This window comes from Citrobacter sp. Cu231 (assembly GCF_030332265.1).
In the GTDB taxonomy this organism is placed as follows: domain Bacteria; phylum Pseudomonadota; class Gammaproteobacteria; order Enterobacterales; family Enterobacteriaceae; genus Citrobacter; species Citrobacter meridianamericanus.
The window spans coordinates 173,015-230,685 of record NZ_JAOWIE010000029.1; the positions used below are offsets into that span (position 1 = coordinate 173,015).

General features: G+C 52.6%; 55 protein-coding genes, 1 tRNA gene and 1 other RNA gene (1 of these 57 cut by a window edge). 15 read left to right on the forward strand and 42 right to left on the reverse strand.

Features of this window, described 5'->3' with window-relative positions:
- Positions 1 to 5 precede the first annotated feature (5 nt).
- Positions 6 to 611, reverse strand: coding sequence for an ankyrin repeat domain-containing protein (locus OGY15_RS03845; protein ID WP_151218304.1), 606 nt, complete (start codon positions 609 to 611; stop codon positions 6 to 8).
- A gap of 391 nt (positions 612 to 1,002) precedes the next feature.
- Here OGY15_RS03845 and OGY15_RS03850 point away from each other — a divergent pair, with 391 nt between their 5' ends.
- Positions 1,003 to 1,932, forward strand: a complete 930-nt coding sequence (locus OGY15_RS03850; protein WP_151218305.1) for a LysR substrate-binding domain-containing protein — start codon at positions 1,003 to 1,005, stop codon at positions 1,930 to 1,932.
- 40 nt (positions 1,933 to 1,972) lie between these two features.
- Here OGY15_RS03850 and OGY15_RS03855 read toward each other — a convergent pair whose 3' ends face one another.
- From OGY15_RS03855 to pgaA, 6 genes are all read right to left on the reverse strand, one after another.
- Positions 1,973 to 2,245, reverse strand: coding sequence for a GNAT family N-acetyltransferase (locus tag OGY15_RS03855; RefSeq protein WP_016157396.1), 273 nt, complete (start codon positions 2,243 to 2,245; stop codon positions 1,973 to 1,975).
- A gap of 11 nt (positions 2,246 to 2,256) precedes the next feature.
- Positions 2,257 to 2,487 (reverse strand): 4Fe-4S mono-cluster protein YjdI, encoded by a 231-nt coding sequence (gene yjdI / locus OGY15_RS03860; RefSeq protein ID WP_151218306.1) that lies wholly within the window; start codon positions 2,485 to 2,487, stop codon positions 2,257 to 2,259.
- Between the two features lie 82 nt (positions 2,488 to 2,569).
- Positions 2,570 to 3,076 carry a poly-beta-1,6-N-acetyl-D-glucosamine biosynthesis protein PgaD gene (gene pgaD / locus OGY15_RS03865; protein ID WP_151224294.1) on the reverse strand — a complete coding sequence of 169 codons (507 nt, stop codon included), beginning with the start codon at positions 3,074 to 3,076 and terminating at the stop codon, positions 2,570 to 2,572.
- Positions 3,073 to 4,407 carry a poly-beta-1,6-N-acetyl-D-glucosamine synthase gene (pgaC, locus tag OGY15_RS03870; RefSeq protein ID WP_286538390.1) on the reverse strand — a complete coding sequence of 445 codons (1,335 nt, stop codon included), beginning with the start codon at positions 4,405 to 4,407 and terminating at the stop codon, positions 3,073 to 3,075. The genes pgaD and pgaC overlap by 4 nt, the downstream gene beginning before the upstream one ends.
- Entirely contained in the window at positions 4,404 to 6,425 is a 2,022-nt protein-coding gene (gene pgaB / locus OGY15_RS03875) for a poly-beta-1,6-N-acetyl-D-glucosamine N-deacetylase PgaB (RefSeq protein ID WP_286538392.1), read from the reverse strand. The genes pgaC and pgaB overlap by 4 nt, the downstream gene beginning before the upstream one ends.
- A gap of 9 nt (positions 6,426 to 6,434) precedes the next feature.
- On the reverse strand, positions 6,435 to 8,897 hold the full coding sequence (gene pgaA, locus OGY15_RS03880; protein ID WP_286538394.1) for a poly-beta-1,6 N-acetyl-D-glucosamine export porin PgaA: 2,463 nt from the start codon (positions 8,895 to 8,897) through the stop codon (positions 6,435 to 6,437).
- Positions 8,898 to 9,725: 828 nt separating this feature from the next.
- Here pgaA and OGY15_RS03885 point away from each other — a divergent pair.
- Complete coding sequence (locus tag OGY15_RS03885) at positions 9,726 to 10,244, forward strand: GNAT family N-acetyltransferase (RefSeq protein ID WP_286538396.1); 519 nt, start codon at positions 9,726 to 9,728, stop codon at positions 10,242 to 10,244.
- A gap of 164 nt (positions 10,245 to 10,408) precedes the next feature.
- On the opposite strand, the gene OGY15_RS03890 is transcribed toward OGY15_RS03885, so the two are convergent.
- The 8 genes from OGY15_RS03890 to actS all read right to left on the reverse strand — a co-directional run bounded on the left by OGY15_RS03890 (position 10,409) and on the right by actS (position 16,885).
- The gene (locus tag OGY15_RS03890; RefSeq protein WP_151218310.1) at positions 10,409 to 11,125 is read right to left on the reverse strand and encodes a YebC/PmpR family DNA-binding transcriptional regulator; all 717 of its coding nucleotides are present in this window, start codon (positions 11,123 to 11,125) and stop codon (positions 10,409 to 10,411) included.
- 392 nt (positions 11,126 to 11,517) lie between these two features.
- Entirely contained in the window at positions 11,518 to 11,943 is a 426-nt protein-coding gene (arsC, locus tag OGY15_RS03895; RefSeq protein WP_151224297.1) for a glutaredoxin-dependent arsenate reductase, read from the reverse strand.
- 12 nt (positions 11,944 to 11,955) lie between these two features.
- Entirely contained in the window at positions 11,956 to 13,245 is a 1,290-nt protein-coding gene (gene arsB / locus OGY15_RS03900; RefSeq protein WP_286538398.1) for an arsenite efflux transporter membrane subunit ArsB, read from the reverse strand.
- A gap of 48 nt (positions 13,246 to 13,293) precedes the next feature.
- Positions 13,294 to 15,045 carry an arsenite efflux transporter ATPase subunit ArsA gene (arsA, locus tag OGY15_RS03905; RefSeq protein WP_286538400.1) on the reverse strand — a complete coding sequence of 584 codons (1,752 nt, stop codon included), beginning with the start codon at positions 15,043 to 15,045 and terminating at the stop codon, positions 13,294 to 13,296.
- Between the two features lie 17 nt (positions 15,046 to 15,062).
- Positions 15,063 to 15,425: an arsenite efflux transporter metallochaperone ArsD gene (gene arsD / locus OGY15_RS03910; RefSeq protein WP_000855179.1), complete on the reverse strand. Its 363-nt coding sequence runs from the start codon at positions 15,423 to 15,425 to the stop codon at positions 15,063 to 15,065.
- A 47-nt stretch (positions 15,426 to 15,472) separates the two neighbouring features.
- Positions 15,473 to 15,823 carry an As(III)-sensing metalloregulatory transcriptional repressor ArsR gene (gene arsR, locus OGY15_RS03915; protein WP_151218314.1) on the reverse strand — a complete coding sequence of 117 codons (351 nt, stop codon included), beginning with the start codon at positions 15,821 to 15,823 and terminating at the stop codon, positions 15,473 to 15,475.
- 150 nt (positions 15,824 to 15,973) lie between these two features.
- A tRNA-Gly gene (locus OGY15_RS03920) sits at positions 15,974 to 16,047 on the reverse strand.
- Between the two features lie 79 nt (positions 16,048 to 16,126).
- Positions 16,127 to 16,885 (reverse strand): amidase activator ActS, encoded by a 759-nt coding sequence (gene actS, locus OGY15_RS03925; protein ID WP_187253165.1) that lies wholly within the window; start codon positions 16,883 to 16,885, stop codon positions 16,127 to 16,129.
- A 166-nt stretch (positions 16,886 to 17,051) separates the two neighbouring features.
- Between actS and idi the strand changes: the two genes are divergently transcribed.
- Entirely contained in the window at positions 17,052 to 17,600 is a 549-nt protein-coding gene (gene idi / locus OGY15_RS03930; RefSeq protein WP_286538407.1) for an isopentenyl-diphosphate Delta-isomerase, read from the forward strand.
- 85 nt (positions 17,601 to 17,685) lie between these two features.
- Here idi and lysS read toward each other — a convergent pair whose 3' ends face one another.
- From lysS to xerD, 5 genes are all read right to left on the reverse strand, one after another.
- Positions 17,686 to 19,203: a lysine--tRNA ligase gene (lysS, locus tag OGY15_RS03935; RefSeq protein WP_005123357.1), complete on the reverse strand. Its 1,518-nt coding sequence runs from the start codon at positions 19,201 to 19,203 to the stop codon at positions 17,686 to 17,688.
- Between the two features lie 9 nt (positions 19,204 to 19,212).
- Positions 19,213 to 20,311, reverse strand: a protein-coding gene (gene prfB, locus OGY15_RS03940; protein WP_096878465.1) for a peptide chain release factor 2 whose coding sequence is annotated in 2 segments (ribosomal slippage) — positions 19,213 to 20,235 and positions 20,237 to 20,311 — 1,098 coding nt in all. Because the reading frame shifts where the segments join, the coding sequence is not laid out codon by codon here.
- A gap of 91 nt (positions 20,312 to 20,402) precedes the next feature.
- The gene (gene recJ / locus OGY15_RS03945; protein ID WP_286538409.1) at positions 20,403 to 22,136 is read right to left on the reverse strand and encodes a single-stranded-DNA-specific exonuclease RecJ; all 1,734 of its coding nucleotides are present in this window, start codon (positions 22,134 to 22,136) and stop codon (positions 20,403 to 20,405) included.
- Between the two features lie 5 nt (positions 22,137 to 22,141).
- On the reverse strand, positions 22,142 to 22,855 hold the full coding sequence (dsbC, locus tag OGY15_RS03950) for a bifunctional protein-disulfide isomerase/oxidoreductase DsbC (RefSeq protein WP_187258964.1): 714 nt from the start codon (positions 22,853 to 22,855) through the stop codon (positions 22,142 to 22,144).
- Positions 22,856 to 22,878: 23 nt separating this feature from the next.
- Positions 22,879 to 23,775, reverse strand: coding sequence for a site-specific tyrosine recombinase XerD (xerD, locus tag OGY15_RS03955; RefSeq protein ID WP_187253168.1), 897 nt, complete (start codon positions 23,773 to 23,775; stop codon positions 22,879 to 22,881).
- A gap of 113 nt (positions 23,776 to 23,888) precedes the next feature.
- Here xerD and fldB point away from each other — a divergent pair, with 113 nt between their 5' ends.
- Complete coding sequence (gene fldB, locus OGY15_RS03960) at positions 23,889 to 24,410, forward strand: flavodoxin FldB (RefSeq protein WP_151218318.1); 522 nt, start codon at positions 23,889 to 23,891, stop codon at positions 24,408 to 24,410.
- Positions 24,411 to 24,454: 44 nt separating this feature from the next.
- Here fldB and OGY15_RS03965 read toward each other — a convergent pair whose 3' ends face one another.
- Entirely contained in the window at positions 24,455 to 24,862 is a 408-nt protein-coding gene (locus OGY15_RS03965; protein ID WP_151218319.1) for a protein YgfX, read from the reverse strand.
- A complete protein-coding gene (sdhE, locus tag OGY15_RS03970; protein WP_016154349.1) occupies positions 24,843 to 25,109 on the reverse strand; it encodes an FAD assembly factor SdhE in 267 nt (88 codons plus the stop codon). Before sdhE ends, OGY15_RS03965 begins: the two co-directional genes overlap by 20 nt.
- Positions 25,110 to 25,365: 256 nt before the next feature.
- On the opposite strand from sdhE, the gene ygfZ reads away from it, so the two are divergent.
- Positions 25,366 to 26,346, forward strand: coding sequence for a tRNA-modifying protein YgfZ (gene ygfZ / locus OGY15_RS03975; RefSeq protein ID WP_252838622.1), 981 nt, complete (start codon positions 25,366 to 25,368; stop codon positions 26,344 to 26,346).
- A gap of 93 nt (positions 26,347 to 26,439) precedes the next feature.
- Here ygfZ and trhA read toward each other — a convergent pair whose 3' ends face one another.
- Both trhA and yqfB read right to left on the reverse strand, forming a co-directional pair.
- Entirely contained in the window at positions 26,440 to 27,099 is a 660-nt protein-coding gene (gene trhA / locus OGY15_RS03980; RefSeq protein ID WP_187253170.1) for a PAQR family membrane homeostasis protein TrhA, read from the reverse strand.
- Between the two features lie 162 nt (positions 27,100 to 27,261).
- Positions 27,262 to 27,573, reverse strand: coding sequence for a N(4)-acetylcytidine aminohydrolase (gene yqfB, locus OGY15_RS03985; RefSeq protein WP_003026949.1), 312 nt, complete (start codon positions 27,571 to 27,573; stop codon positions 27,262 to 27,264).
- 52 nt (positions 27,574 to 27,625) lie between these two features.
- Between yqfB and OGY15_RS03990 the strand changes: the two genes are divergently transcribed.
- The gene (locus OGY15_RS03990; RefSeq protein ID WP_252838697.1) at positions 27,626 to 28,354 is read left to right on the forward strand and encodes a MurR/RpiR family transcriptional regulator; all 729 of its coding nucleotides are present in this window, start codon (positions 27,626 to 27,628) and stop codon (positions 28,352 to 28,354) included.
- A 119-nt stretch (positions 28,355 to 28,473) separates the two neighbouring features.
- Positions 28,474 to 29,907, forward strand: coding sequence for a 6-phospho-beta-glucosidase BglA (bglA, locus tag OGY15_RS03995; protein ID WP_286538417.1), 1,434 nt, complete (start codon positions 28,474 to 28,476; stop codon positions 29,905 to 29,907).
- A 41-nt stretch (positions 29,908 to 29,948) separates the two neighbouring features.
- On the opposite strand, the gene OGY15_RS04000 is transcribed toward bglA, so the two are convergent.
- The 8 genes from OGY15_RS04000 to OGY15_RS04035 form a co-directional block, all read right to left on the reverse strand.
- Positions 29,949 to 30,692: an SDR family oxidoreductase gene (locus tag OGY15_RS04000; protein ID WP_151218320.1), complete on the reverse strand. Its 744-nt coding sequence runs from the start codon at positions 30,690 to 30,692 to the stop codon at positions 29,949 to 29,951.
- 61 nt (positions 30,693 to 30,753) lie between these two features.
- Positions 30,754 to 33,627, reverse strand: a complete 2,874-nt coding sequence (gcvP, locus tag OGY15_RS04005; RefSeq protein ID WP_187253172.1) for an aminomethyl-transferring glycine dehydrogenase — start codon at positions 33,625 to 33,627, stop codon at positions 30,754 to 30,756.
- 124 nt (positions 33,628 to 33,751) lie between these two features.
- The gene (gene gcvH / locus OGY15_RS04010) at positions 33,752 to 34,141 is read right to left on the reverse strand and encodes a glycine cleavage system protein GcvH (RefSeq protein ID WP_005123344.1); all 390 of its coding nucleotides are present in this window, start codon (positions 34,139 to 34,141) and stop codon (positions 33,752 to 33,754) included.
- Positions 34,142 to 34,166: 25 nt separating this feature from the next.
- Positions 34,167 to 35,261 (reverse strand): glycine cleavage system aminomethyltransferase GcvT, encoded by a 1,095-nt coding sequence (gene gcvT, locus OGY15_RS04015; protein WP_151224304.1) that lies wholly within the window; start codon positions 35,259 to 35,261, stop codon positions 34,167 to 34,169.
- Positions 35,262 to 35,713: 452 nt separating this feature from the next.
- Positions 35,714 to 36,916, reverse strand: a complete 1,203-nt coding sequence (ubiI, locus tag OGY15_RS04020) for an FAD-dependent 2-octaprenylphenol hydroxylase (protein ID WP_187253174.1) — start codon at positions 36,914 to 36,916, stop codon at positions 35,714 to 35,716.
- Between the two features lie 215 nt (positions 36,917 to 37,131).
- Positions 37,132 to 38,310, reverse strand: coding sequence for a 2-octaprenyl-6-methoxyphenyl hydroxylase (gene ubiH / locus OGY15_RS04025; RefSeq protein WP_151218323.1), 1,179 nt, complete (start codon positions 38,308 to 38,310; stop codon positions 37,132 to 37,134).
- Complete coding sequence (gene pepP / locus OGY15_RS04030) at positions 38,307 to 39,632, reverse strand: Xaa-Pro aminopeptidase (RefSeq protein WP_151218324.1); 1,326 nt, start codon at positions 39,630 to 39,632, stop codon at positions 38,307 to 38,309. Before pepP ends, ubiH begins: the two co-directional genes overlap by 4 nt.
- Positions 39,633 to 39,656: 24 nt before the next feature.
- Positions 39,657 to 40,235, reverse strand: coding sequence for a YecA/YgfB family protein (locus OGY15_RS04035; protein ID WP_286538423.1), 579 nt, complete (start codon positions 40,233 to 40,235; stop codon positions 39,657 to 39,659).
- 167 nt (positions 40,236 to 40,402) lie between these two features.
- On the opposite strand from OGY15_RS04035, the gene zapA reads away from it, so the two are divergent.
- From zapA to OGY15_RS04050, 3 genes are all read left to right on the forward strand, one after another.
- A complete protein-coding gene (gene zapA / locus OGY15_RS04040) occupies positions 40,403 to 40,732 on the forward strand; it encodes a cell division protein ZapA (RefSeq protein WP_003026980.1) in 330 nt (109 codons plus the stop codon).
- A gap of 41 nt (positions 40,733 to 40,773) precedes the next feature.
- Positions 40,774 to 40,957: non-coding RNA, 6S RNA (ssrS, locus tag OGY15_RS04045), on the forward strand.
- Between the two features lie 19 nt (positions 40,958 to 40,976).
- A complete protein-coding gene (locus OGY15_RS04050) occupies positions 40,977 to 41,573 on the forward strand; it encodes a 5-formyltetrahydrofolate cyclo-ligase (RefSeq protein WP_151224306.1) in 597 nt (198 codons plus the stop codon).
- A gap of 51 nt (positions 41,574 to 41,624) precedes the next feature.
- Here OGY15_RS04050 and serA read toward each other — a convergent pair whose 3' ends face one another.
- Together serA and rpiA are read right to left on the reverse strand one after the other, a co-directional pair.
- On the reverse strand, positions 41,625 to 42,857 hold the full coding sequence (serA, locus tag OGY15_RS04055; RefSeq protein WP_151224307.1) for a phosphoglycerate dehydrogenase: 1,233 nt from the start codon (positions 42,855 to 42,857) through the stop codon (positions 41,625 to 41,627).
- Positions 42,858 to 43,127: 270 nt separating this feature from the next.
- Entirely contained in the window at positions 43,128 to 43,787 is a 660-nt protein-coding gene (rpiA, locus tag OGY15_RS04060) for a ribose-5-phosphate isomerase RpiA (RefSeq protein WP_016154364.1), read from the reverse strand.
- Positions 43,788 to 43,957: 170 nt separating this feature from the next.
- On the opposite strand from rpiA, the gene argP reads away from it, so the two are divergent.
- From argP to scpC, 5 genes are all read left to right on the forward strand, one after another.
- The gene (gene argP, locus OGY15_RS04065) at positions 43,958 to 44,851 is read left to right on the forward strand and encodes a DNA-binding transcriptional regulator ArgP (protein WP_003026988.1); all 894 of its coding nucleotides are present in this window, start codon (positions 43,958 to 43,960) and stop codon (positions 44,849 to 44,851) included.
- A 232-nt stretch (positions 44,852 to 45,083) separates the two neighbouring features.
- Complete coding sequence (gene scpA / locus OGY15_RS04070) at positions 45,084 to 47,228, forward strand: methylmalonyl-CoA mutase (protein ID WP_286538426.1); 2,145 nt, start codon at positions 45,084 to 45,086, stop codon at positions 47,226 to 47,228.
- Positions 47,221 to 48,216 carry a methylmalonyl Co-A mutase-associated GTPase MeaB gene (meaB, locus tag OGY15_RS04075; protein WP_151218328.1) on the forward strand — a complete coding sequence of 332 codons (996 nt, stop codon included), beginning with the start codon at positions 47,221 to 47,223 and terminating at the stop codon, positions 48,214 to 48,216. The genes scpA and meaB overlap by 8 nt, the downstream gene beginning before the upstream one ends.
- A 10-nt stretch (positions 48,217 to 48,226) precedes the next feature.
- Entirely contained in the window at positions 48,227 to 49,012 is a 786-nt protein-coding gene (gene scpB / locus OGY15_RS04080; RefSeq protein WP_005123332.1) for a methylmalonyl-CoA decarboxylase, read from the forward strand.
- A gap of 24 nt (positions 49,013 to 49,036) precedes the next feature.
- Positions 49,037 to 50,503 carry a succinyl-CoA:acetate CoA-transferase ScpC gene (gene scpC / locus OGY15_RS04085; RefSeq protein WP_187253176.1) on the forward strand — a complete coding sequence of 489 codons (1,467 nt, stop codon included), beginning with the start codon at positions 49,037 to 49,039 and terminating at the stop codon, positions 50,501 to 50,503.
- Here scpC and srsR read toward each other — a convergent pair.
- The 8 genes from srsR to OGY15_RS04125 form a co-directional block, all read right to left on the reverse strand.
- Positions 50,500 to 51,396: a LysR family transcriptional regulator SrsR gene (gene srsR / locus OGY15_RS04090; RefSeq protein WP_151218329.1), complete on the reverse strand. Its 897-nt coding sequence runs from the start codon at positions 51,394 to 51,396 to the stop codon at positions 50,500 to 50,502. The genes scpC and srsR overlap by 4 nt on opposite strands.
- A gap of 123 nt (positions 51,397 to 51,519) precedes the next feature.
- Positions 51,520 to 52,266, reverse strand: coding sequence for an oxidative stress defense protein (locus OGY15_RS04095; RefSeq protein WP_151218330.1), 747 nt, complete (start codon positions 52,264 to 52,266; stop codon positions 51,520 to 51,522).
- A 93-nt stretch (positions 52,267 to 52,359) separates the two neighbouring features.
- On the reverse strand, positions 52,360 to 52,995 hold the full coding sequence (gene argO, locus OGY15_RS04100) for an arginine exporter ArgO (RefSeq protein ID WP_003027005.1): 636 nt from the start codon (positions 52,993 to 52,995) through the stop codon (positions 52,360 to 52,362).
- 149 nt (positions 52,996 to 53,144) lie between these two features.
- Positions 53,145 to 54,005 carry a small-conductance mechanosensitive channel MscS gene (locus tag OGY15_RS04105; RefSeq protein ID WP_151218331.1) on the reverse strand — a complete coding sequence of 287 codons (861 nt, stop codon included), beginning with the start codon at positions 54,003 to 54,005 and terminating at the stop codon, positions 53,145 to 53,147.
- A gap of 125 nt (positions 54,006 to 54,130) precedes the next feature.
- Positions 54,131 to 55,063, reverse strand: a complete 933-nt coding sequence (allS, locus tag OGY15_RS04110) for an HTH-type transcriptional activator AllS (protein WP_151218332.1) — start codon at positions 55,061 to 55,063, stop codon at positions 54,131 to 54,133.
- The gene (locus OGY15_RS04115; RefSeq protein WP_187258976.1) at positions 54,981 to 55,853 is read right to left on the reverse strand and encodes an oxamate carbamoyltransferase subunit AllH family protein; all 873 of its coding nucleotides are present in this window, start codon (positions 55,851 to 55,853) and stop codon (positions 54,981 to 54,983) included. Before OGY15_RS04115 ends, allS begins: the two co-directional genes overlap by 83 nt.
- A 38-nt stretch (positions 55,854 to 55,891) precedes the next feature.
- Positions 55,892 to 57,154 (reverse strand): YlbE family protein, encoded by a 1,263-nt coding sequence (locus tag OGY15_RS04120; protein ID WP_151218333.1) that lies wholly within the window; start codon positions 57,152 to 57,154, stop codon positions 55,892 to 55,894.
- A 16-nt stretch (positions 57,155 to 57,170) separates the two neighbouring features.
- Positions 57,171 to 57,671, reverse strand: partial view of an acyl-CoA synthetase FdrA gene (locus tag OGY15_RS04125; RefSeq protein WP_187258977.1) — the final stretch only. It continues 1,161 nt past the right edge of the window; only the last 501 of its 1,662 coding nucleotides appear in the window; its start codon lies beyond the right edge, outside the window — the gene reads right to left on this strand; its stop codon occupies positions 57,171 to 57,173.

Consider the following 57,671-nt stretch of genomic DNA (forward strand, 5'->3'; position numbering starts at 1 on the left):
CTCGGTCAGGCTCCGGCCGCAATCAGCAGCTCGGCAATTTCGTGGTAACCTTTCTCCCGCGCCAGTTCCAGCGGGGATTTACCGTATTTATCCGTCATGTGCGGATTCGCACCATGGTCGAGCAGCAGCTTGACGATCTCCTGCTGCTTCGCACCGCCATCATTCAGCACGATGGCTTCCAGCAGCGGCGTCCAGCCGACAAAGTTGGTGTGATTAACATTGATGTCGGTCCGCAGCAGCAGTTCACGCACGATGTCCACATGGCCTTTTTCACTGGCAGGCGTAATACCCACACCGCCAAAACGGCTCAGGCAATTAAGATCGGGGTTAGCCGGTAATACCAAACGCAGTAGCGTTAAGTCATTCGTCAGGCAGCTAATCAAGAATGGATTAAAGCAGGTTTGATCTTGTTTATTAATATCAGCACCTGCGGCAATCAATAAAGAAACACAGTCGTAATGTTTATTCAGACTGGCGATAATTATGGCGGTACGCCCCTGGCGGTTAGTGGCATTAATATCCACATTTTTTGCCAGACAGGATTTTAATCCCTGTGCATTGCCCTGCTCTGCCGCCAGCAAAAATTCAGTAATGAGTTCTTTCTCTGACATAGTCCCTCTCCTGCAGTTTTTAAGGCTTTTAAAATTTCGATAAGCTGAGAATAGCAACAGAGTGATAAGAATAATATCCGCTTAAATTTCATTCATCGTTAGCGAGGCGATTGTTGAACACAATTTAATAATGAGAGTAAAACGTGCTGTAGTGCAATCTTTCCCTTATGGCTGACGTTCTTTTACGCGCTAATCAGTCATCCAGGTTAAAAAGCGGCATGCTACGCAGATAGCGGCCTACAACTAAAGGACAGAAGTGTGATTGCCTTCAAATCAAATGTAAAACTGGTGTTAAATTCTGTTCAAAACTGATTGCTCTGTATAAGGATTACAAATACATTCAACAATCATTGTATGGGGGCGGTAGCCTTGAGGCCTGGGAGGAGAGAGGATGAATTCAATTTTTACCGAGGAGAACCTGCTGGCGTTCACCATGGCGGCGCGCTACAGCAGTTTCAGCAAGGCCGCTGAGGAGCTGGGTTTAACCACCTCCGCCATTAGCTACACCATCAAGCGAATGGAGACAGGGCTGGACGTGGTACTGTTTACCCGCAGTACTCGCAGCATTGAGCTGACCGAGTCCGGGCGCTACTTGTTCCGTAAGGCGACAGATCTGCTGAACGATTTCCACGCCATCAAGCGCAGCATTGATACCATCGCCCAAGGCATCGAGGCTCGGGTGCGCATCTGCATTAACCAGTTGCTCTACACCCCGCAGCATACCGCACGGCTGCTGCAGGTACTTAAGAAACAGTTTCCAACCTGCCAGATAACCGTCACCACCGAGGTGTATAACGGCGTCTGGGATTCGATCATCAACAACCTCGCCAACATCGCCATCGGTGCGCCCGATACGTTACTGGACGGCGGAGGGATTGATTACACCGAGATCGGCGCAATCCGTTGGTCGTTTGCGATCGCACCGGATCATCCGCTGGCCTTTATGCCTGAACCCATCTCTGAGAGCCAGCTGCGCCTGTACCCGAACATCATGGTGGAAGACACCGCGCACACCATTAACAAAAAGGTCGGCTGGCTGTTACACGGACAGGAGTCGATCCTGGTTCCCGATTTTAATACCAAATGCCAGTGCCAGATTCTGGGTGAGGGTATCGGTTTTCTGCCGGACTATATGGTGCGCGAGGCGATGGAAAAGTCGTTGCTGGTCACGCGGCAGATCCACAACCCGCGTCAGGACTCACGGATGCTGCTGGCGACCCAGCATTCGGCAACCGGTCGAGTGACTCAGTGGATTAAAAAGGAATTTGGCCCAAGCGGAGTGCTGACGGGAATTTATCAGGATTTGCTACATCGGGAGTGATGCGCCGGATGGGGGATGCGTTCCGGCGCTCGTGTGATAATCAAGCGCGAATATCGTCGTACTCGCGGGTCTTATCAAACTCATGTTTGGCAAACGGACACAGCGGAATCACTTTGCGGTTTTCAGCGCGCATTTTCTCCACCACTTTCGCCACCAGCAGTTTGCCGACACCCTGACCTTTAAGGCTGGGATCGACATCGGTATGCTCAATGATGCTCAAATGCTCACCTGTCGGCACAAAGACAATCTCGGCGACCTGATTGCCCTCAGCATCATTCACATAAAACTTATTGTGGCCTGCAAGAATCTCCATGGTTCCCTCACTTATTTCTGGCGATATTTCAGCGCACCGCTCGGGCAGGTATCAATGACCTTAATCACCGTCGCGACATCCACTTCATCCGGGATGATCCACGGTTTACGCTTCAGGTTAAAAAGCTTTGCGCTTCCCCGCACGCAGTTTCCCGAATGCTGACATATCGTCGTATTGAAGTAGACGTCAATCTTCTCGCCGGTATAGGCCCGATAACCTGCACTCAGTAGTTCTTTATCCACGACATTGCCTCACATTTTTTTATTGTCTGGGTCTAATCATAGACCGATGCGAGGCTGAAGGAGGTCGCTGAAAGCAGAAATATCACTCAGATCTTTTCTGCAACGACGGCTCCCGCTCTGGCGGCAAATACTCCAGCATCGCAGGCGTCGGCGGCGGCAGACGGTTATCGGCGATATCCCTGTCCACATCGATATGACTGATCTCACCACTTTCATAATGGTGAACCGTCAGCACTCTCGCCTTGTTCAGTTCTGTCACCAGCTCACGGGTAATGCGTAAACTTTCCGCCAGTTCATGGTCTTCCAGTCCTGGTCTACGGCTGCGGCGTTCCACCCGGAAGCGAAACTGGTTGTACTTCGCCCAGCCAATCAGCACCAGGCCATTCACCAGAGCAACAAGGATATAAAACGTCACCGTATCCAGCGTGGTGAAAAAGGGTCGTACGCCCATATAGGGCGAGTGCGTCAGCGCCGTGATCAGCCCTTTATAAATCAGGTAAATAAACCCAATCCAGGCAACCAGCGTCAACAGCACGTCGATCGCCCTTGGCAGAAAACGCTGTTCGGTAAAGATCAGTGGCTGATTCATGAATCGATCCTCCCAATGCCACGGTCAGGACTCACCCAGCGCGCCCTGCCGCGTTTGCGTTTGAGCATCACTTTCGGAAACGCCACCAGCGTGGTGAAAAGACTTAGCATCCAGTACACCACCGGGAACCAGATAATCCAGAACAACGAGGCGCCAATGCCTTTTTCATAGCGTCGTTCGATGATCAGACTTACCGCAAACTGTATTAAGCAGACCACGCCAAGGATAAGTCCGGTAAAGGCTGGCGGGAACAGATGCTGCACGTACAGTGAGTCCGGCATCGGGATCATCAACCCTAGCAGGAACAGCACGATACTGATCGCGTAAGCGAACGACCACGCGGTAGAAAAACAGAACTCGAAAAACAACGGCCACATGCGACGAAACTCCCACGACCACAGGCGGCGCATGTTCACGATAAATACCTCCGCGCCGCCTTGCGCCCAACGCAGACGCTGCTTCCATAGTCCTTTTAACGTTTCAGGCATCAGGATCCAGCACAGTGCGCGTGGCTCAAAGAATATCGACCAGTGGCGCAATTGCAGCTTCCAACTGATGTCGATATCTTCGGTGATCATGTCCGGGCTCCAGTAACCGACCTCCGCCAGCGCGCGGCGACGAAACGCCGCCACCACGCCGGAAACGGTAAAGATCTGCCCATAGACTCGCTGCGTACGTTTAATCAAGCCGATAATGGAAGAGAACTCACCGACCTGCACACGGCCAATTAACGTGGAGCGGGTACGAATACGTGGATTCCCGGTCACCGCACCGACGCGCGGGAACTGGATTAGCGGAGCCACAATATAGGCGACGGCATCGCGATCCAGTAATGCATCACCGTCAATACAAACCAGGTAATCACTGCGCGCCGCTGCCGCACCGGTCTTCAACGCCAGCGCTTTACCCTGGTTTTCAGCCAGATGAATCACGCGCAGGCTTGGATATTCCACGGCCAGCTGTTCCAGAACCTCGTATGTATCGTCCGTCGAACCATCGTTGATGGCAATCACTTCAATATTTTTATATCGCTGCGCCATCGCAGCACCAATGGTTTCACGCGCATTGATCCCTTCGTTAAAACAGGGGATTAGAATGGAAACCAGCGGATTCCCTTCCAGGGTCGGTGGCGGTGTATTATCTCCCCATTTCCAGTGACGCTCACGGTAAAACCAGAAATAGGCTCCGCCGCTTATCCACAGTGCAGACATGAACAAGGGCCAGAAGAAGACGAAGTTCAACATCATTTCACCTGTAAAAATGACAGCCACGCCAAACGGCAGGCTGAACATCAGGCAAAGTATCAGGAAAGCAATTATGCGATCGGTCATTTTTGCGGGTACCAGTATGAGGAGAACGTCGAGCGAATCTCTGACATCTCAGGTTTGTCGCTGATGAAATCATCCGGGTAATAGCCGTAGTTACCTGCACCGCTTAATTTCAGCTGGCGCATCCATTCGGCGATTTGTTTTCCGCTGATTTCTGCCTCGTCCCCGGATTTACGCCAGTCTCGTGCCTGCAGTTCAAACACGGTTTTGTCCAGCGCGCCGGGCGTTTGTGCAACAGCATTCACTAATCTGTCGAGCCAGGCGTTGGCATCATTGGCCGGGATTTGCTCCATATATGGCATCGCCATGGGTGCCGTCCAGTCATAGGTATTGAGGAAATCATTCAGGTTCTGCGCAAACCAGGCCTCACTCTCCGGCTCCAGTACCGGCATCGCGTAAATATTGCGCGCAGTTTGCACCTGCGGACCGCGAATATTACGCACCGACTGGGTCAGTTGTTTGGTGAAGTCGATCAGCATCTTACTTTTCAGGCGCGTCCAGCGCTCAAAGGTCTGAGGGTTGCTACGGATTTGCTCAATACTTCCCGGAAGCCCTGCGGCGCGGTAGGCGGCTAACGCCTCCGGTGACGCGTCTTCAAAGTCCGTCAGGAAAGCATCATCGTGGAACAAGATTCCTTTGAAGCTTGCGTGTTTCGCCAGGTCTTCATAGATTTCAGTGATGCGCTGACGCGCTTCGCCGCTCCAGGGTGAAAGGCGGACATAGTTCTCGCGATTGATAGCAGTACGTCCCGTTTTCGGATCCCATGCGGTTACACGTGGAATAGAAGCGTCGAGATCGAAAGCCAGAACCGGCATCCAGGCATATACCGTCACCCCTGCCCGCGTTTGTAATTGCCAGGAAATATAGTTAAACAGGTCGGCGCGCATCGGCAGCCAGCGGTTAGGGAAATAAAGCTCGCGAATATTCCCGTCACCTTTAGGGTCGGCATACGCCTGCAGGAAAACGTGAGAAATGCGCATGTCATAAACGCGCTGGATCAGCTTATCGATGTTGCGCTTCTGCTGGGCCGGGTCTTTGTCATACACGTAATCCAGATCCACATGCATCACACGCATCGTCTGCGGTTCACGCACCTGAGCGACCTGACTTGCAAAGCGCTTTAGAGAGGGATTATCAGAGATCAGCACGCGCGGGATGTCATCAAGAAACGCGGCATTCGCCAACCCTTCGTTGAGCGTGAAGGCCATCTTGTAGCCATGTTCTTTGGTCAGATTTAAGGTTGTGCCACTGGCCGCACCATAAGGCCACACCCACGCGCGCGGCGATTTCCCTGTCACCGATTTAATCTTATTGGTGATCAGTGAAATATCGGTATTAATGCGCCGCGTATACTGCTCATCCGTTTCGTAAGTTCCTGTTTTCTTATCGTAAAGACGATTCGCCACCGCCGGTTCTTTACTCCCCTGCGGGTTGGCATCACCACCGAAATGCGACGCCCAGGTATGCGCACCAATTTCTACCAGCGGCGATTTGCCCATCTCTTCGACCATCTTCCAGGTGGCGAATTTATCGCGCGCGGTCATTAAGCCGCCAAAATCGACTTTTTTATTGGCTGGCGCATCGACCCAACTGCCTACCGGCGCCCAGAGTGCAGGCCAGTTGTAGGCTTTCAGCAGCGGCCAGACTCGGGTATAAAAACTGCTGTATCCGTCATCAAAGGTGAGCAGTACAGCCTTTTCCGGCAGTACGATTTTACCGTCATGGGCGTCCAGGATTTGCTGCACGCTGATCGGGTTATAGCCATTATCACGCAGCCAGGCCATTTGGTCGCTCAATGCGCTGGTGCGCACAGAAAGATAGCGCTGATCCGCTGCGCCATCTTCAACATCGTGATAACCCAGTACCAGGAAGCTATTTTTTGGCCACGGATGATCAGCCGTCAGCGGCGTTCTCTCTGCGGGAGGAACATAACGAGGCGTTGTATTGTGCGCACTACTGCACGCGGTAATCATCAACCAGCCAGCGATTAATGCGCTAAGCCACAGGCATCTTTTCAGCATGAACAATCCTTAAAACCTGACATTTAAATCGAAAGCGAGGGAGATATTCCGCTCACGTTTACCGTCGTAGGGGCGTTTATCCCAAATCAGCATCACCCCGCCATCTACGACGTTGTTCCATTTGAGTCGTTGTCCGTATCCCACCTGAACAATAGCGCCTGCGCCCTGGCCTTGCTGCCAATAGCCGCCCACGCCAGCCAGGCCTTGCTGCGTCCACACTGTGTCATAGTGGCGGTAAAGAACCTGCTCAGCACTCAGACCGGGTACCACGGAAAAATCACTCTTCGGGTTGTAATACGGCACATTTTCTTTGGTGTTGGTACTCCCGCCGATGCCCGGAGTAAAGTCCAGCGTGAAGCGCGGCGTCGTCCAGATGCGCTCTTTTCCGCTGAGTCCGTATTCGATACGATCGTTACCGTCCGAGAAATGTGAGGCGGCAAACGACAGTTGATATTCACGTCGTTCGTTTTGATACCAGCGGACAAACATATCTCCGCCGTTGGCATACACGCCGCTACGCAGCGCACGCAGTGGCGTATTACGCGATAAGCGCTCGGCCGAACCGCCTACGCGCCAGTTGTCATTGAAGTCATGCCAGCCGGAAAGACGGCCACCAATCTTCTGACCATCGCCATAATTTCGGCCAGACACTTCCATTTCCGCCCAGTAATCACGGGAAGTCCATTCTGCGCCAGCCGCCAGATCGCGGCTGATTCCCTTCCCTTCTTCAAATTCACCGGTAGCAAAGTTGAATCCGGTAAACAGTCGCCAGTTGTCGTTAATTGGCGGGCTGTAAATAGCCGTATTGATGTTGAAATCATTCTTACCGCTGACTGGGCTATCGGACGAAATCCCCTGCGTGCCGCTAATGCGCACTTCCGACATTTTGTGAACATCACGAATACGCGCGAGGCGCAGAGTCGCTTCATCATCCGGGCTACGGGCGATAACGTCATCCGTTAGTTCATCGGCCTGCTTCCACTCCTGGAGATCCAATGCCACGTAAGCCTGTTGACGCTCCAGCTCAAGGTTGCTTGGCTCGATCACTTCCGCCAGCTTCAGCTCTTTCTCTGCCGCATGCGGCAAGCCACGTGCTTCAAGAACAGAGGCATAGGATATGCGCAGCCCCTGGTTACCAGAGCCGGTTCGCGCCAGATGCTCTGAGAGCTTTTCTGCCTCTGGTAGTTCATTAGCAGCGATATGGTATTGCGTCAGCAGCGACTGCCCGAGCAGCCAGTTATCGTTCGGCTGCGGCGTTGGCGAACCATAGATGCGTCGCAGGTACGGACTCTCTTTGATTAAGTTTTCGACCTGTTTTTTAGCAGCATCAAAGTTTTCGTTATCAATATGGGCGTAGAACAGATCCTGCTGATCCTCAGGACCGAGCGGCGTCACAGGAATCGGTCCATTGGGGTAGTAGATGCTCATCAGCATCGCTTCGGTTTTTTCCGGCTGGCGTTCACTTAACCATGCCGATGCTACCCAGCGTTTAGCATAGTTTGGCACTTCGCCGCTCGCAGACAGTGATTCGTATTCCTTAATCACTTCAGAAGTTCGTTTACGTACCAGAAGGGCGCCCATGCGGTCAATTCTCGCCCGACGAACATCATTCTGTGCGGACGGTTCATCCTTCCAGGCCGTCAGCAACTGGTCATAACGGGCCAGCGCTTTGTCCGCCACGATGAATCGTTCTTCTTCATTACGTGCGGAGGTATAGGAAGAACGCACCATTTCGGCGGCCGCATCGAGCTCAAGGCGACGCTTTACAGGATCCGCCGTGGGTACGACTTCCGTCATATTTAAAGCGGGTCCGGAAACGCGGTTTGCTGACAGCGCAGACAGCAGCGTAGATTGCGCATTTTTGTTGCCCGGCTCAACGTCATCCGCCTGGCTGGCAACCAACAGCGCGTCCCAGTTTTTCCCCTGAGAGTGATATACATAGGCAAGTAGCGCGTCGGAATCAGCCCCCGGATGCGCCTGCGCCCATTTGTTCGCTTCAGTAAGCGCTTGCTGATTGTAGCGAGCATCCGCTAACGTCATTATCCAGCCGGTACGTACATCAACGTTGTCAGGCTCTTCCTGTAAAACGCTATTCCACACCGCTAACGAATCATTCCAGTTCTTCAGATTACGATACGCGCGCGCGGCAGCAACTTTCCCTCGGGCAGGCACATCCATCTGCCCACGATACTGCAGCCAGATTTCAATGGTGGTTTTATCGTTGTTATCAACCCAACCGGAAACCTGCAGCCAGTCGGCAACCTGATTTGGCGTTAGCGCGCTTTTCTTTCCCTGATCCTCAAGATAATGCAATAACGGTGCACTATTACCTCCCCGAGCTTTAATAACCAAAGCGTCATAATCAGATACCGCTGCGGAGATTTGCATCGGGAAAAGTACGCTTGCCGTAAATAAACAGCTAACAGACTTTAAACGTTTAATAAAATTGGCATGTCGACGCATACTTAACATATCTGCCCTTATATCTTACATCATAGTAAAAATAAGCTTTTTCAATAAGTTACGGTCATTCACTGACAGTTGTCGACCATGTAAGATGCACTGCCGCTTATTTCGTAATAGGGTTATGAAGCAATTAATTCTTTCGTCTTATTGACTATCCACACCCCATCCTCTAATCCTTGGAAAGGAGGTATAAACCCAGGGATTTTATCATTCAGTGCCTGTTGTTTCTACGCAACAAGAATACTCTTGGGCAAAAAAAGTATTTTAGGTCAAATTATCCTAATCCACCTGGTATTGAATACTGGATTTAGATTAAGTTTGCGAAACGAAGCCTTGTGACGATGATAACTATTGCTGGTTAGCATAGCTACACTGCGCAACTGTTTGCACGGTAACTATTATGTGCGGATAGAGAAAATTCTGATAATAATGACTCCGATAACAGTAAAGACAACAATGTAGACAATATAACTTAATTTTAAGTAGCAGACATAGTCAATGAAATGAAAATACAGGTACAGTCACTTGCAGGACTAAGTACAGTAAAAATGCAATGAAATCAAATAACTTCTTAACTCATGATTGAAACCTACCATAATTAGTATTTTGATATCCGGCAGAATACGCGCGCGAAGAGTTGTACATGGTTTTGCTCGTTATTGTATTTACCAACCTTGCGTATTATTGACAGCATCAACCGCAATCGATTTTTATTCCCTACAATCTATAAGACTATTTACATTGAAAAAGCAAATAGAAGCATAATTTTTTGCACTTACCCTCTCCTCCTGACTTTCAGGTAATCTGGATAAAGATGCCAATGGGAGCTGGTCAATGAAAATCGTTAACGCAGAAGAAAAGCATATCCCCGCCATACGCGATATTTACGCCCATCATGTTATTCACGGTACAGGCAGCTTTGAAACAGACCCACCGGATTTGCGCGAAATGCAGGCACGCCTGGAAAAAATCCGCAGCCAGGGATTGCCGTGGGTGGTCGTGCTACAAGAAGAAAAGGTCATCGGGTATTGCTATCTCACCCGCTACCGTGAGCGTTATGCCTACCGCTATACCCTCGAAGATTCGATTTACATTGACCCGACAGCACAGCGCCAGGGGGCAGGAAAAGCGTTGCTAAGCCATGTCATTGATTGGGCCGAAACGCAGGGTTACCGGCAGTTGATTGCCATCGTCGGTGATAGCAATAATCAGGGTTCGCTGAAGGTCCATCAGCAGGCTGGATTCACGGAAATCGGCACGCTGAAGAACATTGGCTTCAAACATGGACGCTGGCTCGACACGGTTTTACTTCAACGCAGCCTGGGTGAAGGTATCCACCAGCCTGGCGGATAGCGAGCCTGACGGAAGAATGATAGCAGTTGATTATTCTGGTGATACTACGCCGGGAATCAGCTTGCTTAAAGCCGTTCCAGGTGTATCTGGTTGGCTATACCTTTTTATAACAAATATTGAGATTAAAAGAGTCTGCCATAATGGCAGACTCTTTTAATTTAAAATTAGAGATTTGCAACGTTATGATATACTTTTTGGACATCATCGTCATCTTCAAGGGCATCAACAAGTCCTGCAAAGATTTCTAAATCTTCTGGTGAAAGCTCAATTTCTGATTGAGCAATCATTTCTAATTCTGTTGTAGAGAATTCGGTAATGCCAGCTGCTTTTAGTGCTGCAATTCCTTTGTGAAGATCTGTAGACTCAGTATAAATAACGATATTTCCTTCTTCTTCGGTTACATCGCGCACTTCAACTTCAGCTTCAAGCAAAATTTCAAAAATACGGTCAGGGTCTGTTCCCTCAAAAACAATCACGCCAGTATTGTCGAACATATAGCTGACAGAACCTGCCGCGCCGATATTCCCACCTTTTTTATTGAAAATGTTGCGAACATTAGCAATGGTACGGTTAACATTGGAAGTCAGCGTTTCAGCAATAATCATTGAGCCATTGGGTCCAAAGCCTTCATAACGCCCTTGCACAAACGTTTCATCGCTGCCGCCTTTAGCTTTATCAATGGCTTTATCAATTACGTGCTTTGGAACCTGGGCTTGTTTCGCACGTTCAATAACGAATTTTAAAGCTGAGTTTGATTCTGGGTCTGGTTCACCTTGTTTAGCAGCAGCATAGATTTCTACACCGAATTTTGCATATACGTTAGACGTTGCACCGTCTTTAGCGGTTTTTTTTGCAACAATGTTGGCCCATTTACGTCCCACTGGAATAATCCCCTCGAAAATTTATTTACATTACTGACAAGTTATTAACCTGTATGTTTTCCCGCCATATTATACCATGGTGTTGAAATCTTCGTCCATGAGAAATAAAAACATTAAAAACTTACGAGATGTTACTTTAATTTTAACAATAGTAATTGTTGTTGGAAGGTTGATGATCAAAGTGCTAAATACGGATAAAAATCATAATAGACTTTTACGCAAGTTTTCTCTAAAAATATAATTTACTACTATTAAGGTATAGAACGTTGAAAAACAAAATAAATGCTATCCAGACCATTCAAATCATCTGAACATCACCAGAATATAATTTCTATCATAGTAGAAATTTGCTCTGATTTACGCTTAAAACCAGAGCATTTATTATCCTATTGCTATCGCACTCGTTTACCTGCTTCATCAACGACTTTCTCGCCATCTTCCTTAGCGAAAGCCCCTTTCTGGGCTTCTGGAAGGATATCCAGAACAACTTCAGAAGGACGGCACAGTTTCGTTCCCAGCGGTGTCACCACGATGGGACGGTTAATCAGGATCGGATGCTGCAGCATAAAGTCAATTAACTGGTCGTCAGTGAAGTTATCTTCGGCAAGACCAAGTTGTTCATAAGGCTCAACATTTTTACGCAGCAGTGCCCGGACCGAGATCGCCATATCTGCAATAAGTTTGACCAACTCATCGCGCGATGGTGGAGTCTCAAGGTAATAAATAACGGTTGGTTCAGTACCGCTATTGCGGATCATCTCCAATGTATTACGCGACGTACCGCAGGCCGGGTTGTGATAAATGGTGATGTTGTTCATTTCAGGATCTCATTACAAAGTGAAAGAGAGACGTATCGCCAGCGCGGCCAGCGTTACAAACAGCACAGGTAGAGTCATTATGATCCCGGTGCGGAAATAGTATCCCCAGGTGATGGTCATGTTCTTCTGTGAAAGTACATGTAGCCAGAGCAGCGTTGCCAGGCTACCAATAGGTGTAATTTTCGGGCCCAGATCGCAGCCAATCACGTTGGCGTAGACCATCGCCTCTTTGATAACACCGGTTGCGGTGCTGCCATCAATAGAGAGCGCACCAACCAGCACGGTAGGCATGTTGTTCATGATGGAAGACAGGAAAGCCGTCAGAAAGCCAGTACCCAACGTCGCAGCCCAGAGACCTTTATCCGCCAGTACGTTCAGTACAGAAGAGAGGTATTCCGTTAGCCCGGCGTTGCGCAGGCCATAGACCACCAGATACATCCCCAGCGAGAAGATAACAATCTGCCAGGGCGCACCACGTAACACTTTACCGGTGTTAATGGCATGGCCTCGCTTCGCCACCGCAAACAGGATCACAGCCCCAACCGCCGCAATCGCGCTAACGGGAATACCCAGCGGCTCGAGGACGAAAAAACCAACCAGCAGAAGAATCAACACAATCCAGCCGGTTCTGAAGGTTGCCAGATCTTTAATCGCTTTTGCCGGTGCTTTCAGGAGTGCCAGGTCGTAAGTCGGTGGAATATCTTTGCGGAAGAACAGATGCAGCATCACTAACGTGGCGATAATAGCGGCAATATCCACCGGCACCATTACCGACGCATACTCAGTGAAGCCCAGCCCAAAGAAGTCTGCAGAAACGATGTTAACCAGGTTGGACACGATAAGCGGCAGACTGGCCGTATCGGCAATAAACCCGGCGGCCATGACAAATGCCAGTGTCGTGCCTTTGCTGAACCCTAATGCCAGTAGCATGGCGATGACTATCGGCGTCAGAATAAGTGCCGCGCCATCATTGGCAAACAGTGCCGCCACCGCTGCACCAAGCAGAACGATATACGTTAAGAGCAAACGGCCACGACCGTTACCCCAGCGCGAAACATGCAATGCCGCCCATTCGAAAAAGCCTGATTCATCAAGCAGCAGGCTGATAATAATCACGGCAATAAAGGTCGCCGTCGCGTTCCAGACGATATTCCAAACCACCGGGATATCGCCTAAATGGACAACGCCAGAAATCAACGCCAGTACCGCCCCCAGCGTAGCGCTCCAGCCGATCCCTAATCCCTTCGGCTGCCAGATAACCAAAACAATGGTCAGGACAAAAATAGCGCCTGCCAGTAACATAAAGCCTCCTGACAGGGCGACGTTGCCGCCCTGTATTAACCAAAAAAATTAACGCATCAATTCTCTGAGCTTTTCAATACCGGCGGGCTCTGACGCCAGCACCGGAACAAGCGCTATACGGTCAGCGTGCTGATTCTTAACAGCCTCAATCTGAGGCTGTTCCTGCCGGGCGCGCTGGCAAAGCAACGGAGAAAGCGTATCCGCAATGGAAAGACTGTTATTGATAATCCAGCCCCACGGATGAATCCCCGCTCTTTCAAGGTCAGCCTGCAGGTTTGCCGCCTCCAGCACTGGTGTGGTTTCAGGGAGCGTAACCAGCAGAACTTTGGTTCTATCCGGATCCTGAAGCTGCATCATTGGGGTAGTAAAATGACCTTTATTCCCCATTTTTTTGGCAATCTCTCGGTGGTAAGCCCCGGTCGCATCCAGCAACAAAAGCGTGTGTCCCGTAGGGGCGGTATCCATAACAACAAACCGCTTACTCGCTTCACGAATCACGCGGGAAAAGGCCTGAAACACGGCAATTTCTTCAGTACAGGGAGAGCGTAAATCTTCTTCGAGCAGCCGTTTCCCTGCTTCGTCCAGATCTTTTCCCTTCGTCTCAAGGACATGTTGGCGATAGCGTTCGGTTTCATCATGTGGATTGATTCTACTGACCTGAAGATTTTTGAGGCTACCGTTCAGCGTTGTACTCAGGTGCGCAGCAGGATCAGAGGTCGTGAGATGCACGTCAAACCCCATGTCTGCCAGCCTGACGGCGATAGCCGCAGCCATCGTGGTTTTCCCTACACCACCTTTGCCCATCAGCATAATCAGGCCGTGTTCACTGCGAGCGATATCATCGACCAGGCCAGAGAGCGATAGGTTTTCAGACGTGTACTGGACGTTCGTTGAAGGATACGGTAATACCTCAGAACGGGTATCCAGCAGTCCCTTCAATGCAGCCACTCCAACCATATTGACTGCCTGGAGCAATAGGGTATCTGTCGGTAGCCCGGATAAACCGGCAGGAAGATTTGCCAGTGCTTCCTGCTCCCGTTGCCATATCGCAGCGGCCAGGGCGTCATGTTCAGCTTCTGCTTTGGGCAGCACACCATTAATTACCAGGTACTGGTTTTTCAGGCCAATCGCAGCCAGTTCTTCATGGGTGCGGGCGACTTCCTGCAGCGTAGATTTTTGCAGTCGTGCAACCAGAACCAGGCGGGTACGTTCAGGATCGGATAACGCCTCTACCGCATGAGCATACTGCTCTCGCTGCTTTTCCAACCCGGCCATTGGGCCAAGGCAGGAAGCTCCGTCCGGGTTACTTTCGATGAAGCTGCTCCAGGCTCCGGGAAGCTGGAGCAGACGAATCGTGTGGCCCGTCGGCGCGGTATCAAAAATGATGTGATCGAAGCGGGTCAGCAGGGAAGCGTCTGTCAATAAGCCAGTGAACTCATCGAACGCCGCAATCTCAGTGGTACAGGCCCCCGAAAGCTGCTCGCTGATGCTGTTAACAACGTCATCAGGCAGAAGACCTTTGATAGGATCAACGATTCTGGCACGGTATTGCTGGGCGGCTTCCTGCGGATCAATCTCCAGTGCGGAAAGTCCAGGAACTGCTGTCACAGGGCGAATGGTGTTACCGATAGCCAGGTCGAATACCTGGCCGACATTGGAGGCCGGATCGGTACTGACCAGCAAAACCCGCTTACCCTGTTTGGCAAGGCGGACAGCCGTCGCGCAGGAAATGGACGTTTTTCCTACGCCTCCCTTGCCGGTAAAGAACAGGTAAGGCGGGATGTTCTGTAAGAATTTCATATGTCCCCCTGACATATTCAGCAACAGGAAGTATTACCACCACAACAGCTGGTGGGAGCTAACCCTACCTTCTCCAGCGGAATACCGAACCAGCGAGCCAGCTCAGCGCGTTTTGGGTATCGCCCAGCCATCACCGTTTCACCGTCTAACAGCAGTAACGGAAGCCCTTCTGCCCCAGATGCTTCGAGGAATGCTTTCGCTTTCTCATTCTGAACAAAGCTCATGGGCTGCTGCGCCAGGTTGTAACGTTCAACCTGTACACCACGTCCTTTCAGCCACTGCACATCAGCAGAAAAATCAACCAGAACCTGATCGACATCTGAGCCACATACGCCGGTACTGCAGCACATTGCCGGGTCAAACACCGTTAACGTTTTCATTTTGAATACCTCACATTTGAAAAATCATATATGTTCAGGCAAATTTTTTAGATGCAAACAGCCTTACCGCTACCAGAGCAGTTTGCCGATGCCAGCTTACGGGCGATGGCCTGTACGTCGTCCTGTTGGCTTAACCAGGCTTGCTCAATCACCTGAGCGGCCCAGGAAGGAATATGCGGGGATAAGCGGTAGTGAACCCACTTGCCCTGTTTGCGATCCAGCAATAGACCACTTTCCCGTAGCATTGCCAGGTGGCGGGAAATCTTGGGCTGTGACTGATCCAGCGCCGTGCAGAGATCGCACACGCACAGCTCTCCCATCTCCCTGAGCAATAATACGATGCCCAGCCGGGTTTCATCAGACAGATTCTTGAAAAGTTGTAAGGAAGTAAACGACATTATTCCCCCTGCTCGTTTGCGGATCAGAATACGCCAGTGGGGAACAAAATCAATATCACATGCGTAAAAACACATATGTAGTGAAATAAAAAAGGTTGCTATTGATTTCTGAATACAGGAGAAATGATAGAACTTTAGAACAGCTGAGATTGGAGCGGGCGAAGGGAATCGAACCCTCGTATAGAGCTTGGGAAGCTCTCGTTCTACCATTGAACTACGCCCGCTTTGAAGTGCGTAAGGGATTATAAACCTTACGCTCTTCCTGGCAAGGGGCTGACCGTCTGACTGGCGATTAATTCACCGTTAGCATTTTGGTTTACTGCCCTGCGGCGGTAAATAACGCAGCGGATCGATCGCTGTTGCCCGATAGCGGATCTGGAAATGCAGCCGCACTGTCGTCGCATCCGAGCTGCCCATTGTCGCTATCTTTTGCCCGGCCTTCACGTTTTGGCCGTTGTTCACCAGCATGGTGTCATTATGCGCATACGCAGTGATGTAGTCCTCACTGTGCTTAATCATAATGAGATTACCGTATCCCCGCAGTTGATTCCCGACATAAACTACCTTCCCGGCTCCTGCTGCATAAATCGGCGTACCGCGCGCAGCAGAGATATCAATACCTTTATTACCGCCGTCCGCGGTTGAATAAGGCAGAATCACTTTACCGCTGGCAGGCCACAACCAGCAACGTTGCCCCACTGGCGGCCAGGATGACTGCGGCACAGATGAAGATGGTCTGACCGCCGCCGTTTTGGTCGAGGATTTCTTGGTTGTTTTGCCAGAGCTTGAACTGGTTTTCGCACCGCCGCTGACCTTCAGCTTTTGCCCCACTTCAATCGTATAGGGCGGTGGAATGTTATTCAGGCGGGCGATCTCTTTCACGCTGGTACCGGTGGCGCGCGAAATACGGTATAGCGTATCTCCCCGCTTCACGGTATATAGGGAGCCGGAATAACTTCCTGTATCAGACGACTTGCTACCGGAACAGCCTACTAACAGCAGACCTACACACAGCAGCATCACGATACTTAAGCTATTTTTCTTCAGGCGTCCTGCACTCAAAACAATACCTCGCAACATTTCCAGACGCTTTATCATAGCAGCCAGAAACCGGATGCCAAATCATATCGCGCAACGAAGCGTCAGCCCTTGCATTTCACACCCTCAGTTAATCAATATGCCTTAATTAAGCATATAATATGGGTGCTTAAGATTGAGGGTGGACGCAATGCGACAGGAACATGTCATTTTATTGAACGAGCAGGACCAACCCTGTGGAACGCTGGAAAAGTATACGGCGCATACCGCCGCAACCCTCCTGCACTCCGCTTTCTCATGCTGGATATTTAACGAGCAAGGTCAACTGCTGGTCACCCGCCGGTCGCTGCACAAAAAAGCCTGGCCAGGCGTCTGGACCAATTCGGTTTGCGGACACCCACAGCTGGGTGAAACTACCGAAGCGGCTATTGTCCGCCGCGCTCGCTTCGAGCTGGGTGCCGATATTAGCGATCTTACACCCGTCTATCCTGATTTCCGTTATTGCGCGACAGATCCGAGTGGAATAGTGGAAAATGAAGTCTGCCCGGTTTACACCGCGCACATCGTCAGTCAGTTACAGCCGAACGCGGATGAAGTGATGGATTACCAATGGAGCAATCTTGAGGATGTTTTAAGCGGGATTGACGCGACGCCATGGGCCTTTAGCCCGTGGATAGTAATGCAGGTTGCAAATAATAAGGCGCGAGAATTGCTGCGCAAGTTTGCCAACGGGAATTGATTGCCGGATGGCGCTACGCTTACCTGGCCTACGTAACGGATCGTAGGCCGGATAATGCATCAGCCGCCATTCGGCATTTCACATCTTACTTAACCGGACGCATCGCCGGGAACAGGATCACATCGCGAATGGTGTGGCTGTTGGTGAACAGCATAACCATACGGTCGATACCAATACCCAGGCCCGCAGTCGGCGGCAGACCGTGTTCCAGAGCGGTAACGTAGTCTTCGTCGTAGAACATCGCTTCGTCATCACCCGCATCTTTAGCGTTAACCTGATCCTGGAAACGCTGCGCTTGATCTTCTGCATCGTTCAGCTCGCTGAAGCCGTTACCGATTTCACGTCCGCCGATAAAGAATTCGAAGCGATCGGTGATTTCCGGATTTTCGTCATTACGACGCGCCAGTGGAGAAACTTCTGCCGGGTACTCGGTAATGAAGGTCGGCTGAATCAGGTGCGCTTCCGCAACTTCTTCAAAAATCTCGGTCACGATACGGCCCAGACCCCAGCTCTTCTCAACTTTGATGCCGATAGATTCAGCAATCGCTTTTGCAGAATCGAAGTTATCCAGATCGGCCATATTGGTTTCCGGACGGTATTTCTGAATCGCTTCGCGCATGGTCAGTTTTTCGAACGGCTTACCGAAGTCGAAGACTTCTTCGCCGTAAGGCACTTCCGTCGTACCCAGAACGTTCTGCGCCAACGTACGGAACAGAGATTCGGTCAGTTCGATGAGATCTTTGTAGTCCGCATAAGCCATGTAGAGTTCCATCATGGTGAACTCAGGGTTATGGCGAACAGAGATGCCTTCGTTACGGAAGTTACGGTTAATTTCGAATACGCGTTCGAAGCCACCAACCACCAGACGCTTGAGGTACAGTTCCGGCGCGATACGCAGGTACATGTCCAGATCCAGCGCGTTATGATGGGTGATAAACGGACGCGCCGCCGCACCGCCAGGGATTACCTGCATCATTGGGGTTTCGACTTCCATAAAGCCGCGACCAACCATGAACTGACGGATGCCAGCCATAATCTGTGAACGCACTTTAAAGGTATTGCGGGATTCATCGTTAGAGATGAGATCCAGGTAGCGTTGACGATAGCGCGCTTCCTGATCCTGCAGACCGTGGAATTTGTCCGGCAGCGGGCGCAGCGCTTTGGTCAGCAGACGCAGCTCGGTGCAGTGGATAGACAGCTCACCGGTCTTGGTCTTGAACAACTTACCTTTCGCGCCGAGGATATCGCCCAGATCCCATTTTTTGAACTGCTCGTTGTAAACGCCTTCCGGCAGATCGTCGCGAGCAACGTACAGCTGAATGCGGCCGCCAACGTCCTGCAACGTAACGAATGATGCTTTACCCATAATACGACGGGTCATCATACGACCAGCAACGGAGACCTCAATGTTCAGCGCTTCCAGCTCTTCATTTTCTTTCGCATCGAAGTCAGCATGCAGTTGGTCTGAGGTATGATCGCGACGGAAGTCGTTCGGGAACGGGATCCCCTGCTCACGCAGGCTCGCCAGCTTCTCACGGCGCGTTTTCAGTTCATTGTTAAGGTCGGCTACCGCGTCAGCGCCCTGTACGTGTTGTTCAGACATGTTGGTTCCTCATAACCCTGCTTTCAAACTTGCTTCGATAAATTGATCCAGGCTGCCATCCAGCACCGCCTGCGTGTTGCGGGTTTCAACCCCGGTACGCAGATCTTTGATGCGGGAGTCATCAAGGACATAAGAACGAATCTGGCTACCCCAGCCGATATCTGACTTGGTGTCTTCCATCGCCTGTTTCTCGGCATTCTTCTTCTGCATTTCCAGTTCATAAAGCTTCGCTTTCATCTGCTTCATGGCCTGGTCTTTGTTCTTGTGCTGGGAACGGTCGTTCTGACACTGCGTCACAATCCCGGTCGGGATGTGGGTAATACGCACCGCAGATTCTGTACGGTTAACGTGCTGACCGCCCGCACCAGAGGCGCGATAAACGTCGATACGCAGATCCGCCGGGTTGATATCGATATCAATATCATCGTCAACTTCCGGGTAGACAAACGCCGAACTGAACGACGTATGGCGACGGCCACCTGAATCGAACGGGCTTTTACGTACCAGGCGGTGTACGCCGGTTTCAGTACGCAGCCAACCGTAAGCATACTCGCCAGCAATTCTGATGGTCACGGATTTAATACCCGCGACTTCACCTTCAGACTCTTCAATAATTTCGGTCTTAAAGCCGCGCGCTTCAGCCCAACGCAGATACATACGCATCAGCATGCTTGCCCAGTCCTGCGCTTCCGTACCGCCGGAGCCAGCCTGGATATCGAGATAGCAATCTGCGCTGTCATATTCACCGGAGAACATACGACGGAATTCCAGCTGGGCCAGCTTATCTTCCAGGGTATCGAGTTCTGCTACGGCTTCGTTAAAGGTTTCTTCGTCATCGGCTTCTACAGCCAGCTCCAGCAGGCCGGAGACATCTTCCAGGCCCTGGCTCATCTGATCGAGCGTATCAACGATGGCCTCAAGGGAGGAACGCTCTTTACCCAGCGCCTGGGCACGTTCGGGTTCGTTCCACACGTCCGGCTGTTCCAGCTCGGCGTTTACTTCTTCCAGACGCTCTTTCTTGGCATCATAGTCAAAGATACCCCCTAAGAACGTCAGAGCGCTCCGTGAGGTCCTGAATGCGGTTATTTACCGGATTAATTTCAAACATTGTCTGATTTCTTTTATTGGACTAGTCAAAATGCGGTTATAAGAGCGGGATTGTAACTAATCCACGCCCTTTTTTATAGCGATTAGTGACGCTAAAGTGGCCAGATATTGTCGATTATAATCTGCAAGCTGCGGTTGCCGCGAAACTCGTTAATATCCAGTTTGTAGGCAAGCTGAACTTCGCGAACACCGTTGTCGGGCCAGCAGGTGGTATCAACATTAAATGCAATACCGTCCAGCAGTGGGCCGCCGCCAACAGGCTCAACCATTACCTTCAGATGACGCTCACCGACCAGGCGTTGCTGAAGCAGCCGGAAATGCCCGTCAAACAGCGGTTCTGGGAACATTTGCCCCCACGGTCCGGCATCACGCAGCATTTGCGCGACCTCCATGGTCATCTCCGCTGCGCTCAGAGCACCATCTGATACCACTTCACCCTGTAGTAAGGCGGGATCCAGCCACTCGGTTACCAGTTCGCCGAAACGCTGCTGGAAACGCTCAAACTGCGCCTCTTCCAGCGACAAACCTGCTGCCATAGCGTGGCCGCCAAACTTGAGGATCATGCCAGGATAAAGGGTGTCCAGGCGCTCCAGCGCATCGCGCATGTGTAGCCCCTGAATCGAGCGTCCGGAGCCTTTGAGCGTACCGTCGCCGGCAGGCGCAAACGCAATCACCGGACGGTGGAAGCGCTCCTTAATGCGTGATGCCAGAATCCCCACCACGCCCTGATGCCACTCAGGGTGGTACATTGCCAGACCGCCCGGTAGCGTATCACTACTGCGTTCCAGCTTTTCACACAGAGTCAGCGCTTCCGTCTGCATCCCCTGCTCGATCTCTTTGCGTGTTTGGTTGAGCGCGTCCAGCTCATTGGCCAGCACGCGCGCTTCACCAATGTTGTCGCACAGTAGCAGCGCCACACCAACGGACATATCGTCCAGACGCCCCGCCGCATTCAGCCGTGGCCCGAGGGCAAAACCTAAATCGCTGGCAGCCAGTTTGAGTGGGTCGCGATTGGAAATCTCCAACAGCGCTTTAATACCCGGACGGCACTTTCCGGCACGAATACGGCTTAAGCCCTGCCACGTCAGAATGCGATTATTGGCATCCAACGGAACCACGTCGGCCACCGTGCCAAGCGCAACCAGATCGAGCAAATCCGCCAGATTCGGCGGTGCAATGCCGCGTTCATCAAACCAGCCTTTGTCACGCAAAAAGGTGCGCAGCGCCAGCATCAGGTAGAAGGCAACACCAACGCCCGCCAGCGATTTCGACGGGAATTCACAGTCGGGCAGGTTAGGGTTGATAATAGCCTCTGCGCCCGGCAGCGTGTCTCCGGGTAGATGGTGATCGGTCACCACGACCGGGATCTTCAACGTTCTGGCATGTTCAACGCCCGCGTGGGACGAAATGCCATTGTCGACAGTAACAATCAGCTGAGCGCCCCGTGCATGGACCTGATCCACCACTTCCGGGCTTAAACCATAGCCGTCTTCAAAACGATTCGGCACCAGATAGTCAACGTTGCTGCAGCCCAACGCACGCATCGCCAGGATGCTCAGCGCCGTGCTGGTCGCGCCATCGGCGTCAAAATCGCCGACCACGATGATTCGGGTTCCTTCGCGAAAGGCGTTATAGAGGATCTCAACCGCTTTTTCGACGCCATTTAAATGCTGCCACGGCAACATGCCTTTCACGCTACGCTCAAGCTCCTGCGCGCTGCGCACGCCCCGACTGGCGTACAAACGACGCAGCAGTGGTGGCAGGTCGGCAGGTAGCTCGGCGGTCTCGTCGGCTTTACGCCGACGAAGTTGTATCTGTTGTTTCACGCGAATTATTTACCGCTGGTTTGTTTGGCATGTGCGTCAAGGAATTCTTTCATCTCTTTCGGCCCCTGATAGCCAGGCACTACATAGCCATTGCTCAATACAATCGCCGGCGTACCGCTGACGCCAAACTGTACGCCCAGTGCGTAGTGGTTAGCGATGTCCACATCACAGGTCGCTGGTTTCACGCCCTTGCCAGCCATTGCATCGTCAAAGGCTTTGTTTTTATCCTTCGCACACCAGATAGACTTCATGTCCTGCTCTGCCTGGCTTTCCAGTCCCTGACGAGGGAAGGCCAGATAGCGTACGGTGATCCCTAACGCATTGTAGTCTTTCATCTCTTCATGCAGCTTGTGGCAGTAGCCACAGGTGATGTCGGTGAAAACGGTAATGACATGTTTTTCCTGCGGCGCTTTGTAGACGATCATCTCGTTTTCCAGCGCGTTCAAATGCTTCATCAGCAGTTGGTTAGTGACGTTTACCGGGCTTGCGCCGCTCACGTCGTACATTGGTCCCTGAATAATATGTTTACCGTCTTCGGTAACGTATAGTACGCCACTATTGGTCAGTACGGTTTTCATGCCCGCAACCGGAGCTGACTGAATCTCGGTACTCTGAACGCCCAGCTTCGCTAATGACTGGCGAATCGCCGCATCGTCAGCATGTACCATACCAGTAAAAGCCGTTGCCAGCAGAGTGAACATCATAAAACGTTTTTTCATAACCTATCCTTTCCTGTCAGCACTCACGCTCGCGGGTGATGCTGTTGATGTAGTTGCCGCAAGCGCTCCGTTGCGACATGAGTATAAATCTGCGTTGTCGAGAGGTCGCTATGCCCCAGCAGCATCTGCACCACGCGCAGGTCAGCGCCATGATTGAGCAGATGCGTGGCAAACGCGTGGCGCAGGACATGCGGTGACAGCTTTTCGCTATCGATTCCAGCCAACACAGCATAGTGTTTAATACGATGCCAGAAGGTTTGACGAGTCATCTGTTGCGCGCGCTGGCTGGGAAACAGCACATCAATCGATACGCCATTGAGTAACCATGGACGCCCATGCTCCAGGTACGTTTCCAGCCAGTACACCGCCTCTTCACCTAACGGGACAAGACGCTCTTTATTTCCTTTGCCGATTACCCGAACCACGCCCTGACGCAGGCTGACATCGCTCATCGTCAGCCCCACCAGTTCTGACACGCGCAGGCCCGTGGCATACAATACTTCCAGCATGGCTTTGTCGCGAAGTTCCAGCGGTTGCTCGATAAGCGGTGCCTGCAGCAGTCGTTCTACCTGCGCTTCGCTGAGATCTTTGGGCAGACGCTGTGGAAGCTTAGGTGATGCCAGCGCAGCGCTGGGGTCATCTTCGCGAAATTTCTCACGGTAAAGATGCTGAAAAAAGCGCCGTGTCGCACTGAGCAAGCGTGCAGAACTGGTGGCCTTATATCCCCCATCCATCCGCTCAGCCAGCAATGCTTGCAGGTCATCACTCTGCGCGGTCGCCAGCGAAGCACCGCGGTGATGTAACCATTCGACAAGCATGGTCAGATCGCGACGATACGCACTTAACGTATTTTCCGCCAGATTTCGTTCCAGCCACAGTGCATCAAGAAACTGCTCGATGCGCGCCAGATCCTGTTCCACTCGCACCCCTTATTCCACTCTCATTTTTGATGCATTATGCCTCATTGTGCCGAGAATGCGGCGATTCTGTTACACTACCCGCAACGCTACAGCAGAATTGAGATGTTTACGTCATGAACATGGGTCTTTTTTACGGTTCAAGCACCTGCTACACCGAAATGGCAGCGGAAAAAATCCGCGATATCCTGGGTCCCGAACTGGTGACACTGCACAACCTCAAAGATGATTCCCCGAGCTTAATGGAGCAGTATGACGTGCTCATTTTGGGCATCCCGACCTGGGATTTCGGTGAAATTCAGGAGGATTGGGAAGCAGTCTGGGCGCAACTGGACGACCTCAACCTGGAAGGCAAAATTGTTGCGCTTTACGGTATGGGCGATCAGTTGGGATACGGCGAATGGTTCCTGGATGCACTGGGTATGCTGCACGATAAACTGGTTACAAAAGGCGTTAAATTTGTGGGTTACTGGCCAACTGAAGGCTATGAATTCACCAGCGATAAACCCGTCATTGCCGATGGACAGCTGTTTGTTGGTCTGGCGCTGGATGAAACGAACCAGTACGACCTCAGCGATGAACGCATTCAGGCCTGGTGCGAGCAAATTCTTGGTGAAATGGCCGAGCACTGGTCCTGAGTTGCTGCCGACTGACGGTTAAGGTCGCAACCTTACCGTCAGTGCTACATCTGCTTCGCCTGTTGCAGTATTAACCGCCGTAAATCCCGCCATTCTGCGTCATCCATACTGTCTGCCGCCAGCCATAGATGCTGACGTTTTCCGGTATCGGAACGCAAACGCAGCATCATGCCTGTTTTTACCATCCAGGGGGCGCTAACGATAGACCACTCTTGCCCCTGCCAGCGCAGACGACCGTTCATCAACAGCCGAATCTCGCCCTGACAGGCGTTAATTCGGCGCTGGCTTCGTACGCTATCGAACACCACCAAAGACAGCAAAACCAGCCATAATGGGGTGTAACTCAATGGCCAGGGCATCAATAAAATAAATACCGCGACCAGCCCATGAATGAGCAGTGAAAGCCATTGCGCGCGCCATGAAACGCGTAAATCAGATTGCCACTGGACCACGTTCCCGATTCCGTGTCTGGATAAGTCGCACCATCTGTTCCAGCTGAGCATCAGCTGGTTTCCCATGATTCATCAACCAGTTAAACAAATCTGGATCATCACATTCTAGCAGACGAATAAAGATACGTTTTTCTTCGTCACTTAAGCTGTCGTATTCATGTTCGAAAAACGGCATGATCGAGATGTCCAGCTCGCGCATACCACGGCGGCATGCCCAATGAATACGTGCTTTGTTGTTAATATCCATGTTCTTCTCCCTGTCTCGCGAAAACGAAGTATCCGGCTATTGTAACGTGTTTTTCCCGCGCATTGACGGGAATATCAGTAATCGGAAGCTTGTTCGCGAAATAAAACCGCATTAAGTCAAAGGATTCAGCATTTTTGGATGTCTCCTCGCAAAGCTTAATATATGGCACAAATAGCCTGTTTAAACCGCTTGCAATGGGCCATAGCTCTTTTACCATTAGTCATTATCACTGCGTTAAGCAAATCAGGACATTATTATGGCTTTTACATCTTTTCCTCCTCGCCAGCCTTTCGCGTCAACGCGTTTGCCTCTGACGCTAATGACGCTCGATGACTGGGCGCTCGCCACCATCACCGGTGTCGACAGTGAGAAGTATATTCAGGGTCAGGTCACGGCGGATGTCAGCCAGATGACCGAACATCAGCACGTGTTGGCGGCACATTGTGACGCCAAAGGTAAAATGTGGAGCACCCTGCGTCTGTTCCGCCAGGGTGACGGTTTTGCCTGGGTTGAGCGCCGTAGCCTGCGCGATGCGCAGCTTACTGAACTGAAAAAATACGCGGTCTTTTCGAAAGTGGCGATTGCCCCGGACGACGAGCGCGTCCTGCTGGGCGTAGCGGGATTCCAGGCACGTGCGGCACTGGCCAATCTTTTTAGCGAATTACCGAGCAGCGATAAGCAGGTTATTACCGAAGGCTCTTCCACAATATTGTGGTTTGAACACCCAGCCGAACGCTTCTTACTAGTGACCGATACTGCCACAGCGGAAACGCTGGCAGAGAAACTGCGTGGTGAAGCGGAGTTAAATAACAGCCAACAGTGGCTGGCGCTGGATATCGAAGCGGGTATTCCTGTTATTGATTCTGCCAACAGCGCGCAGTTTATTCCGCAAGCCACCAATCTGCAGGCATTAGGCGGCATCAGCTTTAAAAAAGGGTGCTATACCGGTCAGGAAATGGTTGCCCGCGCAAAATTCCGCGGAGCCAACAAACGCGCCATGTGGACTCTGGCAGGAGCGGCCAGTCGCGTACCGGAAGCGGGTGAAGACCTGGAGCTGAAAATGGGTGAGAACTGGCGTCGTACCGGCACCATACTCGCCGCAGTGCAGCTGGCTGATGGGCAAGTGCTGGTGCAGGTTGTGATGAATAACGATATGGAAGTCGACAGCGTGTTCCGCGTTCGAGACGACGCAAAAACGCTGCATATCGTACCGCAGCCGTATTCGCTGGAAGAGTAAATGAATAATGCCTGATTGCGATGCGTCTATCAGGCATGCTGGCTTTTGTTTTGTAGGCCGGATAAGGCGCTAGCCGCCATCCGGCATCAATGATTACGCCTGACCAACGTACAGATAGATTGCCAGGAAGTGGCAAACGCTGCCGCCCAGCACAAAGCCGTGCCAGATCGCGTGGTTGTAAGGAATACGCTTACATACGTAGAAAATAACACCCAGCGAATAGACTACGCCGCCAACGGCCAGCAGCGTCACCCCCCCCACCGCCAGCTTAACCGCCAGTTGATACACCACAATCAGCGATAGCCAGCCCATTGTCAGGTAGGTCACCAGCGACAGAACCTTAAAGCGGTGCGCAATAGTCAGTTTGAATAAAATACCGATTAGCGCCAGGCTCCAGATCACAATCATCAGTCCGCGTGCCAGCGGCGAATCCAGCCCCACCAGCAGGAATGGCGTGTAGGTCCCGGCAATCAGCAGATAAATCGCGCAGTGGTCGAATTTTTTCAGCCAGACTTTCGCTCTCTGATGGGGGATCGCATGATACAAGGTTGAGGCAAGGAACAGCAGGATCATGCTGCCACCGTACAGGCTGTAGCTAGTAATGGCCATAGCGCTGGCGTTGGTATCCACTGCCTGAACCAGTAACAACACCAGTCCGACAATCCCAAACACCAGCCCGATACCATGGCTGATGCTGTTGGCTATTTCCTCTGCCAGCGAATATCCCTGCGCGATTAATGGCTTCTGAACCATAAGTTACTCCCCAGAAACGAACACTTTCGTTATTGCGCCTCTAGCGTAACTGAGAATGGTTCCAGTGAACACCTGTTAGCTAAAATAAATATCACATTAAGATTAATCATTTAAAATCATGGCGTTGCAACTATTTTTTCAACTAACAGATGTTTCTTTAAATCAAAGACATTTAAAATCAATCACATAAAATTGCGTCTGATTCGGGTAAATCTCGGCAATCACATGTTTAAGTTCTTCAAGCGTCATGTTTTCCTGCTGGGCATGTTTATCCGTTAGCGTATCCAAAGTAACAGTTGAGGTGCCAACAACCTCAATCGTGCAGAAGTAACCGTCATCTTCGAAGCGCCCAACCCGTAAAATGTCCCCGGCTTTGAAGTGTGATTCGGACTCGTCACGAATGGTGATGGTTTTGCGTCCGGCCAGAATGTCATCCTGGAAACGCTGAAAAAAAGTGATGTCATTTGGCTGCATGTTATTATTCCTTGTAGATGAAGTCTGATGAGTGAGTTTTGCCATTGTGAGTATGTTCTCCCACGCTGCCATCGCCAGTCTCAACAATCTTGAGATGCTGGTCTACAACTATGTCATCAAAAACCGTGACAAAGTCATGTACATGACCATTCGCGAGCTGGCTGATGCCGTGGGCGTTTCCACCACTACCGTACTGCGCTTTTGCCGCAAGCTTAAGTGTGAAGGTTACTCAGAATTCCGCGTACGCTTCAAATTATATTTAGAGCAGAATGAACCACAACAGGCTAATTTCGGTGCCAGCGAAATTATCAGTTTCTTTAAAGGCGTCAATAACGACGAGTTCGATAAACTGCTCGATCAGGCTGTTGATATTATATTATCTTCCGAGCGTATTATATTCGTTGGGGCGGGAACGTCTGGAGCTCTGGCGAAATATGGCGCACGTTTTTTCTCAAACGTCGGTAAATTCAGTAATCACATTGATGATCCTTATTTCCCGGTAACTAACGATATGGCCAGAAACGCGCTGGCGATCGTGCTTTCCGTGTCTGGTGAAACAGAAGAGATCCTGCGCTTTGCCAGCCAGTTTAGTCTGCACAACTGTAAGGTTCTGTCGGTCACCAGCCATGAACACTCTCGCCTGGCGAAGCTGGCAGACTTTAACCTCTCCTGGCATGTTCCACAAACACGTATTGCCGGGGTATACGATATAACCACGCAGATCCCCGTTATTTATATTCTGGAATCACTCGGGCGCAAGCTGGCGAAAATAATAGCGTAAAAAACAATGTGTTTTTTTGATGTAACAAATCACATTTACGCTATTTTGTTATACCGTGACATTTATCTTTCCTTTGTTAGACTCAAAATCAGATTGTATTAATTTGAGACTGAGCGCAGATGAAAAAACTTACCTTACCAAACGATTTTTTATGGGGCGGCGCTGTGGCGGCGCATCAGGTTGAAGGCGGCTGGAACAAAGGTGGCAAAGGTCCCAGCATTTGCGACGTGCTGACCGGTGGGGCACACGGCGTTCCGAGAGAAATTACTCAGGACGTCGTGCAGGGTAAATACTATCCCAACCACGAAGCAGTCGATTTTTACGGTCATTACAAAGAAGACATTAAGCTGTTTGCCGAGATGGGTTTCAAATGCTTCCGTACGTCAATTGCCTGGACCCGCATCTTCCCGAAAGGAGACGAAACCCAGCCAAATGAAGAAGGGTTAAAATTCTACGACGACATGTTTGATGAACTGCTGAAGTACAACATCGAACCGGTCATTACCCTCTCCCACTTCGAAATGCCACTGCATTTGGTTCAACAGTACGGTAGCTGGACCAATCGTAAAGTCGTCGATTTCTTTGTCCGTTTTGCTGAAGTCGTTTTTGAGCGCTACAAGCACAAGGTCAAATACTGGATGACCTTCAACGAGATCAACAACCAGCGTAACTGGCGCGCACCGCTGTTTGGCTATTGCTGCTCGGGCGTGGTGTATACCGAGCATGAAAACCCGGAAGAGACCATGTACCAAGTGTTGCATCACCAGTTTGTCGCCAGCGCACTGGCGGTAAAAGCGGCACGTCGCATCAATCCTGACATGAAAGTCGGCTGCATGCTGGCGATGGTCCCGCTGTATCCCTTCTCTTGTAAGCCTGAAGATATGATGTTTGCGCAAGAATCGATGCGTGAGCGCTACGTCTTCACCGATGTCCAGTTGCGCGGTTACTACCCCTCTTATGTTCTGAATGAGTGGGAGCGTCGTGAATTCAACATCAAAATGGAAGCAAACGACGAACAGATCCTGCGCGAAGGTACCTGTGACTATCTCGGTTTCAGCTACTACATGACCAACGCCGTTAAAGCGGAAGGTGGCAGCGGTGATGCGATTTCCGGCTTTGAGGGCAGCGTACCGAACCCGCACGTCAAAGCATCCGACTGGGGCTGGCAGATTGACCCCGTCGGTCTGCGCTATGCCTTATGTGAGCTGTATGAACGCTACCAGAAGCCGCTGTTTATCGTTGAAAACGGGTTTGGCGCTTATGACAAAGTAGAAGAAGACGGTAGCATCAACGACGACTATCGCATCGACTATCTGCGCGCCCACGTCGAAGAGATGATGAAAGCGGTAACGTATGATGGCGTAGACCTGATGGGCTATACGCCCTGGGGCTGCATCGACTGCGTGTCGTTTACCACCGGTCAGTACAGCAAACGCTACGGGTTTATCTACGTAAACAAACACGACGACGGCACCGGCGATATATCGCGTTCGCGGAAGAAGAGTTTTGAGTGGTATAAAGCAGTGATTGCCAGCAACGGCGAGAACCTGTGATTTTTTGCCGGATGGCGCAGCGCCATCCGGCAATCAAGTCCCTACTTACCGCCTGCCAGCTCCAGAAAACTCCCCGTAACGTAAGATGCTTTCTCGCTCAACAGCCAGGTAATCGCCTGCGCGACCTCCTCCGGTTGTCCACCGCGCTGCATAGGTAACAGCGATTTCACGCGATCGACTCTTCCCGGCTCGCCGCCTGACGCATGCATTTCAGTGTAAATCAGACCCGGCCGCACACAGTTCACGCGGATCCCCTGCGCTGCAACCTCCAGCGCCAGACCGGTAGTGAGCGTGTCCACCGCGCCTTTTGAGGCGGCGTAATCAACGTACTCGAAAGGGGCGCCTAGCCGTGAGGCCGCTGAAGAGACATTCACAATCGCCCCGCCATGACCACCATGCTTAAACGACATGCGCTTTACCGCTTCTCTACAGCACAGAAAATAGCCAGTAACATTGGTCGTCAGAACACGATTAATTCTTTCAGCGGTTAGGCTTTCCACCGTGCTCTGTTCAAACAAAATCCCGGCATTATTCACCAGGGCAGTCAGCGGCTCGCCTGCACGGTCAATAGACTCAAACATTGCTACCACCTGGCTTTCATCGCTGATATCTGCCCGTAAAGCAAACGCCTTCCCTCCAGCAGCGGCGATGCTGTTCACCACCTCCGTTGCCGCACGAATATTGTGATGAAAGTTCAACGCGACCGTGTAGCCCTCTTGCGCCAGTTGCAGTGCGGTTGCTCGACCAATGCCACGACTGCCGCCCGTCACCAATGCTATAGCCATAACGTTTCTCCCAAAAAATAAAGGCGCCGAAGCGCCTTTAAAAGATAGTCGAATCAGCAGATTACTGATATTCGCTCATCGGTACGCAGGAGCAGAACAGGTTACGGTCACCGTAAACATCATCAAGACGCTTCACGGTTGGCCAGTATTTGTTCGCCACACCCGCCGGGAAGACGGCGATTTCGCGGCTATAACCGTGGTTCCACTCCGCGACCAGCTCGTTTTGCGTGTGCGGTGAGTTAACCAGTGGGTTATCTTCCAGTGACCATTCACCCGCTTTCACACGGTCGATCTCCGCGCGAATGGCCAGCATCGCATTGATAAAGCGATCCAGTTCCACCTTGCTTTCAGATTCAGTCGGTTCCACCATCAGCGTACCCGCTACCGGGAACGACATGGTCGGTGCATGGAAACCGTAATCGATCAGACGCTTGGCAATATCCAGTTCGCTGATGCCGGTCTCTTCTTTCAGTGGGCGAATGTCGAGAATACATTCATGCGCCACGCGACCATCACGACCGGTATACAGCACCGGATAGGCATCTTTCAGACGGCTGGCAATATAGTTAGCGTTCAGGATCGCCACCTGGCTTGCCTGCTTCAGACCTTCTGCGCCCATCATACGGATGTACATCCAGCTGATTGGCAGAATAGATGCGCTACCAAACGGAGCGGCAGAAACTGCGCCCTGACGGGTCAGCATGCCTTCAATCTGCACCACGCTGTGACCCGGTACGAACGGTGCCAGGTGTGATTTCACGCCGATCGGTCCCATACCCGGGCCGCCGCCGCCGTGCGGAATGCAGAATGTTTTATGCAGGTTGAGATGTGATACGTCCGCGCCGATAAAGCCCGGCGTGGTGATCCCAACCTGAGCGTTCATGTTCGCGCCATCAAGGTAAACCTGACCGCCAAACTGGTGCACAACGTCGCACACTTCACGGATTGTTTCTTCATACACGCCGTGCGTGGATGGGTAGGTCACCATGATGCAAGAGAGGTTGTCGGCATGTTGTTCTGCTTTTGCACGCAGATCGTCTAAGTCGATGTTACCGTTCTTATCACAAGCGACCACCACCACCTGCATACCCGCCATCTGAGCGGAAGCCGGGTTAGTACCGTGAGCAGAGGCCGGGATCAGGCAGATATCACGATGGCCTTCATTACGGCTTTCGTGATAATGGCGAATCGCCAGCAGCCCCGCATACTCCCCCTGTGCGCCGGAGTTCGGCTGCATGCAGACTGCGTCATAACCGGTCAGTTTTACCAGCCACTCGGAAAGTTGGCCGATCATCTGGTGATAACCTTCTGCCTGCTCTGGAGGACAGAACGGATGAAGCTCAGCGAATTCCGGCCAGGTGATCGGGATCATCTCGGCCGCCGCGTTCAGCTTCATGGTGCAGGATCCCAGCGGGATCATCGCCTGGTTCAGCGCCAGATCTTTGCGCTCCAGCGAGTGCATGTAACGCATCATCTCGGTTTCGCTATGGTAGCGGTTGAACACCGGATGGCTGAGGATCGCATCGTCACGCAGCATACTGTCCTGAATGGAACGGCTGTCGAGCGCCACGTCTTTATCCAGCGTATCAATGTTCAGGCCGTGGCTGTCGCCCAGCAGAATATTGAGCAATTGCACAACATTTTCACGGGTAGTGGTTTCGTCGAGGGTAATACCTACCGCGTTATGAATATCGCTACGCAGATTGATTTCTGCCGCTTCGGCACGCGCCAGTACTGCAGCTTTATCGGCTACTTCAACGCACAGGGTGTCGAAGTAATGCGCATGACGCAGCTTCAATCCTTTCTGTTGCAGGCCGACTGCCAGGATATCGGTCAGGCGGTGGATGCGATTAGCAATGCGTTTCAGGCCAACCGGACCATGATAAACGGCATACAGACTGGCGATGTTGGCCAGCAGGACCTGCGAGGTACAAATGTTGGAGTTCGCTTTCTCGCGGCGGATATGCTGCTCACGAGTCTGCATCGCCATGCGCAGTGCGGTATTGCCCGCCGCATCTTTGGAGACGCCGATAATACGGCCTGGCATAGAGCGTTTGAATTCGTCTTTAGCAGCAAAAAATGCCGCGTGTGGACCGCCGTAGCCCATCGGTACGCCGAAGCGTTGTGCAGAGCCGAAAACGATGTCCGCCCCCTGTTTGCCCGGCGCAGTCAGCAGTACCAGCGCCATAAAATCGGCCGCGACGCTGACCACAACTTTGCGGGATTTCAGCTCAGTAATCAGTGCGCTGTAGTCGTGCACTTCACCGGTAGTGCCAACCTGCTGCAACAGCACGCCGAACACATCCTGATGATCCAGCGCTTTTGCCGCATCATCGACAATGACGTCAAAACCAAAGGTTTCTGCACGGGTGCGCACAACATCCAGCGTTTGCGGATGGACATCTGCGGCCACAAAGAAGCGGTTGGCGTTTTTCAGTTTGCTGACGCGTTTTGCCATCGCCATTGCTTCAGCCGCTGCGGTGGCTTCATCCAGCAGAGAGGCAGAGGCCATGTCCAGACCGGTCAGATCCAGCGTCACCTGCTGGAAGTTGAGCAGCGCTTCCAGGCGACCCTGAGACACTTCTGGCTGATACGGCGTATACGCAGTGTACCAGCCCGGGTTTTCCAGCATGTTGCGCAGGATAACCGGTGGCAACTGCACGGCGGTGTAGCCCATGCCAATGTAGGACGTGAAGCGCTTGTTACGCCCGGCGATGGCTTTTAATTCAGCCAGCGCAGCGTATTCGGTCGCCGCCTCGCCCACCTGCGGCGGGGTTGCGAGCTGAATGTCTTTCGGCACAATCTGGCCGATCAGCGCGTTTAACGACTCGGCGCCAACCGCATTCAGCATCTCTCGCTGCTGCGCGGCGTCCGGTCCGATGTGGCGTTCAATAAAAGCGCCGCTGTTTTCAAGCTGGCTTAACGTCTGTGTCATGGGCGATGGTTCCTGAAACGTGCAGTGAATCGTAGGTGTCTCTACTACCTGAATACGCGAAATAATTCGCGTTGCAGGTATGCGGGTAAGCCAACACACCTGCAACGTGAAAAATGAAGCGTATTTACTCGTCTTCTAACAATGCTTCGTATGCGGTCGCATCCAGCAGCGATTCAATTTCGCTTTCATCGCTGGCTTTGATTTTGAAAATCCAGCCCCCCGCATACGGCTCGCTGTTAACCAGTTCCGGAGAGTCGCTGAGCGCGTCGTTGACCGCAACAATCTCACCGCCTACTGGCGCATAGATATCGGAAGCCGCTTTTACGGACTCCGCAACAGCGCAGTCATCGCCCGCGCTGACGGTTGAGCCAACTTCAGGCAGGTCAACGAAAACCATGTCACCTAACAGCTCCTGAGCGTGTTCGGTGATACCAACGGTGTAGGAACCGTCAGCTTCTTTGCGCAGCCATTCGTGTTCTTTGCTGTATTTCAGTTCTGCAGGTACGTTGCTCATCAATCAATCTCCAAAAAAGGATGAATTACGCGACGGCTTTGCCGTTACGCACAAAAACAGGTTTAGTCACTTTTACCGGCATTTCGCGGTTACGAATCTGAACGATTGCGGTATCACCAATACCCGCAGGGACACGTGCCAGCGCGATGCTGTAACCCAGAGTAGGGGAGAATGTCCCGCTGGTGATAATGCCTTCCTGCTGGTTGCCGGAAGCATCAGTGAAACGCACCGGCAGTTCATTACGCAGCACGCCCTTCTCGGTCATCACCAGCCCTACCAGCTGTTCGTGGCCTTTTTCACGCTGCATTTCCAGCGCATCCCGACCGATAAAGTCGCGATCGGTCGGTTCCCACGCGATAGTCCAACCCATGTTAGCCGCCAGCGGTGAAATGCCTTCGTCCATCTCCTGACCGTACAGGTTCATGCCCGCTTCCAGACGCAGCGTGTCACGCGCCCCCAAACCACAAGGTTTTACGCCTGCTTGTACCAGCGCACGCCAGAAATCTGCCGCCTTTTCATTCGGCATAGCAATTTCATAACCTGCTTCGCCGGTATAACCGGTGGTTGCGATGAACAAGTCACCCGCCTGAACGCCGAAGAACGGCTTCATGCCTTCTACCGCATGGCGCTGCTCGTCAGTAAACAGGGTAGCGGCTTTTTCCTGCGCGTTTGGCCCCTGTACCGCAATCAGCGACAGGTCGTCACGAACGGTGATGTCGATGGCGTAAGGTTCAGCGTGTTGGGTAATCCAGGAGAGGTCTTTTTCGCGGGTGGCGGAGTTTACAACGAGGCGGAAGAAGTCTTCAGTGAAGTAATAGACAATCAGGTCATCTATCACGCCGCCCGAAGCGTTGAGCATACCGGAGTAGAGGGCTTTGCCCGTCTTCGTTAGCTTCGCGACGTCGTTTGCCAGCAGATAACGCAAGAACTCCCGGGTGCGGCTACCGCGCAGGTCGACGATGGTCATATGCGACACATCAAACATTCCGGCATCGGTGCGAACAGCATGGTGTTCATCAAGCTGAGAACCGTAGTGCAGTGGCATCATCCAGCCATGAAAATCGACCATGCGCGCGCCACATAGCGTGTGTTGTTCGTACAAAGGAGTCTGTTGAGCCATCTTTTCCTCGTTGAATAAGCGGGGCTATCAACTCTTTCGCGGTGAATTCTTCACCACGAAACCCAGCACCGCAGCCGCTCCTGGGGCTACGACGCAAACGTTCTCTTTGTCCTGAACTTACCACCGAAACAGACGCTAAACCATAAGGCAAAATTAACCATCACATTAGCTTATGACCAAAAATAGCCAAATCGCCGACAGAATAAAAACCCAAAATCATAGCGACAAATTAGAATAACAAACAAAGATAAGCTGAAATTCGCCGCATTAATCAACATTAAATGTGGAAAAAATGTCAAAAATGGCGTTATGAAAAAAACGTAATATAAAAAAAACTAATGCGAAAAAAGGCGTGGAATTAGATTATTTCAAATGAGAGAAGCATCCCGGCGCGCAGGCCGGGAGAGGAAAGTGTGACGGGTCTCAAACTCTTAAGATTGTCCTTACGGACGCTAGCGCAACCACTCAGGAAGATCGTTCAGTCCCATCGCCTGGCGGATGAGCTGTGGTTTTACACCTGGCAGGGTATCAGCCAGTTTCAGACCAATATCACGCAGCAGTTTTTTTGCCGGATTCTCGCCAGCAAACAGTTCACGAAAACCCTGCATACCAGCCAGCATCATCGCTGCACTGTGCTTACGGCTGCGCTCGTAACGGCGTAAATAGAGATACTGACCAATATCTTTGCCCTGACGCTGTAGCCGCTTAAGCTCGTCGATCAGCTCTGCCGCATCCATAAAGCCAAGGTTAACCCCCTGCCCCGCCAGCGGATGGATGGTATGCGCCGCATCCCCCACCAGCGCCAGGCGATGGGCAGCAAACTGCCGTGCGTAGCGTCCCGTCAGCGGAAACGCCTGACGTTCGCTTTCAAGGCTGCACAGCCCCAGACGATTATCAAAAGCGATATTCAGCGCCTGATTGAATTCGTCTTCGCTTGCCTGCTGCATACGTTCAGCTTCCTGCGGCGAGAGCGACCAGACGATAGAACACAGGTGCGGGTCATTGAGCGGCAGAAATGCCAGGATACCCTCACCATGAAACGCCTGACGCGCAACCGCACCGTGGGCTTCCTGCGTACGGATAGTCGCCACCAGCGCATGATGGCGGTAATCCCAGAAGGTGAGCGGAATATCCGCTTTGTTGCGCAGCCAGGAGTTAGCGCCATCGGCGCCGACTACCAGACGAGCCGTCAGCATCGCACCATCTTTCAGGGTCAGAAACGCCTCGTTCTCACCCCAGGCCACCTGCTGTAATTCAGCAGGAGCCAGCAACGTGATATCCGCTGAACGCTGCGCCTTTTGCCACAGCGCGTAATGAATCTCTGCGTTTTCGACAATGTGTCCCAAATGGCTGTAGCCCATACTCTGGTCATCAAACACAATACGGCCAAAGCTGTCTTTGTCCCAGACTTCCATGCCGTGGTAGCAGCAAGCGCGACGGGCTACAATATCGGACCAGACGCCAAGACGGGTAAGCAGTTTTTCACTGGCGGCATTAATAGCCGATACGCGAAGCTGAGGAGGTGCATCCGCCGCCAAAGGCTGCGGAACATGTTGTTCCAACACCGCAACGCGCAACCCGCTGCCCTGCAAGCCGCAGGCAACCGCCAGTCCCACCATGCCGCCACCCACAATTGCTACATCAACACTTTGCACAATCCACTCCTGATGCCTGGCTCAGCAGGCGTAATTGTTGCAGCCAGTTTGGACACGGACAGCGCGGAACAACCGAAGCGTACACGCAGTACGTGAGGATGATTCGCTTTGCTCCCCCTTCGGGCCGCCCTGAAGGGCGTTCAAAACTCTGTCGAGTTTTGTGTGAGCACTGCCCTGGTCCAAAGTGGCAAATAAAATAGCCTGCTGTGACAGGACTATCGCGCAACCCAACCGAGGGTTCGCTCCGCCAGCGCATCGCGCGCAGGGGTAAATAATTCCATCGCCATCAGCCCGACATTTCGTCCAACAACCAGCGGGGTCCAGCGATTGGCAAACAGATACACCAAATTGTTGGTCACGCCAATCGTCGTTTCGCGATCGCGTTCGCGGCGCTGCTGATAGCGTGCCAGCACCGCATAATCACCAACATCTTCCCCGCTGCTCTGCGCCTGGGTCAAGGTTTCAGCCAGGCTCATCACATCACGCAAACCAAGGTTGAAACCTTGTCCGGCAATAGGATGCAGCGTCTGGGCTGCGTTCCCTACCAGCACGGTACGATGGGTAATCGCTTTTTGCGCCGAGGTTAACGAAAGCGGATAGGCGTTGCGTTTACCTGCCTTGATAATACGCCCCAAGCGCCAGCCAAACGCGGTTTGCAGTTCACGACAAAACCGTTCGTCGGACCAGGCCAGAATCTCATCGCGCCGTTCCAGCGGATGACACCACACCAGCGAACAGCGACCGTCAGACATGGGCAACATTGCCAGCGGGCCATATTGCGTGAAACGTTCAAACGCTCGCCCGTCGTGCACAATGGAGGTCGTGACGTTGGCAATCACCGCCAGTTGCTCATAGGGCTGTTGCTGCCAGTCAACGCCGCAAGCGGTAGCCAGTGCGGAGCGCGTACCGTCGGCGGCCACCAACAGGCGACCATCAATCATCTCACCATTTTCCAGCGTTACTTCTACGCGCTCCTGCGTGCGTGACACGCTGGCTACGCGGTCGGGGCAGTGCAGCGTTACACCCGGCGCTTTACGCAGCAGCGCAAACAGACGCAGCCCGACATCGTGCAGCTCTACGACCTGCCCCAGCGCCGGAATACGGTATTCCTGCGCATCCAGCGTTACAAATCCGGCATGGCCGCGATCGCTGACGTGAACGGTTTTGATCGCCGTTGCACAATCGGCAATCGCCTGCCATATGCCAATTCGCGCCAGCTGTTGGCAGGTCCCTGCCGCCAGCGCGATCGCCCGGGCATCAAACCCTGGATGGCGATCAGTGTCGGGTGCGCTCGCTTCTATCAGATGTACCGGCAGAGTTCCATGGCTAAGCTGAGAAATGGCCAACGCCAGCGTCGCGCCAACCATACCACCGCCGACGATAATCACACTCATTGCAGTCTCGCCGCGGCCATTAAAGCTTCAATGTCATCCGCTTTCTTCACTACGCTGGCGGTCAGGTTTTCATTGCCGTCTTCGGTGATGAGGATGTCATCTTCAATACGAATGCCGATACCACGATAAGCAGGCGGTACATCGGCGTCCGGCGCGATATAGAGTCCCGGTTCAACAGTAAGCACCATTCCCGGCTCGAGAATGCGTGAGCGGTCCTGACCATAAACGCCAACGTCATGTACATCCAGACCCAGCCAATGGCTAAGACCATGCATAAAGAATGGGCGATGCGCATTTTCGGTGATCAGTTGGTCGACCTCACCGCGCAGAATGCCAAGCCTTACCAGGCCCGTAATCATGATACGCACCACTTCGCCGGTGACTTCCTGGATGGACGTCCCGGGACGATACAGGCGCAGGCTGGTCTCTAAAGATTCCAGTACGATGTCGTAGATTTCACGCTGGGCAGGAGTAAATTTGCCGTTTACCGGGAAGGTACGCGTAATGTCGCCCGCATAGCCTTTGTATTCACATCCGGCGTCAATCAGCACCAGATCGCCATCGCGCATTACACTTTCATTTTCAGTGTAATGCAGGATACAGCCGTTTTCACCGCTGCCGACAATCGTGTTATAGGATGGGTAACGCGCGCCATGGCGGGTAAATTCGTGGTGAATCTCACCTTCCAGCTGGTATTCAAACATTCCCGGACGGCATTTTTCCATCGCCCGGGTATGCGCCAGCGCGGTGATCTCTCCGGCACGGCGCATGACCGCAATTTCTTCCGCTGATTTGAACAGGCGCATTTCATGCACCATTGGGCGCCAGTCGATAATTGCGGCGGGCGCATGCAGATTTTGTCTGGAGCCTTTACGCAGTTTATCCAGTGCCGTACACACAATCTCGTCTGCCCAGGCATATTCGCCCTGTGCGTGATACACCGCGTCCAGGCCATTGAGTAACAGGTGAAGCTGTTGGTTGATTTCGCTGAAGGCCAGCGCCCGAGCAACGCCGAGTTTTGCCGGTGCGGCATCCTGGCCCAGACGACGACCAAACCAGATCTCCGCCGTCAGATCGCGAACCCGATTGAACAAAACGCTATGGTTATGAGTGTCATCGCTTTTAATCAGCACCAGCACGGCTTCAGGTTCGTTAAAACCGGTGAAGTACCAGAAATCACTGCTTTGGCGGTACGGATATTCACTGTCCGCGCTGCGCGTCGCTTCAGGCGCGGCAAAAATCAGCGCGGCGCTGCCGGGCTGCATTTGTGCCAGAAAAGCCTGGCGGCGGCGCTGGAATTCTTGCTGAGATATTTCGCTCATCACACTCTCCTTGGCGTTTTGTTCTTAATGCAGGGTCGGTTTACGGACTTCCGGCGCGGTCGGCTGCTGACGCGTAAACGTGTCATGACACAGCAAGGCGGCTACGCGCACGTATTCGATGATCTCTTCGAGCGACATTTCCAACTCTTCCTGATCTTCGTCTTCGTCATATCCCAACTGAGCGATATTGCGCAAGTCGTCAATCGCTTCCCCGGTTTCGCCTGTCACTTTGTCGAGCTTCGGCTGGGTAACGCCAAGCCCCAGCAAAAAGTGGTTTACCCACCCCGCCAGCGCATCGGCGCGATCAAACACACTGACGTCATCGCCTTCAGGCAGATAAAGATGAAAAAGGAAGCCATCGTCCTCGAGAGCATCGCTGGTGGCAGAGTGCATTTTCAGCAGTGCCTGAGCCAGCTCGTGACCAAAGGCCAGACCTTCGTTCGTCAGATCGTGCAGCAGCGGCTGCCATGAGCTGTCGTTGTTGCCACCGCAAATCATTCCGCTGATTAAGCCGTGCATTTCGGCCGGGGTTAATCCAGCCCCTTGTTGGTTCAAAAACTGGCTAACGTCGTTGTAGCCAGGCATTTCGTTCTGTATAGACATAAGCATTCGTCATCAAAGGGAGGAATATTCATGGTATGCTACCACTTTGGACCCTGGTGAACCAGAAAAGGGCTTGTATCTTAATACCAGGGTAGCTATAGTGTCGCCCCTTCGCGGACCCAAGGTCTGGAGACGAAGGCAGCGCAGTCAATCAGCAGGAAGGTGGCATGTCTGCACAACCCGTCGATATCCAAATATTTGGCCGTTCACTGCGAGTGAATTGCCCGCCTGAACAAAGGGATGCGTTGAATCAGGCTGCGGACGATCTTAATCAGCGATTGCAAGATCTGAAAGTTCGCACTAGAGTCACAAATACTGAGCAGTTGGTTTTCATCGCCGCGTTGAACATCAGCTATGAATTAACTCAGGAAAAAGCGAAGACGCGTGAGTACGCGGCGAGCATGGAACAACGTATTCGGATGCTACAACAGACCATCGAACAGGCGTTGCTTGATCAGGGTCGCATAACCGAAAAAACGGGCCAAAACTTTGAATAACACTTTTCGGTTTACTGTGGTAGAGTGACCGTGAAGACAAAATTTCTCTGAGATGTTTGCAAGCGGGCCAGTCCCCTGAGCCGATATTTCATACCACAAGAATGTGGCGCTCCATGGTTGGTGAGCATGCTCGGCCCGTCCGAGAAGCCTTAAAACTGTGACGACACATTCACCTTGAACCAAGGGTTCAAGGGTTACAGCCTGCGGCGGCATCTCGGAGATTCCCTTCTACCTGGCAACAGCCATGACGCTACTATCTGAACTCCCTTTATCACGGCAAGAAATTCGTCAACTGATTCGTCAGCGTCGACGTGCGCTTACCCCTGAGCAGCAACGACAATACGGTCAGCAAGCCGCGACCCGAATGCTCAGTTATCCCCCTGTTGTACTCGCGCATACCGTGGCGGTGTTTCTCTCGTTTGATGGCGAACTCGATACCCAGCCGCTAATAGATCAGCTGTGGCGAGCGGGCAAGCGTGTCTATCTTCCGGTGCTTCATCCCTTCAGCCCCGGTAATTTACTCTTCCTGCACTATCATCCGCACAGCGACCTGGTGACTAATCGCTTAAAAATTCAGGAACCGCGGCTTGATGTACGCGACGTATTGCCGCTATCAAAGCTGGATGTGCTGATTACACCGTTAGTGGCGTTTGATGAATACGGGCAACGCCTGGGCATGGGCGGCGGATTTTATGACCGTACGCTACAAAACTGGCAGCAGCATAAGATCCAACCCGTGGGTTACGCACATGACTGCCAGTTAGTCGAGAAGTTGCCAGTTGAAGAGTGGGATATCCCGCTGCCTGCGGTGGTGACGCCGTCCAAAATTTGGGCGTGGTAGGAAAACCGGGAACATGCCGGGCAGGCCAGCAGCCTGCCCGTTAAAAGGAAATCAGTACAGCAGACGAGCGCGAATGGTTCCCGGAAGAGATTTCATCGCCTGCAGCGCTTTCTCCGCCACATCTTCATCCGCTTCAATATCGATAACAACGTAACCTACCTGCGCGGAAGTCTGCAGATACTGCGCGGCAATGTTGACGCCCTGCTCGGCAAAAATCTGGTTCAGCGCCGTCAGTACGCCGGGACGATTTTCGTGAATGTGCATCAGACGACGGCCACCGTGCAGCGGCAGCGATACTTCCGGGAAGTTAACCGCAGACAGCGTAGAACCGTTGTCGGAATACTTGGTCAACTTACCAGCTACTTCCAGACCGATATTTTCCTGTGCTTCTAACGTTGAACCACCAATGTGCGGCGTCAGGATCACGTTGTCGAAATCACACAGCGGCGAAGTGAAAGGATCGCTGTTGGTTGCCGGTTCGGTTGGGAATACGTCGATTGCCGCCCCCGCCAGATGCTTGGTCGCTAGCGCGTCACACAGCGCAGGAATATCAACCACCGTCCCACGCGCGGCGTTAATCAGTAGCGCGCCCGGTTTCATCAGTGAAATCTCATGCGCGCCCATCAAGTTTTTGGTGGATGCATTTTCCGGCACGTGCAAACTCACCACATCGCTCATATTGAGCAGATCGGAAAGATGCTGGACCTGCGTGGCATTACCTAACGGCAGTTTATTTTCAATATCATAGAAGTAAACATGCATCCCCAGCGATTCCGCCAGAATGCCCAACTGAGTGCCAATGTGGCCATAGCCGATGATCCCCAGTTTTTTGCCACGCGCTTCAAAAGAACCGGTAGCCAGTTTATTCCACACGCCGCGATGTGCTTTGGCGTTCGCTTCGGGTACGCCGCGTAGCAGTAGTAGCAGTTCGCCAATCACCAGTTCAGCAACGGAACGCGTGTTAGAGAATGGCGCGTTAAACACAGGGATCCCGCGCTTTGCCGCAGCAGTCAGATCCACCTGGTTGGTGCCGATGCAGAAGCAGCCAATCGCAACCAGTTTCTCTGCGGCGGCAATCACATCTTCAGTCAGATGGGTACGGGATCGCAGGCCAATGAAGTGGGCATCACGGATGGACTCTTTGAGTTGTTCAGTGTCCAGAGCACCTTTGTGAAACTCGATGTTGGTATAACCTGCTGCACGAAGGCTTTCGAGCGCTTTTTGATGCACGCCTTCAACCAGCAGAAATTTAATCTTCTCTTTCTCCAGTGATACCTTTGCCATTTCCCCGACCCTGTCTTTTTTGTTCAAACTAATGTGTTGTGTGTGGGATTTTCATCCTCCTCTTCAACATATCAAAAAATAATATTGCGGCAATATGAACGTTTGCGTCGCCGTGCTGAGGAAATGTCATTCAAAGGGGATTGTCAGAGGAATATACTGGCGATAACTTTTTCTTTGGAGAGATCGGCAGGACAATATTATAAACGTGACACAAGTCACCAAATTTGCCCTGCCAAAATTTTTTTAACCGGAGAAGACGCTCCCGTCAGATCATTTTACGATAGTTTTCACGCCGTCTGGCGTGCCGATCAGCGCAACATCCGCACCACGGTTGGCAAACAGGCCTACGGTTACCACACCTGGAATCGCATTGATGGCGTTTTCCAGCGCGATGGCGTCGAGGATTTCCAGACCGTGCACATCGAGGATTACGTTGCCGTTGTCCGTCACCACGCCCTGACGATATTCAGGACGACCGCCCAGCTTCACCAACTGGCGAGCCACTGCGCTGCGCGCCATTGGGATCACTTCAACCGGCAGTGGGAAGTTACCAAGAATATCGACTTCTTTGGACGCATCCGCAATGCAGATAAATTTCTTCGCCACCGAAGCAATGATTTTTTCACGGGTCAGCGCTGCGCCGCCGCCTTTAATCATCTGCATGTGGCCGTTGATTTCATCCGCGCCGTCGACGTATACGCCAAGGCTGTCCACTTCGTTAAGATCGAACACGTGGATGCCAAGGCTTTTGAGTTTTTCGGTCGAGGCATCCGAACTGGACACCGCGCCTTCAATCTGACCTTTCATTGTGCCCAGCGCATCAATAAAGTGTGCGGCTGTTGAACCTGTACCTACGCCCACAATGGTACCGGGCTGTACATACTGAAGTGCCGCCCATCCTACTGCTTTTTTCAGTTCATCCTGCGTCATGATCGTTTCGCCTGTGGTGTGAATATGGTGGGAAAATTCACGCGCATTATAGAACATTGTGCAGAAAAATGTCCCCACACCCGCTCCCAAGCGGCGGATTTCGTCTTTACCCAACCTAAATTTGTGTCATAGTGCAGAACAAGCAAAAATTTCAGGAGTGCGTCAAAGCAATGAAACGTCCGGACTACAGAACACTACAAGCACTGGATGCGGTTATTCGTGAACGGGGATTTGAGCGCGCGGCGCAAAAGCTGTGCATTACGCAATCCGCAGTTTCACAACGCATAAAACAGCTTGAAAATATGTTCGGACAACCGCTGCTGGTGCGTACCGTACCACCACGCCCTACCGAACAGGGGCAGAAACTGCTGGCGCTTTTGCGTCAGGTTGAACTGCTGGAAGACGAGTGGTTGGGCGATGAACAAACCGGCTCGACGCCGCTGCTGCTCTCGCTGGCGGTGAACGCCGACAGTCTGGCGACCTGGTTACTTCCGGCGTTAGCCCCGGTACTGGCCAATTCACCGATTCGCCTGAACCTGCAAGTTGAGGATGAAACGCGCACCCAGGAACGTCTGCGTCGCGGTGAAGTGGTCGGTGCGGTGAGTATCCAACATCAGGCACTGCCAAGCTGTCTGGTGGATAAACTTGGCGCGCTGGACTACCTGTTTGTTGGCTCCAAACCTTTCGCCGAGCGTTATTTCCCTAACGGCGTCACCCGCTCCGCCCTGCTGAAAGCCCCGGCGGTAGCGTTTGACCATCTTGATGATATGCACCAGGCGTTCTTGCAACAAAACTTCGACCTGCCGCCGGGAAGCGTGCCGTGCCACATCGTTAACTCGTCTGAAGCCTTCGTGCAGTTGGCGCGTCAGGGCACCACCTGCTGCATGATCCCGCACTTACAGATTGAGAAAGAGCTGGAAAGCGGCGAGCTGATCGACTTAACGCCAGGTCTGTTCCAGCGTCGGATGCTGTACTGGCACCGTTTTGCACCGGAAAGCCGCATGATGCGCAACGTTACCGACGCGCTGCTGGAATACGGGCACAAGGTGTTGCGTCAGGATTAAACCGTTTATTGCGCCAGAGTGCCGGATGGCGGCGTAACGCCTTATCCGGCCCACAAGCCTTTACCCTCTATTCATGCTATTCCGGCCACTTCTTTGAAATACATCACAAAATAAAATATTCCACGCGGCAAAAAACGACGCCCTGTTGGCTATTTTTTGCTGGCGACAAGCCAAATGAAAAAGCACACCGTATTCGCAAAGATTCAACTTATTGCGTAATACGGAGCAGAAAATGGCAAACGTGCAGGAGTGGCAAACACTCGCCAACAAAGAACTCAGTCGACGGGAAAAAACCGTTGAGTCCCTGGAAAAACAGACGGCGGAAGGGATTGCCATCAAGCCGCTGTACACCGAAGCGGACCTCGATAATCTGGAAGTAACAGGCACCCTCCCCGGTCTGCCGCCTTACGTGCGCGGTCCACGCGCCACCATGTATACAGCGCAGCCGTGGACCATTCGCCAATACGCCGGTTTCTCTACCGCCAAAGAATCCAACGCTTTTTACCGCCGCAACCTCGCCGCCGGGCAGAAAGGGCTTTCCGTCGCCTTTGACCTTGCCACCCATCGTGGTTATGACTCAGACAACCCGCGCGTGGCGGGTGACGTCGGCAAAGCGGGTGTGGCGATCGATACCGTCGAGGATATGAAGGTACTGTTCGACCAGATCCCGCTGGATAAGATGTCGGTATCAATGACCATGAACGGCGCTGTGCTGCCGGTGCTGGCGTTTTATATCGTCGCTGCTGAAGAACAAGGTGTAACGCCGGAACAGCTCACCGGGACCATTCAGAACGATATTCTGAAAGAGTACTTGTGCCGCAACACCTATATTTATCCGCCAAAGCCCTCCATGCGCATTATCGCCGACATCATCGCCTGGTGTTCCAGCAATATGCCGCGCTATAACACCATCAGCATCAGCGGTTATCACATGGGCGAAGCCGGGGCAAACTGCGTACAGCAAGTGGCGTTTACACTGGCTGACGGTATTGAATACATCAAGGCCGCACTTTCCGCCGGGCTGAAAATTGATGACTTCGCACCGCGTCTGTCGTTTTTCTTCGGCATCGGTATGGATCTGTTTATGAACGTCGCCATGCTGCGCGCGGCGCGATATTTGTGGAGCGAAGCGGTCAGCAGTTTTGGTGCCACTAACCCGAAATCTCTCGCTCTGCGTACCCACTGCCAGACGTCCGGCTGGAGCCTGACTGAGCAGGACCCCTACAACAACGTGGTGCGAACCACCATTGAAGCGCTCGGCGCCACGCTTGGCGGTACTCAGTCCCTGCATACCAACGCCTTTGATGAAGCGCTCGGTCTGCCCACCGATTTCTCCGCCCGTATTGCGCGTAATACGCAGATCATCATTCAGGAAGAGTCAGAGATCTGCCGCACTGTTGATCCACTGGCCGGATCGTATTACGTCGAATCTCTGACCGACCAAATCGTGAAGCAAGCGCGCACGATCATCAGGCAGATAGATGAGGCTGGCGGCATGGCGAAGGCGATCGAAGCCGGATTGCCTAAACGGATGATCGAAGAAGCCTCCGCACGTGAACAGTCGCTGATCGACCAGGGTAAGCGCGTCATCGTCGGGGTGAATAAGTACAAACTGGATAAAGAAGACGAGACGTCGGTGCTGGAGATCGACAACGTGAAGGTGCGCAACGAGCAAATTGCCTCGCTGCAGCATATCCGCGCTACCCGCGACAATAATGCCGTTAACGCCGCACTGTCCGCGCTAACCCACGCCGCGCAGCATAATGAAAACCTGCTGGCAGCCGCCGTCAACGCCGCCCGCGTTCGCGCCACGCTCGGTGAAATCTCCGACGCGCTGGAAGCCGCCTTTGACCGATATCTGGTTCCCAGCCAGTGCGTCACTGGAGTGATTGCGCAAAGCTACCACCAGTCCGACAAATCCGCCGATGAGTTCGATGCCATTGTTGCGCAAACAGAACGGTTTCTCGCAGAAAATGGCCGCCGCCCGCGCATTCTGATCGCCAAGATGGGGCAAGATGGTCACGATCGCGGCGCGAAAGTGATCGCCAGCGCCTACTCCGATCTCGGCTTCGATGTCGATCTCAGCCCGATGTTCTCCACACCAGAAGAGATCGCCCGCCTGGCGGTAGAAAACGATGTACATGTAGTTGGCGCCTCATCGCTGGCGGCGGGTCATAAAACATTAATCCCGGAACTGGTCACCGCGCTCAAAGGTTGGGGACGCGAGGATATATGCGTCGTCGCCGGAGGGGTAATTCCACCACAGGATTACGCTTTCCTGCACGAGCATGGCGTGGCCGAAATTTATGGCCCCGGCACACCAATGCTCGACAGCGTTCGTGATGTGTTAACCCGAATCAGTCAGCATCATGATTAACGCCGCCACGCTTGAGGATACCGTCCGCCGCTTGCGACTTGGCGAACGGGCTACGCTCGCCCAGGCAATGACGCTGGTCGAAAGTAGTCACCCGCGCCACCAACCGCTGAGTACGCAATTGCTGGATGCGATTATGCCGTTCACCGGTAACGCCCTGCGCTTAGGGATCACCGGCACGCCGGGTGCGGGTAAAAGTACCTTTCTGGAAGCCTTCGGTATGCTATTAATTCGCCGGGGGTTACGCGTGGCGGTGATCGCCGTGGATCCCAGTAGCCCGGTCAGCGGCGGCAGTATTCTCGGTGATAAAACCCGCATGACGGAACTGGCCCGCGCAGAATCTGCGTTTATTCGCCCGGTTCCGTCCAGCGGGCATTTAGGTGGCGCCAGCCAGCGTGCCCGTGAATTAATGCTGCTGTGCGAAGCGGCTGGCTTCGACGTGGTGATTGTGGAAACCGTCGGCGTTGGGCAGTCAGAAACCGAAGTCGCAGGCATGGTGGATTGCTTTATCTCACTGCAAATTGCCGGCGGTGGAGACGATTTGCAGGGCATCAAAAAAGGCCTGATGGAAATGGCGGATCTGATTGTCATCAACAAAGACGACGGTGATAACCGTACCAGCGTTGCCATCGCCCGTCATATGTACGAATCCGCCCTGCATATTCTGCGCCGCAAATATGACGAGTGGCGGCCACAGGTTCTGACCTGTAGCGCCCTGGAAAAACGCGGTATTGAGGAGGTCTGGCAGGCGATAACCGACTTTAAAACATGCATTACCGCCAGCGGTCGACTGGAAAAAGTCCGCCAGCAGCAGGCGGTGGACTGGTTACACCATCAGGCTGAAGAAGAAGCACTGCATCTGCTGTTTGCCCGTACTGATTTTGACCGCTATTTCCAGCAGACGCTACAGGCCGTCAAAAATAACGATCTGTCGCCGCGCACCGGTCTGCGGCATATCAGCGAATTTATCCAGCATCATTACTTTCACTAAAGAGAACATTATGTCTTATCAATACGTCAACGTGGTCATCATCCAGAAAGTCGCGGTTATTGAGTTCAACTACGCCCGCAAGCTCAATGCACTGAGCAAAGTGTTTATTGACGATCTGATGCAGGCGCTGAGCGACCTCAATCGTGCGGAAATTCGCTGCATCATTCTGCGCGCACCGAGCGGGGCTAAGGTGTTCTCTGCCGGACATGATATTCATGAACTCCCCACCGGACGTCGCGATCCGCTGTCTTATGATGATCCGTTGCGTCAGATCACCCGCATGATCCAAAAATATCCGAAGCCGGTGATCTCTATGGTCGAAGGCAGCGTCTGGGGCGGCGCGTTTGAAATGATCATGAGTTCCGATCTGATCATCGCTGCTGAAACCTCCACCTTCTCGATGACTCCGGTCAACCTCGGTGTGCCGTATAACCTGGTAGGCATTCACAACCTGACGCGCGACGCCGGTTTTCACATCGTTAAAGAGCTGATTTTTACCGCTTCGCCCATCACCGCTCAACGCGCCATGGCGGTCGGGATCCTCAACCATGTTGTTCCCGCCGAGGAACTGGAAGATTTCACCCTGCAAATGGCGCACCACATCTCGGAAAAAGCGCCGCTGGCAATCGCCGTCATCAAAGAAGAACTGCGCGTGCTGGGGGAAGCGCACACCATGAACTCAGACGAATTTGAGCGTATTCAGGGCATGCGCCGCGCGGTGTACGACAGCGAGGATTATCAGGAAGGGATGAACGCGTTTATGGAAAAACGTAAACCTAATTTTGTCGGCCATTAATCACGTCCGAGGAAGGAGACGGCCATGAAACGGATGAGCGCAGAACAAGCGGCAGAAATTATCCAGCACGATGATATGGTGGCGTTCAGCGGCTTTACCCCCGCGGGTTCGCCAAAAGCGTTACCCACCGCAATTGCCCAACGCGCCTGTGAGCAACATCAGACCGGGCAGCCTTTTCAGATCCGCCTGCTGACCGGAGCATCAATTGGTGCCGCTGCTGATGATGCCCTGTCTGCGGCGGATGCCGTTTCCTGGCGTGCGCCTTATCAAACATCCTCTGGCCTGCGAGAGAAAATTAACCAGGGCCAGGTGAGGTTTGTCGATCTCCATTTGAGCGAGGTCGCACAGATGGTTAATTACGGCTTTTTTGGCGAGATCGACGTTGCCGTTATTGAAGCCTCCGCTATTGCGCCAGACGGCCGGATTTGGCTTTCCAGCGGTATTGGTAACGCGCCCACGTGGCTTCTGCAGGCCAAAAAGGTGATTATCGAGCTGAATCATTACCATAATCCGCGCGTGGCAGAGTTTGCCGACATCGTAATACCCGGCGCACCGCCGCGGCGTAACAGCGTGCCCATTTTTCATACCATGGATCGCGTGGGTAGCCAGTGCGTGCAGATAGACCCCAGGAAAGTGGTTGCGGTGGTGGATACCGAACTGCCCGATGCCGGAAAAGCGTCAGATAAAACCAATCCGGTCAGCCAACAAATTGCCGATAACGTGGTCACTTTTCTGTTGGCAGAAATGGCGCACAAACGCATTCCAGCTGAGTTTCTGCCCTTACAAAGCGGCGTGGGTAATATCAACAACGCGGTGATGGCGCGACTGGGGGAGAATCCGGATATCCCGCCCTTTATGATGTATTCGGAGGTGTTGCAGGAGTCGGTGGTACATCTGCTGGAAACAGGCAAGATAACCGGCGCCAGCGCTTCCAGTCTGACCATTTCAGCCCCGTCGCTACAGAAGATTTACGACAACATGGACTTCTTCGCCAGCCGAATTGTGCTGCGCCCGCAGGAGATTTCCAATAACCCGGAAATCATTCGTCGACTGGGGGTCATTGCGCTCAACGTTGGCCTGGAGTTTGATATCTACGGCCATGCCAATTCCACGCACGTTGCGGGCGTGAACCTGATGAACGGCATCGGTGGTAGCGGGGATTTCGAGCGCAACGCCTACCTTTCTATCTTTATGGCGCCGTCGATTGCCAAGGGTGGGAAAATCTCAACCATCGTACCGATGTGTAGTCATGTCGACCACAGCGAACATAGCGTTAAGGTGATTGTGACCGAACAAGGGATTGCCGATCTGCGCGGGTTATCTCCGATGCAGCGGGCGCACACGATTATTGATAACTGTGCGCATCCGCTTTACAGAGATTATTTGCACCGCTATCTGGAAAAAGCGCCCGGCGGGCATATCCATCACGATCTCAGCCATGCGTTCGATCTGCATCGCAACCTTCTGGAAACAGGCTCAATGCTCGGTTAGCTTGCCGTACCGTCACGATCTTCAGCAATATGCTGGAGCATGGTGGCGGTATAGCGATGATTTTTCAGCGAATAAAGAAACTCCTGCATGTACATTGGGTTACCTGGCGCATCGAAATATTTCAGCGTAGACGGGTTCACCAGGCGCCAGGCGAAATGCGGGATCACCGTCAAAAACTGCCCACGCTCCACCGCGCTAATCTTGGCCATGAAGCTGTACGGACGGTAGATAATCGTCGGGTTGATCCCACAGGGTCGCATGTAAGCATCCAGCATCGCCTCAAAGTTGGCGCGATTCTGGAAGCGCATTTGCAGCCAGGGAAGCTCGCGAAGTAGGTCCTGCGGCTGTTTTTCTTCGTAGCGCCGGGAAACGAGGAACCCCAGACGCAGCGGAGACAGTTCGCTGATCGCCAGATTTTCCAGCTCCTGCACGCGCGGAGAAACATGCTGCGGTGAGATAATAAAATCCAGTTTACGGTCGAACAGGTTATCAATTACCCCATTCTCGCTGAATTCAACGGCCTGGGCCGTCACGCCATCATACTTATCGCCAAGGCTGATCAACTGGTCAAAAATAATCGTCGGGTAGGTATTGTCGATGCCGATGACGATTTCCCGCGAGCGGCGAGAAGCGTTATGGATTTCGTTATCAATGGCAGAAAGGCGCTGATAAACGGGAAACAGCTTCTGATACAGCTCCTGTCCGGCTTTATTCAGGCTGATGTTGTTGTCTTTGCGGGTAAACAGCGTATAGCCGATTTGATCTTCCAGTGCGGCAATGCTTTTACCGAAAGGTGATGCGGTCATATGTATTTTTTCTGCCGCTCTGGCGATGTTATTGGTTTGCGCCAGCAGAATGAAATTACGCATCTTTTTTGAGATAAAAATATCCATAGCATCCCCTTAAAAATCGCTATGGCCTATCCTCATTACGGCGAAAAAAAAGACCGGATGTGAAGTCTCATTTTTACAGTTGCTCACAGAAAAAACCCGGCTGGAAAGCCGGGTCTGGAACGATTACTGAGTTTTAGCAGGCGTTGAGGCTGGCTGCCCCGCCGTCGGCTCAATCTGGAAGACGACATCAACCTGATCGTCAAACTGAATAACCGGCTGTTCGTAAGTTTCCTGAGCAGAGACAGCAGGCGCGGCATCGGCTTTCATCATCCGAACCATTGGGCTCGGCTGATAATTGGAAACGTGGTAGCGTACGCTGTAAACGGGACCCAGTTTGCTGTTAAAGCCCGCAGCCAGCTGTTCAGCCTGGTGAATTGCATCATCAATTGCCGCTTTACGCGCTTTATCTTTGTAAGCATCCGGTTGGGCAACGCCCAGCGATACCGAACGGATCTCATTCAGACCAGCTTTCAGCGCGCCATCGAGCAGAGCGTTGAGCTTGTCCAGTTGGCGCAGTGTGACTTCAACGGTACGCACCGCACGATACCCTTTGAGAATACTTTTACCATTCTGGTAGTCGTAGTCCGGCTGGGTACGCAGGTTGGCCGCGCTAATATCTTTCTTCGCTATCTGGTTCTGTTCAAGGAAGGACAGATATTGCGCCACGCGCTCATCGGCCTGCTTCTTCGCTGAAGCCGCATCCTTGGCGGCAACATTCACTTCAATTGCCAGCGTGGCGATGTCTGGGGTCGCATCCACGCTTGCCGTTCCGGAAGTCACGATGTGCGGTCCATTTGGCAACTCATTTGCCTGTACCGATAGTGCGCTGAATCCGACTAATGCCGCCAGGGCCATTATTTTGAACTTCACGGTCGTTCCTCCATGTTTCATTAATTACCCCGAAACTCAGGGCACATGCAGGCAAGCTTAGCCGATCTCGCCGCGTTGTCCATCAGACAACACTTAGTTGAACAACGCATGAACGTGCGCAACACCTTCTTTTGCCAGTTGAAAAGCGATAAACCACATCACTAATCCTACCAGCGTATTGATGATGCGCTGCGCTTTAGCAGTACGCAGACGCGGAGCCAGCCAGGCCGCCAGCAATGCCAGACCGAAGAACCACAGGAAAGATGCGCTAACGGTACCCAGCGCAAACCAGCGCTTTGGCTCCACGTCCAGTTGCCCCCCCAGACTCCCCAGCACCACAAAAGTATCCAGATAAACGTGTGGGTTGAGCCAGGTCACCGCCAGCATGGTGGCGATGATTTTCCAACGCCCCTGCTTCATTACTTCGGCGCTGGCCAGTTCCAGATTACTGCTCATCGCCGTTTTTAGCGCACCAAAACCATACCAGAGCAGAAACGCCACACCGCCCCAAGTGACCAGCGCCATCAGCCACGGCGACTGCATCAGCAAGGCGCTACCGCCAAAGATCCCCGCACAAATCAGCACTAAATCGCTTATAGCGCAGAGTAAAGCAATCATGATGTGATACTGGCGACGAATCCCTTGGTTCATCACGAAAGCATTTTGCGGACCAAGCGGAAGTATCATGGCCGCACCAAGCGCAAGCCCTTGAAAGTAATACGATAACACGTTAATTATCCCGAACTATTTCTCTTAGGAGCAGACTATAGCGCGAGAAAATCATTAGCGGAAATTGATAATTTTAATCGGAGATTAGGGAAATTAATGGAAAGGAAGTTTTGTCGGCCCGGAAAGCGAAAGCGCCTCCGGGCGCGTAATTACTCTACAGCGCTCTCTTTCACGCGTTTGAAATTCACATCCATCTGCGGATACGGGAAGCTGATACCATTGGCATCGAACTCGCGCTTAATGCGTTCCAGCACGTCCCAGTAGACGCTTTGCAGATCGCTGCTGTTGCTCCAGACGCGTACGACAAAGTTAATTGAGGAAGCCCCCAGCTCATTCAGGCGAACCGTCATTTCACGGTCTTTAAGAATGCGATCTTCCGACTGGATGATATCGGTGAGAATTTTTTTCACCTGATCGATATCGGAGTCGTAAGCCACGCCGATAATAAATTCGTTACGACGAACCGGCTCGCGAGAGAAGTTAATGATGTTCCCGGCAATAATTTTACCATTCGGGATCACTACAATCTTACCGTCAACAGTACGCATGGTGGTGGAGAAAATCTGCACGTTGAGCACGGTTCCCGCTACGCCGCCGAGATCGACATACTCACCCGCACGGAACGGACGGAACATCACCAGCAGCACGCCTGCAGCGAGGTTGGACAGCGAACCTTGCAACGCCAGACCGACGGCTAAACCTGCGGCACCGAGAACGGCGATCACCGAGGCAGTTTGCACCCCAACACGGCCCAAAGCGGCAATCAGCGTGAAAGCGATAATACCGTAACGCACCAGTGCAGAAAGGAAGTCGGCAACGGTGGCATCAATTTTACGCGCCAGCATCAGGCGGTTAACGGTATTTGATACAATGCGTGCCACGATCATACCGATAATGACAATCGCGATAGCCGCAACGATGTTGACGGCATAGCTCAACAGCAGTTCCTGGTTCCGCACCAGCCAGGTGCCCGCACCGTTTATGCTGTCGACAACATTCAAATCTTCCATTTAGTATTCCTTGGTCATGTCAAAAAAGTCATGAGATCGTTCTCACAAAAACACTTTACTAAAGGTAAACAAAAAAGGCCGAACATGCCATTTTTCAACATGATCCAATAAAAGCATTCGTAAACTCAATAATCGGTTGGCCGATCAATCATCCGCAAGAACCCGCAGACCAGTGAATCTTTCTGCTTAAAGATTTCGGCAATTTCACTGACCACCTTTCCACTACCAGCATTCTTCCAGGCGATAGAGAGCGGTGACGGCTGACGTGGATTGATTACTTCACGTGCAACCAATGCCCCAGACTCAACATAAGGACGACACATCCGCTCCGGCAAGAAACCGACCCCGAGGCCGCTTAAATGGCAGGCCAGCTTGGTGCTGAGATCCGGAACTTTGATCTCCTTTTGGCCACTGAGCAGCCAGGCAACGCGGCGCGTAAGCGTGCGCGAGGTATCTTCAATATTAATCGCCGGGTAACGACGCAGCATATCGTCTGACAGTACAGGCGCTGGGTGGCAAGCCAGAGGATGATTCTGCGCCACCACAAACTGCCAGCTGATGTCACCGAGTGGTAACAGAGAAATATTATTGGACAACGACTCCGAACCGGTGACACCAATCGCTAGCTGGAAATCGTCATACAGCAGTGAATCCCAAACGCCCATATACACTTGTCGGGAAATCTGAAAGCGGGTAAAGGGGAACTGTTGATGCAGCCAGGTCAGCAAATCCGCTGTGGTTTGCGGCTGGTACAGCAGGTTATTGATAACAATATTCACCTGCCGTTCAACGCCCGCATTGATTTGCTGAAGTTCATCCGGCATCGCATCCAGCCAGTTGAGCCACTGCCGACAATGCTCTAGCAGATGCTGTCCGGCCAATGTCAGACTGACAGTGCGCGTAGTGCGCATGAAGAGTTGAGTCCCCACCTGCTCTTCCAGCGTTTTGATACGATAGCTAATCGCCGCTGGCGTTTTATGAAGCGAGTTGGCCGCGCGGGAAAAACTCTCCGTCTCTGCAACCCAAATAAAAGTGCGTATTGTTTCCTGATCGAGCATGCATTCTCCTTGGATCGGTCCTCTGTAACCACTGTTGAGCTATTGCTATCCCTAGCAATATATCTGCTCCCGAGGTATGACCAACAGCAAGCAGATGCGCAATTGCAAAATAAGACTCACGCCCCGGTTGTAAACCGCGTATGACCTTCTGCACTGATGTAGAAAACTCTCCCACTCTGGCGCTGTTCAAATAGCTGCAACTTACTGATGTAGTGAGTTTTGCCAGTTGAACCGCCGGAGGTAAAAAAAACTGAAGTTGCTCAGAAAACCCTGCTGCATACAGTACGGCCAGCATGCCAGTTAGCATGTCATCACCGCTAGGCGTCAGCCCAGGTCCACATCCGATCAGCCAGCTCCAGTCGGGGGTCATGCCGCAATACCAACAATCAAGCTGCTTAACAACCTCGGAATAGTGCAGCATAGTATGAAGCGGTTGATTTAGCGCTCCGCAGAGGCCACTGTGGTGAGCGCACAAAGAGAGGTCGACTGGGACAATGGCGATGGAGTTCATTGGAAATTGGAGTATGCGACGCGGGCAAATTTCGATGTTCTGTCCTCGCAGGGTATTTCCTTGTTTGATTAGCCATTCAATCTGCTCCACATGGGGAAACTGCGTGGTACTCAGCAATATGCCTGTCGGCCCCATTCCTTTCCCATGACGGAGCAGCGTCAATAACTCACCGTCAGGACGGCAAAAGTTAATCGCCTGCGTAAAACGGCTATGCCGTCTCCATTCGCCATCGGGAAGTCGATAAAACCCAGCGCAGGCCAGAGCATTAATTATCTTCATAAGCAATACTCCGGGGCGGCTTTGCCGCCCCTTCGCTATCAGGCGGTGATGTGATGCAGTTCGGCCAGCGCTTCAAGCGCTTTTTCAAAACAGAGAAGCGGTGCGCGTACGGTTCCCGCCCCAACCTGACCAATCCCCGCATCTTTATGCGCGATACCGGTATTAATCAGCGGCGTAATTCCTGTCTCTACGACACGACGAACATCCAGCCCCAGACATGCCCCTTTGAAATCCCATGAAGGAATCTGGAACAGCGGGTTGTTGGCAAGATAGATCTCCGCCATCTCTTCTGAGGTTTCCAGCGCCGCGCCCATACCACCCGCGCCGACGAAGCGCGTTACGCCCGGTGCCGCAATCATTGCCGCACCGCCAATCCCCAACGTTTCAGTGATGGCACTGTCGCCGATGTCCGGATTCGCATCAGCCTGGCTATAGCCGGTAAAAAACAATCCCTGAGGCGTATTTACCGGCGCGGTAAACCAGCGATCGCCAGTTCCGCTCACGCGAATGCCGAAATCACGACCGTTGCGCGTCATAGCGGTGACCACCGAGCCTGCCTTAATTTCCGCTGCGGCATCCATCACAGCTTTACTGTAGGCCATCGCCAGGTTGAGGAAGAACTGGTCAGTGACGCTCAGGAATTGCAGCACTTCAATGATTTCCGTCTTCGGACGATCAAGACCAGCGATCACCGGAGAAAGTGTACGCAGTAACAGAGAAGAGGCGGCAATATTACGCTGGTGGAACTCATCGCCCATGGTGATGGCCTGCGCCATCATTGCTGTCAGATCGACGCCGTTTTCCATCTGCGAGAGCGCTTCCTCTAGTACTGGCGCCAGCGTGTCGCGCATCCAGCGCAAGCGCTTTTGCACGTCATCACCGTAGGCGCCAAATCTCATCACTTTGCCAATACCCTCATTGAGGTTGCAGCAGGACTGGTTACCATGCACTACGTCACGCACCACCAGCACCGGCATATTAGCGGAGGTGATTCCCCCCATCGGACCTACCGCACCAACGTGATGGCAGGGGATAAAATCAATCTCACCCTGCTCCAGCATCCGCACGGCATCTTCTTCCGTCACCGCCCAGCCTTCAAACAATGATGCGCCAATGCAGGCTCCGCGCATTGGGCCGGTCATCTCTTCCCAGGCGATCGGCGGGCCAGCGTGCAATAATTTGCGTCCAGAAGACAATTCGGCCACTGCTTCTTTTGCTGGGCGCACAGCAACCCAGTGAGGACGTGCTGCTTTAATTCGTTCGATAATGGCTTCGTTGGCCTGTGCAATAGATGAATACATATCCGTACCTCTGAACTTAATGTAACTGTTTGAGTAAACTGGCAAGACGGGCATTGCCACCGGCAACAGGCGCCCACTGATAATGCACAACCGGCGTACCGCTGCTTTGCAGATCCAGCGCAAAGCTGCGTAATCCGGCGTTAATGACCTGTACGCCGTCAAGGAGTGCGCTATGGGATGCCGGGATACTACGTTCCTGGTGATGTGTCAGGTTGACGGCGAGTAAAACTGCCTCTTCCAGCGTTTCTACCACCGCTATCCCAGCCTCGCGAAGTATCTCCGCCTGCCCACCGCGCCCCTGCGGATCGGCATCGGTTCCGGTCAGAGTGGCAATCACCACCAGCGGGGCGGCACGTTTGGCTCGCACCTGCTCTACCGCCTCAACAACCGCTCCAGCCGGGTCAGCACAGGCGCCATAGCCCAGTACAACATCCAGAAGCAGTACGCCCACATCCGGCAACGCAGCCAGTTTTTCGATCTCAATGCTGCGAGTCGTAGGGTCAATCATCGGATGCGG

Coding starts and splice junctions, on each gene's coding strand:
- OGY15_RS03845 (WP_151218304.1), bottom strand. CDS start 611: ATGTCAGAGAAAGAACTCATTACTGAATTTTTGCTGGCGGCAGAGCAG.
- OGY15_RS03850 (WP_151218305.1), top strand. CDS start 1,003: ATGAATTCAATTTTTACCGAGGAGAACCTGCTGGCGTTCACCATGGCG.
- OGY15_RS03855 (WP_016157396.1), bottom strand. CDS start 2,245: ATGGAGATTCTTGCAGGCCACAATAAGTTTTATGTGAATGATGCTGAG.
- pgaD (WP_151224294.1), bottom strand. CDS start 3,076: ATGAATCAGCCACTGATCTTTACCGAACAGCGTTTTCTGCCAAGGGCG.
- pgaC (WP_286538390.1), bottom strand. CDS start 4,407: ATGACCGATCGCATAATTGCTTTCCTGATACTTTGCCTGATGTTCAGC.
- pgaB (WP_286538392.1), bottom strand. CDS start 6,425: ATGCTGAAAAGATGCCTGTGGCTTAGCGCATTAATCGCTGGCTGGTTG.
- pgaA (WP_286538394.1), bottom strand. CDS start 8,897: ATGTTAAGTATGCGTCGACATGCCAATTTTATTAAACGTTTAAAGTCT.
- OGY15_RS03885 (WP_286538396.1), top strand. CDS start 9,726: ATGAAAATCGTTAACGCAGAAGAAAAGCATATCCCCGCCATACGCGAT.
- arsC (WP_151224297.1), bottom strand. CDS start 11,943: ATGAACAACATCACCATTTATCACAACCCGGCCTGCGGTACGTCGCGT.
- arsB (WP_286538398.1), bottom strand. CDS start 13,245: ATGTTACTGGCAGGCGCTATTTTTGTCCTGACCATTGTTTTGGTTATC.
- arsA (WP_286538400.1), bottom strand. CDS start 15,045: ATGAAATTCTTACAGAACATCCCGCCTTACCTGTTCTTTACCGGCAAG.
- arsD (WP_000855179.1), bottom strand. CDS start 15,425: ATGAAAACGTTAACGGTGTTTGACCCGGCAATGTGCTGCAGTACCGGC.
- arsR (WP_151218314.1), bottom strand. CDS start 15,823: ATGTCGTTTACTTCCTTACAACTTTTCAAGAATCTGTCTGATGAAACC.
- idi (WP_286538407.1), top strand. CDS start 17,052: ATGCGACAGGAACATGTCATTTTATTGAACGAGCAGGACCAACCCTGT.
- lysS (WP_005123357.1), bottom strand. CDS start 19,203: ATGTCTGAACAACACGTACAGGGCGCTGACGCGGTAGCCGACCTTAAC.
- dsbC (WP_187258964.1), bottom strand. CDS start 22,855: ATGAAAAAACGTTTTATGATGTTCACTCTGCTGGCAACGGCTTTTACT.
- fldB (WP_151218318.1), top strand. CDS start 23,889: ATGAACATGGGTCTTTTTTACGGTTCAAGCACCTGCTACACCGAAATG.
- sdhE (WP_016154349.1), bottom strand. CDS start 25,109: ATGGATATTAACAACAAAGCACGTATTCATTGGGCATGCCGCCGTGGT.
- ygfZ (WP_252838622.1), top strand. CDS start 25,366: ATGGCTTTTACATCTTTTCCTCCTCGCCAGCCTTTCGCGTCAACGCGT.
- trhA (WP_187253170.1), bottom strand. CDS start 27,099: ATGGTTCAGAAGCCATTAATCGCGCAGGGATATTCGCTGGCAGAGGAA.
- yqfB (WP_003026949.1), bottom strand. CDS start 27,573: ATGCAGCCAAATGACATCACTTTTTTTCAGCGTTTCCAGGATGACATT.
- OGY15_RS03990 (WP_252838697.1), top strand. CDS start 27,626: ATGTTCTCCCACGCTGCCATCGCCAGTCTCAACAATCTTGAGATGCTG.
- bglA (WP_286538417.1), top strand. CDS start 28,474: ATGAAAAAACTTACCTTACCAAACGATTTTTTATGGGGCGGCGCTGTG.
- OGY15_RS04000 (WP_151218320.1), bottom strand. CDS start 30,692: ATGGCTATAGCATTGGTGACGGGCGGCAGTCGTGGCATTGGTCGAGCA.
- gcvP (WP_187253172.1), bottom strand. CDS start 33,627: ATGACACAGACGTTAAGCCAGCTTGAAAACAGCGGCGCTTTTATTGAA.
- gcvH (WP_005123344.1), bottom strand. CDS start 34,141: ATGAGCAACGTACCTGCAGAACTGAAATACAGCAAAGAACACGAATGG.
- gcvT (WP_151224304.1), bottom strand. CDS start 35,261: ATGGCTCAACAGACTCCTTTGTACGAACAACACACGCTATGTGGCGCG.
- ubiH (WP_151218323.1), bottom strand. CDS start 38,310: ATGAGTGTGATTATCGTCGGCGGTGGTATGGTTGGCGCGACGCTGGCG.
- pepP (WP_151218324.1), bottom strand. CDS start 39,632: ATGAGCGAAATATCTCAGCAAGAATTCCAGCGCCGCCGCCAGGCTTTT.
- OGY15_RS04035 (WP_286538423.1), bottom strand. CDS start 40,235: ATGTCTATACAGAACGAAATGCCTGGCTACAACGACGTTAGCCAGTTT.
- zapA (WP_003026980.1), top strand. CDS start 40,403: ATGTCTGCACAACCCGTCGATATCCAAATATTTGGCCGTTCACTGCGA.
- OGY15_RS04050 (WP_151224306.1), top strand. CDS start 40,977: ATGACGCTACTATCTGAACTCCCTTTATCACGGCAAGAAATTCGTCAA.
- serA (WP_151224307.1), bottom strand. CDS start 42,857: ATGGCAAAGGTATCACTGGAGAAAGAGAAGATTAAATTTCTGCTGGTT.
- rpiA (WP_016154364.1), bottom strand. CDS start 43,787: ATGACGCAGGATGAACTGAAAAAAGCAGTAGGATGGGCGGCACTTCAG.
- argP (WP_003026988.1), top strand. CDS start 43,958: ATGAAACGTCCGGACTACAGAACACTACAAGCACTGGATGCGGTTATT.
- scpA (WP_286538426.1), top strand. CDS start 45,084: ATGGCAAACGTGCAGGAGTGGCAAACACTCGCCAACAAAGAACTCAGT.
- meaB (WP_151218328.1), top strand. CDS start 47,221: ATGATTAACGCCGCCACGCTTGAGGATACCGTCCGCCGCTTGCGACTT.
- scpB (WP_005123332.1), top strand. CDS start 48,227: ATGTCTTATCAATACGTCAACGTGGTCATCATCCAGAAAGTCGCGGTT.
- scpC (WP_187253176.1), top strand. CDS start 49,037: ATGAAACGGATGAGCGCAGAACAAGCGGCAGAAATTATCCAGCACGAT.
- srsR (WP_151218329.1), bottom strand. CDS start 51,396: ATGGATATTTTTATCTCAAAAAAGATGCGTAATTTCATTCTGCTGGCG.
- OGY15_RS04105 (WP_151218331.1), bottom strand. CDS start 54,005: ATGGAAGATTTGAATGTTGTCGACAGCATAAACGGTGCGGGCACCTGG.
- allS (WP_151218332.1), bottom strand. CDS start 55,063: ATGCTCGATCAGGAAACAATACGCACTTTTATTTGGGTTGCAGAGACG.
- OGY15_RS04115 (WP_187258976.1), bottom strand. CDS start 55,853: ATGAAGATAATTAATGCTCTGGCCTGCGCTGGGTTTTATCGACTTCCC.
- OGY15_RS04120 (WP_151218333.1), bottom strand. CDS start 57,154: ATGTATTCATCTATTGCACAGGCCAACGAAGCCATTATCGAACGAATT.